The sequence below is a fragment of the Mucilaginibacter sp. UYP27 genome, from assembly GCF_040547175.1.
In the GTDB taxonomy this organism is placed as follows: domain Bacteria; phylum Bacteroidota; class Bacteroidia; order Sphingobacteriales; family Sphingobacteriaceae; genus Mucilaginibacter.
In genome coordinates this window covers 1-57,671 of record NZ_JBEPPE010000008.1, presented here as the reverse complement: position 1 = coordinate 57,671, position 57,671 = coordinate 1, and the positions used below count along the sequence as shown (strand labels likewise).

The 57,671-nt window shown below is 43.7% G+C and carries 53 protein-coding genes (1 of these 53 running past the window's edge); 29 read left to right on the top strand and 24 right to left on the bottom strand.

What is annotated here, in order from left to right:
• From ABIB39_RS19225 to ABIB39_RS19210, 4 genes are all read right to left on the bottom strand, one after another.
• A protein-coding gene (locus ABIB39_RS19225) for a TonB-dependent receptor plug domain-containing protein (protein WP_354431810.1) crosses the window boundary here: on the bottom strand, positions 1-2,343 show its 5' portion. The gene continues 63 nt to the left of window position 1, outside the view; the window shows 2,343 of its 2,406 coding nt (coding positions 1-2,343); the start codon lies at positions 2,341-2,343; its stop codon lies beyond the left edge, outside the window.
• A 137-nt stretch (positions 2,344-2,480) separates the two neighbouring features.
• The gene (locus ABIB39_RS19220) at positions 2,481-2,672 is read right to left on the bottom strand and encodes a hypothetical protein (protein ID WP_354431809.1); all 192 of its coding nucleotides are present in this window, start codon (positions 2,670-2,672) and stop codon (positions 2,481-2,483) included.
• Positions 2,673-2,733: 61 nt separating this feature from the next.
• Complete coding sequence (locus tag ABIB39_RS19215) at positions 2,734-5,208, bottom strand: TonB-dependent receptor domain-containing protein (RefSeq protein WP_354431808.1); 2,475 nt, start codon at positions 5,206-5,208, stop codon at positions 2,734-2,736.
• A 98-nt stretch (positions 5,209-5,306) separates the two neighbouring features.
• Positions 5,307-5,720 (bottom strand): EamA family transporter, encoded by a 414-nt coding sequence (locus ABIB39_RS19210; RefSeq protein WP_354431807.1) that lies wholly within the window; start codon positions 5,718-5,720, stop codon positions 5,307-5,309.
• Between the two features lie 178 nt (positions 5,721-5,898).
• Between ABIB39_RS19210 and ABIB39_RS19205 the strand changes: the two genes are divergently transcribed.
• From ABIB39_RS19205 to ABIB39_RS19145, 13 genes are all read left to right on the top strand, one after another.
• The gene (locus ABIB39_RS19205) at positions 5,899-6,930 is read left to right on the top strand and encodes a fatty acid desaturase (RefSeq protein WP_354431806.1); all 1,032 of its coding nucleotides are present in this window, start codon (positions 5,899-5,901) and stop codon (positions 6,928-6,930) included.
• 70 nt (positions 6,931-7,000) lie between these two features.
• On the top strand, positions 7,001-7,909 hold the full coding sequence (locus ABIB39_RS19200) for a hypothetical protein (RefSeq protein WP_354431805.1): 909 nt from the start codon (positions 7,001-7,003) through the stop codon (positions 7,907-7,909).
• 221 nt (positions 7,910-8,130) lie between these two features.
• A complete protein-coding gene (locus ABIB39_RS19195; RefSeq protein ID WP_354431804.1) occupies positions 8,131-8,772 on the top strand; it encodes an RNA polymerase sigma factor in 642 nt (213 codons plus the stop codon).
• Positions 8,769-10,124: an outer membrane beta-barrel protein gene (locus ABIB39_RS19190; RefSeq protein ID WP_354431803.1), complete on the top strand. Its 1,356-nt coding sequence runs from the start codon at positions 8,769-8,771 to the stop codon at positions 10,122-10,124. The genes ABIB39_RS19195 and ABIB39_RS19190 overlap by 4 nt, the downstream gene beginning before the upstream one ends.
• Positions 10,125-10,130: 6 nt before the next feature.
• Positions 10,131-10,673 (top strand): YceI family protein, encoded by a 543-nt coding sequence (locus ABIB39_RS19185; RefSeq protein ID WP_354431802.1) that lies wholly within the window; start codon positions 10,131-10,133, stop codon positions 10,671-10,673.
• 23 nt (positions 10,674-10,696) lie between these two features.
• Positions 10,697-11,644 carry a DUF5777 family beta-barrel protein gene (locus ABIB39_RS19180; protein WP_354431801.1) on the top strand — a complete coding sequence of 316 codons (948 nt, stop codon included), beginning with the start codon at positions 10,697-10,699 and terminating at the stop codon, positions 11,642-11,644.
• A 297-nt stretch (positions 11,645-11,941) separates the two neighbouring features.
• Entirely contained in the window at positions 11,942-12,373 is a 432-nt protein-coding gene (locus ABIB39_RS19175) for a hypothetical protein (protein WP_354431800.1), read from the top strand.
• A gap of 22 nt (positions 12,374-12,395) precedes the next feature.
• The gene (locus ABIB39_RS19170) at positions 12,396-12,821 is read left to right on the top strand and encodes a hypothetical protein (RefSeq protein WP_354431799.1); all 426 of its coding nucleotides are present in this window, start codon (positions 12,396-12,398) and stop codon (positions 12,819-12,821) included.
• 147 nt (positions 12,822-12,968) lie between these two features.
• Positions 12,969-13,331 carry a hypothetical protein gene (locus ABIB39_RS19165; protein ID WP_354431798.1) on the top strand — a complete coding sequence of 121 codons (363 nt, stop codon included), beginning with the start codon at positions 12,969-12,971 and terminating at the stop codon, positions 13,329-13,331.
• Positions 13,332-13,436: 105 nt separating this feature from the next.
• Positions 13,437-13,808 carry a hypothetical protein gene (locus ABIB39_RS19160; RefSeq protein WP_354431797.1) on the top strand — a complete coding sequence of 124 codons (372 nt, stop codon included), beginning with the start codon at positions 13,437-13,439 and terminating at the stop codon, positions 13,806-13,808.
• 121 nt (positions 13,809-13,929) lie between these two features.
• A complete protein-coding gene (locus tag ABIB39_RS19155) occupies positions 13,930-16,272 on the top strand; it encodes a TonB-dependent receptor (RefSeq protein WP_354431796.1) in 2,343 nt (780 codons plus the stop codon).
• A 2-nt stretch (positions 16,273-16,274) separates the two neighbouring features.
• Positions 16,275-17,705: a PepSY domain-containing protein gene (locus ABIB39_RS19150; RefSeq protein ID WP_354431795.1), complete on the top strand. Its 1,431-nt coding sequence runs from the start codon at positions 16,275-16,277 to the stop codon at positions 17,703-17,705.
• Between the two features lie 2 nt (positions 17,706-17,707).
• A complete protein-coding gene (locus ABIB39_RS19145; RefSeq protein WP_354431794.1) occupies positions 17,708-17,914 on the top strand; it encodes a heavy metal-binding domain-containing protein in 207 nt (68 codons plus the stop codon).
• Positions 17,915-18,063: 149 nt separating this feature from the next.
• Here ABIB39_RS19145 and ABIB39_RS19140 read toward each other — a convergent pair whose 3' ends face one another.
• Positions 18,064-19,266: a DUF3179 domain-containing (seleno)protein gene (locus tag ABIB39_RS19140; RefSeq protein WP_354431793.1), complete on the bottom strand. Its 1,203-nt coding sequence runs from the start codon at positions 19,264-19,266 to the stop codon at positions 18,064-18,066.
• Positions 19,267-19,457: 191 nt separating this feature from the next.
• On the opposite strand from ABIB39_RS19140, the gene ABIB39_RS19135 reads away from it, so the two are divergent.
• The 3 genes from ABIB39_RS19135 (at position 19,458) to ABIB39_RS19125 (ending at position 22,159) form a co-directional block, all read left to right on the top strand.
• Positions 19,458-20,165: a DsbA family oxidoreductase gene (locus ABIB39_RS19135; protein ID WP_354431792.1), complete on the top strand. Its 708-nt coding sequence runs from the start codon at positions 19,458-19,460 to the stop codon at positions 20,163-20,165.
• A 137-nt stretch (positions 20,166-20,302) separates the two neighbouring features.
• Positions 20,303-20,905: a hypothetical protein gene (locus tag ABIB39_RS19130; protein ID WP_354431790.1), complete on the top strand. Its 603-nt coding sequence runs from the start codon at positions 20,303-20,305 to the stop codon at positions 20,903-20,905.
• A gap of 105 nt (positions 20,906-21,010) precedes the next feature.
• The gene (locus ABIB39_RS19125; RefSeq protein ID WP_354431789.1) at positions 21,011-22,159 is read left to right on the top strand and encodes an MFS transporter; all 1,149 of its coding nucleotides are present in this window, start codon (positions 21,011-21,013) and stop codon (positions 22,157-22,159) included.
• On the opposite strand, the gene ABIB39_RS19120 is transcribed toward ABIB39_RS19125, so the two are convergent.
• Entirely contained in the window at positions 22,160-22,429 is a 270-nt protein-coding gene (locus ABIB39_RS19120) for a hypothetical protein (RefSeq protein WP_354431788.1), read from the bottom strand.
• Positions 22,430-23,001: 572 nt separating this feature from the next.
• On the opposite strand from ABIB39_RS19120, the gene ABIB39_RS19115 reads away from it, so the two are divergent.
• The 4 genes from ABIB39_RS19115 (at position 23,002) to ABIB39_RS19100 (ending at position 26,131) form a co-directional block, all read left to right on the top strand.
• On the top strand, positions 23,002-23,730 hold the full coding sequence (locus ABIB39_RS19115; protein WP_354431882.1) for an MlaE family ABC transporter permease: 729 nt from the start codon (positions 23,002-23,004) through the stop codon (positions 23,728-23,730).
• A 3-nt stretch (positions 23,731-23,733) separates the two neighbouring features.
• The gene (locus ABIB39_RS19110; protein WP_354431786.1) at positions 23,734-24,507 is read left to right on the top strand and encodes an ABC transporter ATP-binding protein; all 774 of its coding nucleotides are present in this window, start codon (positions 23,734-23,736) and stop codon (positions 24,505-24,507) included.
• Between the two features lie 18 nt (positions 24,508-24,525).
• Positions 24,526-25,515 (top strand): MlaD family protein, encoded by a 990-nt coding sequence (locus ABIB39_RS19105; RefSeq protein ID WP_354431785.1) that lies wholly within the window; start codon positions 24,526-24,528, stop codon positions 25,513-25,515.
• A gap of 154 nt (positions 25,516-25,669) precedes the next feature.
• Positions 25,670-26,131: a hypothetical protein gene (locus tag ABIB39_RS19100; RefSeq protein WP_354431784.1), complete on the top strand. Its 462-nt coding sequence runs from the start codon at positions 25,670-25,672 to the stop codon at positions 26,129-26,131.
• Between the two features lie 4 nt (positions 26,132-26,135).
• On the opposite strand, the gene ABIB39_RS19095 is transcribed toward ABIB39_RS19100, so the two are convergent.
• Positions 26,136-26,843 (bottom strand): hypothetical protein, encoded by a 708-nt coding sequence (locus ABIB39_RS19095; protein WP_354431783.1) that lies wholly within the window; start codon positions 26,841-26,843, stop codon positions 26,136-26,138.
• A gap of 192 nt (positions 26,844-27,035) precedes the next feature.
• Between ABIB39_RS19095 and ABIB39_RS19090 the strand changes: the two genes are divergently transcribed.
• Together ABIB39_RS19090 and ABIB39_RS19085 are read left to right on the top strand one after the other, a co-directional pair.
• Positions 27,036-27,539 (top strand): hypothetical protein, encoded by a 504-nt coding sequence (locus ABIB39_RS19090; RefSeq protein WP_354431782.1) that lies wholly within the window; start codon positions 27,036-27,038, stop codon positions 27,537-27,539.
• Entirely contained in the window at positions 27,517-28,014 is a 498-nt protein-coding gene (locus ABIB39_RS19085) for a hypothetical protein (RefSeq protein ID WP_354431781.1), read from the top strand. Before ABIB39_RS19090 ends, ABIB39_RS19085 begins: the two co-directional genes overlap by 23 nt.
• Before the next feature lie 28 nt (positions 28,015-28,042).
• On the opposite strand, the gene ABIB39_RS19080 is transcribed toward ABIB39_RS19085, so the two are convergent.
• The 3 genes from ABIB39_RS19080 to ABIB39_RS19070 form a co-directional block, all read right to left on the bottom strand.
• Entirely contained in the window at positions 28,043-28,198 is a 156-nt protein-coding gene (locus tag ABIB39_RS19080) for a hypothetical protein (protein ID WP_354431780.1), read from the bottom strand.
• Between the two features lie 119 nt (positions 28,199-28,317).
• Entirely contained in the window at positions 28,318-30,501 is a 2,184-nt protein-coding gene (locus tag ABIB39_RS19075) for an ATP-binding protein (RefSeq protein ID WP_354431779.1), read from the bottom strand.
• A 267-nt stretch (positions 30,502-30,768) separates the two neighbouring features.
• Positions 30,769-31,992, bottom strand: coding sequence for a multidrug effflux MFS transporter (locus ABIB39_RS19070; RefSeq protein ID WP_354431778.1), 1,224 nt, complete (start codon positions 31,990-31,992; stop codon positions 30,769-30,771).
• A 187-nt stretch (positions 31,993-32,179) separates the two neighbouring features.
• On the opposite strand from ABIB39_RS19070, the gene ABIB39_RS19065 reads away from it, so the two are divergent.
• The 4 genes from ABIB39_RS19065 (at position 32,180) to ABIB39_RS19050 (ending at position 35,352) form a co-directional block, all read left to right on the top strand.
• Positions 32,180-33,487, top strand: coding sequence for a gluconate:H+ symporter (locus ABIB39_RS19065; protein ID WP_354431777.1), 1,308 nt, complete (start codon positions 32,180-32,182; stop codon positions 33,485-33,487).
• A gap of 4 nt (positions 33,488-33,491) precedes the next feature.
• A complete protein-coding gene (locus tag ABIB39_RS19060) occupies positions 33,492-34,289 on the top strand; it encodes an alpha/beta fold hydrolase (protein WP_354431776.1) in 798 nt (265 codons plus the stop codon).
• Between the two features lie 95 nt (positions 34,290-34,384).
• The gene (locus ABIB39_RS19055) at positions 34,385-34,705 is read left to right on the top strand and encodes a YMGG-like glycine zipper-containing protein (RefSeq protein WP_354431775.1); all 321 of its coding nucleotides are present in this window, start codon (positions 34,385-34,387) and stop codon (positions 34,703-34,705) included.
• A gap of 287 nt (positions 34,706-34,992) precedes the next feature.
• A complete protein-coding gene (locus tag ABIB39_RS19050; RefSeq protein ID WP_354431774.1) occupies positions 34,993-35,352 on the top strand; it encodes a response regulator in 360 nt (119 codons plus the stop codon).
• A gap of 201 nt (positions 35,353-35,553) precedes the next feature.
• On the opposite strand, the gene dnaK is transcribed toward ABIB39_RS19050, so the two are convergent.
• From dnaK to ABIB39_RS19035, 3 genes are all read right to left on the bottom strand, one after another.
• Positions 35,554-37,461, bottom strand: a complete 1,908-nt coding sequence (gene dnaK / locus ABIB39_RS19045; RefSeq protein WP_354431773.1) for a molecular chaperone DnaK — start codon at positions 37,459-37,461, stop codon at positions 35,554-35,556.
• A gap of 176 nt (positions 37,462-37,637) precedes the next feature.
• Complete coding sequence (ispG, locus tag ABIB39_RS19040) at positions 37,638-39,656, bottom strand: (E)-4-hydroxy-3-methylbut-2-enyl-diphosphate synthase (RefSeq protein ID WP_354431772.1); 2,019 nt, start codon at positions 39,654-39,656, stop codon at positions 37,638-37,640.
• A 178-nt stretch (positions 39,657-39,834) separates the two neighbouring features.
• Positions 39,835-40,704: a DUF808 family protein gene (locus ABIB39_RS19035; protein WP_354431771.1), complete on the bottom strand. Its 870-nt coding sequence runs from the start codon at positions 40,702-40,704 to the stop codon at positions 39,835-39,837.
• Positions 40,705-40,948: 244 nt separating this feature from the next.
• Between ABIB39_RS19035 and ABIB39_RS19030 the strand changes: the two genes are divergently transcribed.
• Positions 40,949-41,770 (top strand): hypothetical protein, encoded by an 822-nt coding sequence (locus ABIB39_RS19030; protein ID WP_354431770.1) that lies wholly within the window; start codon positions 40,949-40,951, stop codon positions 41,768-41,770.
• 1 nt (position 41,771) lies between these two features.
• Here ABIB39_RS19030 and ABIB39_RS19025 read toward each other — a convergent pair whose 3' ends face one another.
• The 10 genes from ABIB39_RS19025 to ABIB39_RS18980 all read right to left on the bottom strand — a co-directional run bounded on the left by ABIB39_RS19025 (position 41,772) and on the right by ABIB39_RS18980 (position 54,783).
• On the bottom strand, positions 41,772-42,632 hold the full coding sequence (locus tag ABIB39_RS19025) for an NAD(P)-dependent oxidoreductase (protein ID WP_354431769.1): 861 nt from the start codon (positions 42,630-42,632) through the stop codon (positions 41,772-41,774).
• Complete coding sequence (locus ABIB39_RS19020; protein WP_354431768.1) at positions 42,629-43,636, bottom strand: phosphotransferase enzyme family protein; 1,008 nt, start codon at positions 43,634-43,636, stop codon at positions 42,629-42,631. Before ABIB39_RS19020 ends, ABIB39_RS19025 begins: the two co-directional genes overlap by 4 nt.
• Positions 43,637-43,716: 80 nt before the next feature.
• Positions 43,717-44,319 carry a hypothetical protein gene (locus ABIB39_RS19015; RefSeq protein WP_354431767.1) on the bottom strand — a complete coding sequence of 201 codons (603 nt, stop codon included), beginning with the start codon at positions 44,317-44,319 and terminating at the stop codon, positions 43,717-43,719.
• 71 nt (positions 44,320-44,390) lie between these two features.
• Entirely contained in the window at positions 44,391-45,722 is a 1,332-nt protein-coding gene (locus tag ABIB39_RS19010; RefSeq protein WP_354431766.1) for a TldD/PmbA family protein, read from the bottom strand.
• A gap of 3 nt (positions 45,723-45,725) precedes the next feature.
• Entirely contained in the window at positions 45,726-47,363 is a 1,638-nt protein-coding gene (locus ABIB39_RS19005) for a TldD/PmbA family protein (protein ID WP_354431765.1), read from the bottom strand.
• Positions 47,364-47,469: 106 nt separating this feature from the next.
• Positions 47,470-49,215 (bottom strand): hypothetical protein, encoded by a 1,746-nt coding sequence (locus ABIB39_RS19000; protein ID WP_354431764.1) that lies wholly within the window; start codon positions 49,213-49,215, stop codon positions 47,470-47,472.
• Positions 49,215-51,341 (bottom strand): hypothetical protein, encoded by a 2,127-nt coding sequence (locus tag ABIB39_RS18995; protein WP_354431763.1) that lies wholly within the window; start codon positions 51,339-51,341, stop codon positions 49,215-49,217. Before ABIB39_RS18995 ends, ABIB39_RS19000 begins: the two co-directional genes overlap by 1 nt.
• A complete protein-coding gene (locus ABIB39_RS18990) occupies positions 51,334-52,779 on the bottom strand; it encodes a BatA domain-containing protein (protein ID WP_354431762.1) in 1,446 nt (481 codons plus the stop codon). The genes ABIB39_RS18995 and ABIB39_RS18990 overlap by 8 nt, the downstream gene beginning before the upstream one ends.
• Positions 52,780-52,784: 5 nt before the next feature.
• A complete protein-coding gene (locus tag ABIB39_RS18985) occupies positions 52,785-53,642 on the bottom strand; it encodes a DUF58 domain-containing protein (RefSeq protein WP_354431761.1) in 858 nt (285 codons plus the stop codon).
• Between the two features lie 145 nt (positions 53,643-53,787).
• On the bottom strand, positions 53,788-54,783 hold the full coding sequence (locus ABIB39_RS18980) for an AAA family ATPase (protein ID WP_354431760.1): 996 nt from the start codon (positions 54,781-54,783) through the stop codon (positions 53,788-53,790).
• A gap of 256 nt (positions 54,784-55,039) precedes the next feature.
• On the opposite strand from ABIB39_RS18980, the gene ABIB39_RS18975 reads away from it, so the two are divergent.
• Complete coding sequence (locus ABIB39_RS18975; protein ID WP_354431759.1) at positions 55,040-55,666, top strand: DUF4159 domain-containing protein; 627 nt, start codon at positions 55,040-55,042, stop codon at positions 55,664-55,666.
• Between the two features lie 48 nt (positions 55,667-55,714).
• Positions 55,715-56,344, top strand: a complete 630-nt coding sequence (locus ABIB39_RS18970; RefSeq protein ID WP_354431758.1) for an RDD family protein — start codon at positions 55,715-55,717, stop codon at positions 56,342-56,344.
• Positions 56,345-57,329: 985 nt separating this feature from the next.
• Here ABIB39_RS18970 and ABIB39_RS18965 read toward each other — a convergent pair.
• The gene (locus ABIB39_RS18965; protein WP_354431881.1) at positions 57,330-57,635 is read right to left on the bottom strand and encodes a TIR domain-containing protein; all 306 of its coding nucleotides are present in this window, start codon (positions 57,633-57,635) and stop codon (positions 57,330-57,332) included.
• Positions 57,636-57,671: the final 36 nt, after the last annotated feature.

The following is a 57,671-nucleotide window of genomic DNA, read 5'->3' as shown; positions in this document are numbered from 1 at the left end:
TATTACGCGATATTGGCCAGGGCCATCATTAAAATAATTAAAGGACGCATTGCCGGCAGCATCTGTAACCAGGTATGGTTTCCAGTAAATGGTGCTACGGTTTTCGGCAGGGTATTTCTTAGTTACATCATACACCGGCGAATAAAACTCGCGCGCTATATAAAAGCCTTTGGGCGATAATGTAAATATACCCGGCGACATTTCCTTGCTTATTTCTGCCGGTTCCCCACCTTGTTTTGTATTGATTACCATAACCCCGCTACCGGCGCCCATACCATAAACTACGGCATTTGCCCCTTTCAATATCTCTATGGAAGCAACATCAGATGGTTGAACAACATCTATCCCGCCCGATGTTATAGCACCATCAACAACTATTAACATAGGTTCGCTTATGGTTGCCCCGTTTGCCACAGTAAGTGAAGTTTTAAGATAAGCTTTCCCGTTATTAAAATCAATATTACGGGCAACCCCGCTCAGACCTTGTGATAACGTTGCGAAATTTTTAACGTCTTTACCAAAAATAACCTGGTCGGCATTACCCGCACCTGCAAGGCTCAATGTACGGTAATTGCTCGTCTTACCTGTCACAAATACCGGTTTTAATTCGCGTGTTTTGCCCGGTTGCCCGGTCACCACACCGGTGTATTCCGGCAAGTTATCAATTACCTTCTCTGCCGTTTGGCTGTAAGCAGGTAGTACAGCTGCAATATTATTATTATCTAATATTAGTTTGGCTTTATCACGAAGCGATTTGTTATCGATATTTAACAAGAATTGCGACCTGTCTGCATACTTCAAATCGGGAAAGGTAAATTTACCGTCAGTATCTGTAGTAGTGGTCATACTTTGCCCGGTGGCCGATAACATCAAGGTTATTCTTTCGTTTGGCACTGGTTTTCCCGATTTATTTACCATTAATCCGCTTATTGGTATGCCAAATTCTGGCTTATATGCCATTGGGGCTTGCGGCCCGTTAAGCAGCTCTTTCCATTGTACGCGGCGGTAACCTTGGGTAAGCATCAAAATATCGAGGTTATTGCGCGTGTCGGAAGTAACATTGTTAAAATAATAGCCGGGCTGTTCAACATATCCGCGCAACTCCGAGGTTAGCAATAGATCAGATAGAATAGAACCCTCGGTATCCTCATTGCTTTGTAGTTTACTTTCATCGATCACCGCAACCGAGAAATTACCCATAGATGCTTTATCTGCATTTTTTGCGTTAAGCGTAATAGTAGTCTTATCATGATTTACATAGGTCGCCTTATCACTATTTATCGTAAAATTAACGCCATCATCGTTCTGAATAAACACTAAACGTTCGCACAATGGCATCCCGCTTTGCGAGAAAAGGGTGATTTGGGCTATGCCGCTTTTTAGTTCTTTTTTAGGCACGTCAAATCCTATTCCCTGATTATCTAACGTCGTTTTAACCGTTTTAACAACGCCAGCCGAATAGATCACTACATTCACCTCTTTATCCTTATTCTCCAGGTAATACGTTTTGTTGGCATTGATATCGATGGATAATTTAGCAGCATCGCTATTGTTAACCGTAAGCGACATGCCTTTTGTTTCGGGCACCGGGAGCGAAACCGTATTTACCGACCCATCCGGATAGGTTACTTTTGCCTTGTAGGTTTTGCCTGCATCGGCCGTGATATAAAATTGCCCCATCCCCAAATGCGCCGACGTAAATTTTGCAACTTCTTTATTATCGCTATCAACCACTATACCTTTTACATAAGCGCCCAATCCATTACTGCCAACTGCTTTAAACGCAATACGGCAAGGCACTGCGGTTATAAATGTACCTCCTTCGGGGAAAAACTGTACATCGGCTTTGTTATTCGCTGCTTTTGCCGGGTATAACTGCGCTAAGCTTTTGCCATTCACAGCTATGGTTTTGTTAAACACATAAACGTTACCTGCGTTTTGCATCCATTGGGTGTAAGCCCTTACTTTATAATTTCCTTTTGAAAGATAATTAGGCAACGAAAAATCGCCCCAGGCCAATCCGTTTTTCATTTGCAAAATAAGCGATTGCATTACCGAGTCGTTCTTGCTCACCAGATCCACATGCAAAACGCCGCTTATTTTTGATAGTTCGTGCTGTTCGCCTGCGGTTACGTAGGCTTTAAAGTATATGATATCCCCGGGGTTGTAGTAAGGTTTATCGAAGTGGAGATATGCTTTCTCTATGATATTGTCTATTGATAACGATTGCAGCCTGCCTACAACATCTTTCAAAGTGCCCTCGTTTTTTACAGGCGATACCTGTGCCTGTACAGCCGCATTTACACAGCTTGCGGCAAACAACATTAAGAAAAACTTTTTCATGGTGTGAGATATTTATACGCGATAAATTGCGGATGGTTGGTCCGGTTATAATTGGCATATAAATATACTGATATTCAGACGAATACTCCAAATAGTTTTTTTTGCGTACGGATATACAGGACTGAAAATTACCTGGCTTATTCTTCCTTTATCTCTTCCCAGTAAAGCGTACCCTCATAGATGCCATTTTTGATGGCAACCTGCGCTTTTACTTTATCCAATTCGGCCTTAACTTCTTCGGGGCTTAGTTTGGCGCTTAACGACGAATAGAAAATAACATACCCAGTCTTACTGTTTATGCATTTATAGTGTTTGTCAGCAGTATTCATAACGATATTGCTTTTAGATATCATTATAGTAATACTATTAAACGCCTAATTGTTTTTAAAATTACCTGCCGGCTGGCTCGCTTGGCATATTATTCCCACCCTCGTCACGGCCTTCTTTATCCTTGTCCTTAGAGAACTCCAGTTTACCAAATTTATAACTCAGCGTTAAACCAAACGAACGGAATGGCAGTTGCCTGATGCTGGTCTGATTAAAGCCCGGCCCTTTGGTTGTAGATTCCTGGTTAATGTATTGGCTAAAGGCGTTATTGGCAACTAAACCAATACTCGCCTTTTTATCCCAAAACTGCTTGCGCACCGCCATGGTGTAAAAAAAGAAATGCGGCCTTGTGCCCTGCAACGTGCGCGATGATGAGTTGTAATTACCAAATGCCTCGGCCATAAAGTTGCCGCCAAATTGGTAACTGGCATTAAGATTCATACGGTATTGGAAGGCTTTGACAGAATCGATACCCGGTGCCTTGTTGTTGCGCTGTGCCAGGAATATATTGGTACGCAGGTTAAGCTTTTTAGTAACAGGTACCGATGCAAATATATTACCGCCTAAGGTTGCCTGTGTGCCCAGGTTGGCGCGCTGGTTTAGCAATACGTTGGTGTAATCTTTACCGTTAATGGTGAGCAGATCGTAACGGGTGGTAAACTGCTGGATATCGTCGGTATTGTGGCGGTAAAAGCTCCCGATGTAAATATTGGCGCCGCTATCAAACGACTTGTTGTAACCCAACTCAAAACTATTGCTTTTCTCGGGCTTTAAGTTAGGGTTACCAGTGCTGATATTTTTTGGGTCGCTGATGTTATAAAACGGGTTTATCTCGCCGTAATCCGGGCGCTCTATACGGTACGAATAGCTTAATTTAATACTTTGCGTTGGCGTTAGTTTGTGTGATATTACCGCCGATGGTGCAAAGGTGTTGTAACCCGGTATCACCACGCCGGCTAAGTTTGATTTTGTATTGGTGTATTCGCTGCGTAACCCTGCTTTAACATCCAAAAAGTTTTTGAAAAGCGATGTTGATACCGATACATAGCCCGCGTAAATATTGCGCTTATAGTCAAAGCCGTAGGTTTGGTCGGCATTGTTTACGTAATTGCCACTACGTAGCGTATCGGTAATGGTGGTGTTCTTCAGGTCTTCTATAACTGCCTTTACGCCACCTTCTATATTGAAGGTTTTAGTAACCGGGTGAGTATAGTCTATAGAAATATTGGTTTCCCTGTCATTGCCGGGGTTGTTCCCACGGATGCCTGTGGTTTCCCTCGGGTCATTCAGGTAATCCTGCGTTTGGAAATAATTGGCCGTGTTTTTACTGTAACTGCTGGTAAATAACGCCTCAAGCGACTGACCTTCTTTCTTAAAGTTCTTTTTATAGGCAAGGCTGTAATCGGTAGAGTAGGCAGTAAACTTACTATCCGAATTACGTAAACTTAACAAATTCGAAATAATATTGTCGGTAGCGGCCGTTACACTCTCCTGTTGGTTGGTAAGCCCATTATTATGGTTCCCAAAATGATCAAAGCCTATGGCTGCTGTTAACACATCTTTAGGGGTAATATCCCAATTAAAACTTAGCCCGCTTTGGTAACCGCTCCGTTTAGAATCTGAACCACCATTTTGAAAAAGGCGTGTTATGTTACCAATGCTATCTGTTGACGAACGGTTATTGGTTGTTAAAACCGTGGTATTTAACTGTGCGTTGCCGCTAAAAAAAGCATTAACCCCAAAGTTACCTTTACGGGCATTTAAGTTAAATGAGCCATTCTCCTGGCGTGTACCCGCGGTAAGGTTTATGCTTCCGTTTATGCCCTGTATCTTGCTATCCTTTAATATAATGTTGATGATACCGCCGGTACCGGCCGCATCATATTTTGCACCGGGGCTGGTTATTACCTCAATGCTTTTTATTTGGCTACCGGGGATGGCTTGCAGCGCATCGGCAAGGCTGGCACCAAAAATACTGCTTGGCTTACCATTGATCAGGAAACGGATATTAGCGTTGCCTTGTAATTCCACATTACCATCAATATCAACAGTAACCTGCGGCACTTTTTTCAATACATCTATAGCGGCACCACTTTGGGCGGTCAAATCATTTTGGGCATTGTAAACCATTTTATCAATCCGGTTCTCAATAATGGGTGCCTTGGCTACGATGTTAACCCCCTTGAGTTGGTTTTGTACAGGCTCTAATAATACATTGCCAAGAGCCATTGTACCGCCATCAACAACTATAACATGTTCAACAGTATGTTTTTTATAACCTAAAAAATCTATGGTGAGGCGGTAGTCGCCAGCGGGGATGTTATTCAAGTTAAAGCCGCCCTTGGGGTCGGTACTTAAGCCGTTGAACGGGCTTGTACTTCCTTGTTTAAATAGGGATACTGTAGCATAATCTACAGGCTGCTTACTAACAGCATCAGTAACTTTACCGGTAATCTTACCTTTGCCGCCGCCATTATTTTGGGCATTTATATCTAAGGTAGTAACAAATAGAAAAACAAGAACAAAAAACGTACGCATATAACCTCTTTATTTCGAGGTGCAAAACTGTCAAGAAACTTTGGATTAAAACTGAATTTTTAGGTACGTTTCGTAATTGTTACATACACCATATCTACTTAAAATATAAGCACCATTGTACCGCCGATGATTAGCAACGCGCCAATCCCCGTTTTTAAAGTAAGCGGCTCGCCTAAAAACACAACCGATAAAATTATAGCCAAAGCAACGCTCAACTTATCTACCGGCGCCACTTGCGATACCTTACCTAACTGTAACGCCTTAAAATAAAAGATCCATGATAACCCGGTAGCGCAGCCGGATAGCACCAGGAAGGTCCAGTTCAATTTTGTCAAGCCATTAATGCCATGCTGTGTGCCCTTGTACAGCACTATTGCCCATGCAATCAGCAAGATCACTACCGTACGGATAGCCGTGGCAAGATCGGTATCAACTCCTTTTATACCAATTTTTGCAAATATTGCCGTGAGGGCTGCAAATAGCGCCGAAAGTAAAGCATAGATCCACCACATAATTTTATGTTTTTACAGATTAATAATTATCGACTTGATTTATCACGTGCAATTTTAAAGGAAAATAATTTCTTTTCGATTAATATCGAATAGCGTTTTCACCTTAAATGTGATGATTTTTTATAAGGAAATCATTTTTATAACACGTTATTCTTATCTTTATCGTTTTAACCCCAATATGAAGAAAACTGATTTTGTTTATTCCCAGGAATCGGAACCACATCGCATACGTACAAAAAAGATACTGAAGCAGTTTCCGCAGCTAAGGAATTTAATAGGGAAGAACCCAAAAACCATTTGGGCCATCATTGGCCTGGTAGCATTCCAGGTTGTATTGGCGTGGTTCCTTCGCGACCAATCATGGTGGTTGGTTTTTGGTGCCGCTTACCTGTTAGGCGCATTTGCAGACCACGCCCTGTTTGTGATGATTCACGAATGCACACACCAATTATTATTTAAAAATCGCAATGCAAACCGTTGGGCATCTATGTTTGCAAACTTGCCGCAAATACTGCCAAGCGCTATATCGTTCGAAAAATATCACATCAAACACCACTCTTTCCAGGGTGTACATGAGCTTGATGCCGATCTGCCAAACCGTTGGGAAGCGCGTTTAATAAGCAACTCTTTCTTTGGTAAAGCACTTTGGTTATTGTTTTTCCCGGTTTTCCAGTTGTTTCGCTTATCACGTTTACGCGAGATCCACCCGTTTGACGGATGGATACTGACCAACTGGTTGATACAAGCAGTATTTACCGGCCTTATCTATTATTTTATGGGATGGCATGCATTAGCATTTTTGCTATTGAGCTTTTCGTTCTCGGTAGGTTTACACCCGCTTGGCGCCCGCTGGATCCAGGAGCATTATTTAACCCACAGTGTCGAGCAAGAAACCTACAGCTATTACGGTAACTTTAACGCTGTAGCGTTTAACGTAGGTTTCCATAATGAGCATCACGATTTTCCTTCTATCCCATGGAATAAATTGCCGGAGATAAAGAAAACCGCGCCAGAATATTACGAAACTTTATACTACCATACCTCGTGGACCAAATTATTCTTCCAGTTTTTGTTTGACAGGGAGATCTCTTTATTCAACAGGATATTGCGCCGCGAGCGTGGTAAAGTTGCCATCACCGATGTATCTAAACCAGATGCCGAGATGAGCTTTGGCAAAGAGGGTGCCGCTATGGCGCCGCAAAACTTGTAGTGTCAATTTAAAAGCATAAATAAAACGGCCCATAATAATATGGGCCGTTTTTTGTTTTATAAGCTTAGTTATGTTTAAAAGTAAAGCTCTGAAAATATTTATACCTGTATTGTGCCTGCTATTTATCGCGGCATTTGCTAAGCACCGTTTGGTAGATAATAAGCACCTGCCCGAAAGCCATTTGTACTCAAAAGAAATGGACGAAACATCGGGGCTTGTAGCATCAGCCGTTAACCCCAATATTTATTACGCACATAACGATAGCGGCGACACCAGCCGTTTCTTCGCCATTACTGCCGATGGCAAACTCAAAACAACCATTTATTTTACCGGCGATAAAAAAGAACGCCTCGGCGTGCGCGATTGTGAGGATATAGCCGTAGGCCCCGGCCCTGTTAAAGGCAAAAGCTATGTTTACATTGGCGATATAGGCGATAATGCGTCACACCGGAAATTCATAACCGTGTACCGCACCGAAGAACGCAAAGCATGGGGCACCGATAGCCTTGCGCACACTGTACCTGTATCAGTAAACCTAAAATACCCGGATGGAGCCAAAGATGCAGAAGCTATGGCGATAGACCCCATTGAGAAACTACTGTATATCATTACCAAGCGTGGCGACAGCGTAGGTATTTATACGTCGCCATTAAAATATAAAGCTAACGATACACTTACCTTAACCTTTAGGGGAAGGTTGTTCTTTAGCGGGATAAAACCTTTTAAATGGATAACCGCGGCCGATGTATCCGCCGATGGTACACAGATATTGGTGAAAAGTTACGAGAAGGTGTACTACTGGCAGCGCCAAGCCGCCGAACCTATTTGGCGGGTTCTTAAAACCGCGCCCAAAGAATTGGTTTACAAACAAGAAAAACAAGGTGAAGCCGTTGCTTTTACGCGCGATGCCAAAGGCTACTACACCACCAGCGAAGGTGTTTACGCGCCTATTTATTATTATCAAACACCAGAGAATTAAAATTTTTATTACCTTTTCAAATTACCGGTCGAGCGCCCACGCCTGGCTTTTTAGTTTTCAGCGTCCACGCTGAAATGTGCAATCGCTATATCTTATAACGGATAATTATCACTATTTTTCTTCAATCAATATTTTTTTCAAAGCCGTGGCAACCTTTGAGCAACATCCCTCGTGATGTATGCAGATAAGGTAATAATTTAAGGCAAACAGAAACCCAAAGCATGGGCGAAGAAGAATTACAACAACTGGTAAACGGCTGTTTAAAAGATGACAGGCTGTGTCAAAAGCTCTTGTACAAGGCTTTTTATGGCTTTGCGATAGGCATCTGTTTACGGTACGCCAATAACCGGTACGAGGCTTCGGAGATCATGAACCAGGGGTTTTATAAAGTATTCAAAAATTTAGCGAAGTACGATATAACCAAGCCTTTTAAGGCATGGCTTGGCCGTATTATGGTCAACACTTCCATTGATTATTACCGTTCGAACCTGAAGGTGGCATACACCGAGGAACTTGACAAAGCCGAGCATATTAACGATACCGAATTCGCCGATAGGAATTTAAATTATAACGAATTATTGAATATGGTAAGTCAGCTACCACGTGCCTACCGCACCATATTTAACTTATTTGCCATTGAAGGTTACACGCACGAAGAGATAGGCGACATGCTGAACATCAGCACAGGCACCTCAAAATCAAACCTACATAAGGCACGAGAGAAATTAAAAATAATGATAGCCAACAGCAATAAAATGCCGGGCACAGTAAGTAAACAAGCAAACGATAATATAATACCTATTAACCAGCAAAACACACCCAACCTGTCCATATCGTTTATAAACAACATAACCAAGCGATGAAAGAGGAAAAAGAAGATAGTATTGATAAATTGTTTAGCCGCGGCCTAAGCGAGCCCGGCGACAATGCGCAATACCGGGAGGAAGATTGGGACACTATGGAGGCCCTGCTTGATGGCAAAAAGCCAAGGGGACTTGTATTTAATTTATTGGTGCTGGCCGGTACTATCGCGGCCATGCTTGTACTTATAATTGGCTGGTTATATTTAAACCCTACATCAAAACCTGATAAAAACACACAGCAGGCTGTGAAAAAAGCACAACCTGCCTTAAAAAAGGATTCCGGTAAATACGGCCCGCCCGTGCAGCAACTGGCAGATCTCAAAAGTAATACGCTTTCGGCAAATGATAGTAGTGCGATGAGTGCAAATAAATTGAGCCGTAAAAGTAAGTCGTTCTTCACCTTATCTGCTGTACAGGGCGGCCGTAATACTACCGGTAATAGTTTTAACTATAAGGCAGCGAAAGTAACAACGGCGGCTACACACGACACCATTATTACCAATGTAACCCAACTCGCCATAGCCAAAGTTGATACAATTATCACCGATAAAAACGCGCCTGTAATGGCAAATAATAAAACATATATCGATACCGTCACCGCCGATAAAAGCGCTGTACTTGCTGTAAATGGCAATAAAAAAGATACCATAATCACCGAAAAACGCCCTCCGTTGATCTCAGTAGTGGATGACATTAAACAAAATAAAAAATCGTCGAAATCTGGAGGTGCCTCAGGCCCGGCGGCATATGCATTTAGGCCAACCTTTTCGTTAAGCCTGGTGGCCTCGCCGGATGTAAACAGCGCCAAAGGCCTTTCCAATACCAGGGTGGGTTCAAACGCGGGCTTGCTGTTAACTATGGGTGTATCGCGCAAGTGGAGCATCACCACCGGGGCAATATATTCCGATAAACCATACATGACCGATTTTGCAAATTACGCTACAGCCTACCAATTTAACGCCAACCCGATTAGCGTTACCGCAAGCTGTATAGTGCTGGATATCCCAATAAACCTGGGCTACCAATTATTTAACAACGGGCGCAATAAGTTTAGCTTGGGCACAGGGCTATCATCATACTTTATGCTGCGCGAAAATTATACCTATAACTATGCAGGGGGCACCCCTACCGGGCCAACCAGCTACAACATACGTAATAAGAATAAACATATTATGGGCATCCTAAACCTAAATGCAACTTATCAGCGCGAGATAAGTTCGAAATTTGGGGTGGGCGTGCAGCCATACTTTAAAATACCGCTCACCGGTATCGGCTATGGGCAGGTGAATCTAAAATCGGCAGGGGTTGCTGTAGGGGTAACGTGGAACATTAATACGGGACAAAAACCTTAAAAAAATATGAAATATATCGGAGTAATATTACTCGCCTGGTTTGCAACAAACCGGGCGGGGCAGGACATCTATGTCTGTAAAACCGCGGTGGTAACCCTTTATTCAAGGGCACCTATCGAGGATATCGACGCGAGGAGCGATAAGGGTACATCGGTGTTTAACACCACCACCGGCGACCTTGCCTTTAGCGTGCCCATCCGCTCGTTTAAGTTTGATAAGTCGCTGATGCAGGAGCACTTCAACGAAAATTATATGGAGAGCGATAAGTATCCGCAGGCAACCTTTAAAGGCAAGCTTACCGACAAGCCTGACTTGACCAAAGACGGAACTTACCCGGTAACCGCAAGCGGCGTTTTTGATATACATGGCGTAAAACAAACCCGCACCATCACAGGCAAAGTTACCGTGGCAGGCGGTGCCATCAGCCTTAGTTCGGAGTTTATGGTGGCCTGTAAAGATCATAAGATAGATATCCCTACCCTCGTTTTCCAAAACATTGCGGAAACCGTCAAAATAAAAGTAACCGCGGCTTACACACCCTACAAATAAAACATCCTTAATACAATAAAATTATGAAAAGATCCCTCTTATTTATCGCACTTATATTTGCAGCCGGCTTATCAAGAGCACAAATCACAACACCAAAAGATACGGCAGCCACCAATACGGATGCCCTGATGAAAACCCTCAGCGTGCCCGTGAAAGGCGAACCCGTTATAGCTACGTTTAAAGCTACGCGGCTCATCCTATCGCAAACCACCGAGACTGTTAAAAAGAAAGAGCTTAACTTTTTGGTGATCCACCGCTTTGGCGATATTGGCGGCGCAGCAGGCGGCGGCAAAACCTTTTGGGGCTTAGATAATTCATCAGATATTTACATTGGTTTTGAATATGGCCTTACCGATAACCTGAACATTGATTTTGGACGCAGCAAATTTGAGCAACTGATAGAGCTGGGTTTAAAATATAATATCCTGCATCAAAAAACGGACAACAGCGTACCCGTTGCAGTTACTTTAATTGGGAAAACAGGTTTTAAGCCATACCATTCAAACACACCTGTTTTTGATGATTATGTAAACCGTTTCTCATACCTGGCGCAGGCAGTTATCGCGCGCAAATTCTCGTCAGCTTTATCGCTGCAGGTCTCGCCTATGTATATCATCAACAATGTGCCTTACCCGTTTACATTCGGTAACGAAAAGAAGTTTTTGGCAATATCTGCAGCGGGCCGTTTAAAATTCAGCAAGCGGATGGGCCTGGTGTTAGATTATGTGCACCCGTTCTCCAACTTTAGGGATAACAGCGTTAATCCTAAGTTTTATGACGGCTTGGGCGTAGGGATCGAGATAGAGACCGGCGGCCACGTATTCACCATTAATTTTACTAACTCAGAAGCAATCTCCGAATTTAACTCCCTTAATAATACCCAATCCAGCTGGAGCAAGGGGCAATTCCGCCTTGGGTTTACTATCTCCAGGATCTTTGATTTTAACAAGAAACACAAATCGGCTTACTAAGCTCCTTTACAAAATATATGGCTGTGCTGCACCGGGGGATGCTGCATAGCCATTTACATTTCTAACCTTATTGGCGTGGCAAGCGGGCGCCATCCGGGAAATATTAGGGATTGATTCCATGGCCCCTACCGCCCGGCAGTTTACACTCAACCGTAGCTGATCTTATAACGCTCCAATTTCCAATCAATATAAAATTATGTATCTCATTATCAATATAATACAATTATTACAGTACTATGTATTGCATAATACTATATAAAGCATATATCTTTATGAAAATTTAATCCATATCGTGAAATGAAAAAGATCTTTAACTTAAAAACAACCATACTTGCCTCGCTAATGATAATAGCAGGTAGTGCCACAACCTTTGCACAGTGCGACAAAAAAGTAACCTTCACGGCATCAACCTCGACTTACCTTAATGACAAAGGTGCGGTGGAAAAAACAAAGAATGAGGAAACAATAGTAACACTCGACAACAAAGAGGTTAACATCACCACTGGTGGTAGACCTGAACTGGCAGGCGTTGTTAAAACCTATACATGCAATTGGGTCAACTCCTATAAAACCGGCAAATCCGTAATCAGCACCGTTATGGTTGATGGGGGCAGTGAGTTGCATGCTATCATCACTATCGAAGGTAAAGATGGCAAAGTCACGTTAACCTTTGAGGCGGCAGAAATGCCCGGCAAAAAGATCGTGCTGATTGCAGACAAATTCGAATAATAAACCATAAATATCACATAATATGAAAACGAAAACCCTAACCTCCGCTGTGTTTGCTTTGTTCCTTGTAATAGCAGGCAGTACCACAACCTTTGCACAATGCGACAAAACAGCAACCCTTACCTCAACTTCCACAGATTATTTGGATGATACAGGCACTGTTTTAAAAAGCAACAATGAACAAACCGTTATCACCATCACAAAAACTGATTTGACTATTGCACCAGGCGACCACCAGATGAGCGGCAAGATCACTTCCAGCACCTGCGATTGGAAAGTCCCTTTTAAAGACGGCAAAACTGTAGTGAAGTCTTTGATGACCGGCGACGGGGAGGATAAACACGTCACCATAACCATTGAGGGCAAAGCAGGTAAAGTAACCCTGACATTTGAAGCCGAAGAGATGCCCGGCAAAAAGATACAAGTAGTGGCCGATAAGTTTGAATAATTATTGGTATTGCTTTTTGGATGGCGGGACGATGTGGTGCATCTCCCGCTATTTTTATTTTAAACTTTTGGTTATTCAAAATTAATATTTGGCGAGCATTAATTTTATATAAAAGCGTTATATTTAGGACTATAAAATTTAACCCATATGAAAAGAAAGATCTTTACTACAGCCCTATTATCATGTTGCTTTATGATATGCTTGGCAGCAGCAGTTTTTGCCGACCTTAACGGCAAATGGACAGGAAATTTAACCATGAGCGATGGTAATACCTTCCCGGTTACGTATGATTTTAAAGTTGCAGGCGAAAAATTAACCGGTACCGCGCAATCACCACAAGGCGATGTAAATATTGAGGATGGTAAAGTTAAAGGCGATGAATTTAGCTTCAGCGTAAATGTTAACGGCATGGATGTACCGCACAAGGGTAAAGTATATGCAGATTCGGTTGCTATGAATCTTACTATCAGTGCAGACCAGTTGCATTTTGTTCTAAAACGCGTTAAATAAGTCTCGTTATTAATATTTTACGCCCCGCCCAACCTGGCGGGGCTTTTTTGCGTAATGTAAATAACGGGCTTGTTAAATAACTAACAACGCTTACCTTTGCGCCGCATGTTACAACGTTTAACCGCATATCTATTGATTGTTTCTATGGTATCGGCCAATTTCTCACGTCTTTTTATCTACGCGGGTTTTGAGCTGAACAGGAACTACATCGCGACGAAACTTTGTGAGAACCGTAATAAACCCCAGCTGCATTGCAACGGCAAGTGTTACTTCATGAAAAAAGTAAAACAAGCCGAAGAAAAGCAGAACACCGAAGACAGGCAGGCACAAAAAAACCTGTTCCAGGAGGCCAGTTACAATCAACCTGCTCAGGTTAAGTTTTACTCGGTTTTATTATCGGTAACCAAAGTTCCCAACTACCGTATTAAATTGCCGCAACAAGTGGCAAGCATCTTCCAGCCTCCACGGCTCGCATAAAAACACTCCATTTTATTCATACAGTAAACGGTGCCGGCCCAAAGCCATTGCCTGCTATGCTTTTGCATGCGCTGTAATTAATTTATGTTCCGATGGTATCGGGGCACACTTACACGTTTTTATGAAATTATCTACACTACTATATATACTGTTGTGTTTTGCACCTGCCTTGTGTTTTAGCCAAAACCTAACAGGCACCGTTACCGATACCCGCACCCACGAGGCCGTGCAGGGCGTAATGGTAAGCAATGCCGATAACGTTAAACTGCTTACCACCACTAATGCGAAAGGCAACTTTACCATTGCTAACGACAACATCAAAAACCTGCGTTTTAAAATGGTAGGCTTTAATGATAAAATTTACACGTTAATAGGTGCTGCCACTATTGAGATCTCACTTGAACCATCAACCATCGATCTGCAACAGGTGGTTGTTTCTGCCAGCCGGGAACGCCAGGCCAGGCAGGATGCGCCCATTGCCATCAGCAAAATAAACGCTACTCAGATCCATGATACCAAGGCTACCGCGCTTTACCAGTTGCTTAACAAGGTAACCGGCGTTTACATGGTAGATCTGGGAAACGAGCAGCATACCATGGCCATTCGCCAGCCTATAACTTACAATGCGTTGTATTTGTACATGGAAGATGGGTTGCCTATTCGCCCTACGGGGATCTTTAACCATAACTCGCTTTACGAGATCAATATGAGCGGCGTGCGCGATATTGAGGTGATCAAAGGCCCGGCATCGTCACTTTACGGCAGTAATGCAATTGGCGGCGCCATCAACTTTATTTCGCAGGGGCCGCCTGCTGGTTACGCTGGCAATGTTTCTTTCCAGGGCGATAATTACCATTACCGCCGTGTTGATGCCGACGGTGGATTTACCGCAAGCAAGTTTGGCCTTTATGTTGGCGGTTATGTAGCCAAACTGCGCGACGGCTGGCAGGATTACAGCGACTTTGACAAATACTCGGGCAATTTTAAAACCACTTATGATTTTGATGCCTCCACGCGGTTAACAACGTCCGTAGCTTATAATTACCTAAACACCCAAACACCGGGCAGTTTAGATAGTGCAAAGTTTTATAGTCGCTCGTATGGTGCCAACCAGCGTTTTACCTATCGCAAGGTAAAAGCCTTTAGGGCGAACACTAAGTTAGAACATACCTGGAACAATCAAAGCGCTACTTTCTTAACCCTGTTTTACCGCAACAACTCTACAGCGCAATTGCCAAGTTATTTTATATCAGACGTACGGGACAACGCCGGCAACTACCTAAGCTCTAACGGGCAGGAGAACGATCAGCGTTTTCACAGCTTTGGGTTACTGGCGCAGCACAGGCAGGATTTCGATTTCCTTCACTCCAGGCTAATTGTAGGTTTATATGCCGATAACAGCCCGAGCAGCTACTACGCAAAATTTTTAGATGTGCAGAAAGATGTAACCAATAACACCTACACCGGCTACACTCCTACCGGCAATTACATCGATAATTACCGCATCAAGTTGTTCAATACCGCGGCTTATGCCCAATATGAAATAAAACCTGCGGAACCCCTGCGCATTGTGATGGGCTTGCGTTACGACCGCATCCATTACAACTTTACCAATGGCATCGCCGCAGGCAGCACCAAATATAAACAACAGGAAACCAACGATTTTAACATCGTGGCACCAAAGCTTGGATTAACCTACAACTTTGGCAACAACAAAGGCTTGTATGCCAACTACAGTATAGGCTTTCAGCCGCCCGAAACCGGCGACCTATACAGCTCCCGCCAGGTAACCCCGCTAAAACAGGCAACATTTAATAATTACGAAGCAGGTGGCTGGTTCACCGCCTTGAATAAGAAAATGTATGTGGAAGTAACCTTGTACGATTTGGAAGGCCGTAACGAGATCATCAACCAATTACTGCCCGATAATACCACCCAAAACCAAAACGCAGGCGCAACCCGCCACCGCGGCATCGAATACTCGGTTTCGTATGCGCCTGTTAGCCAGATCGCTTTTAGGTTTAGTGGTACCAACGCAAGGCATACCTATGTAGATTACAACGAGGTATCTCCCAATTTTAGCACCGGCGCAAATACCGTTACGGTTTACAATGGCAACCGCATGAGCAACGCGCCAAGTTGGATAGCAAACTCTGAGCTTACCTACAAACCTGCCTATATCAACGGTTTCAGGATAGCAGGCGAATGGCAGCATATAGCGTCATACTTTACAAACCCTGCAAATACCAAAACATACTCGGGATATGATATTTTAAACTTGCGTACCGGGTTTGATGTAAAAAGCGGGCCATTGAAGGGCGCGGGCATCTGGTTCAACGTGCTTAACTTAACCAACAAGCTGTACGCCACCCTAGTAACCAGCAACCAGTACGGCGATACTTACAACGCCGCGCCGCCAAGGGTTTACACATTGGGCGTCAGCTATTCATTTGCAAAACATTAAACATGGCAACAGCAAAACAAAACTTTTATAAATCGCATCGGATACTGAGCTTAACAGCCCTTATCCCTGTTATGATGTGGACGCTGAGCGGTTTATCCCACCCGTTCATGTCAAACTGGTTTAGGCCTACCATTGCAAGGGAAGTTTATAAACCAGAGCAGGCTATTAAACCAACACTATCCATCAGGCAGGTGCTGGATAAAAATGCGATAAACCAATTTACTAATTTCGGTTTGATAAGCTTTAATAAACAGGCCTACTATCAGGTATTGGGGAAGGATAGCGTCACCAACTATTATTCGGCCACCAATGGCGAACTTTTAAAAGATGGCGACAAAGAATACGCGACTTATCTGGCCCGCTACTTTACGCAGGATAGTACATCAAAAGTAAAAAGTATCACCCTGCAAAAAACTTTCGACGCGCATTACCAACCCATAAACCACCTGCTGCCGGTTTGGAAAATAGCCTTCGACAGGCCCGACGGCATGGATGTTTATGTGGAGACTGCCCAAAGCCGAATGGGCACATTCAATAACAATACCCGTAAAGTGATGCTGGCCGTTTTTGAGCAATTGCACACCTGGCAATTCCTGAAGGCTATCGGCGGCGAACAGTTCAGAATAGTGGTCTTGCTGGTGATCGTTAGCATCATGTTTTTATCATTGCTGACCGGGCTAACCATTTACGGTTTCTTTTGGAAGAAATTTAAGGCCATTAAGCAAAACCGCATGGCAGATAAGCGCCCGGACACCCGTTTTGTTCACCGCTTCCACAGGCAGTTAGGGCTTATTGTTTCTTTCGTGCTGTTTACGTTTATCATCAGCGGGGCATTCCATTTAATTGTAAAATTGGATAACATCAATCCGCAATGCAAGGTGTACAGCCAGGTGATCGACACCAAAGACCTGATTTTTCAAAATTTGCAGTTACCTGTTGATAGCATCAAAACCATTGGTCTTATTAAATACACGGATAGCATCTATTACCAGGTAAGCGATCTTAAAAAGAACGTTAGCTATTTTAATACGGCAAGTGGTAAACAGTTAACAGATGGGGATGCAATTTATGCCACCTATCTGAGCAGCTTTTACCGCGCAGGCGAGCCGCCGGTAATTGTTAAAGGAAAAAGCATAACCACACAGGTGCGGCAGTTTGATAACGAGTACGGCTTTATAAATAAACGCCTGCCTGTTCAAAAGATAGCCTACCCCAACGGCGAGAACTGGTATATCGAAACCACTACATCGCAGCTGGCTACCAAAGTTGCCGGCATTGACAGTGCCGAGGGTTTTTCTTTTATATTTTTACACAAGTATTTCGGCATGAGCTGGGCCGGCAAAAACATCCGCGACATAGTAAGCATGCTGGCCGCGATGGGTGTGTTTGTGGTTTCTGCATTTGGTTTTGCCGCTTTCCTTAAAAATAAATAACTATGAGAAGATACATTATGATATTAGCTGTAACCGCATTATTAGGTTTTACAGCCTGCAATTCATCTGTACAAAAAGATGCTAAAGCAACCGAGGCTACCAAACCGAAAGGCAAGTACTACTGCACCATGCACCCTGAGATAACATCAGATAAGCCCGGCACCTGCAGTAAATGCGGGATGGACCTGGTAGAGCGGGATACTAAGTAAGCAGTCTTAATACATACACGTCATTGCGAGGTACGAAGCAATCGCTTTGCTATACAGAGCCGATAGGCATATGTAGAGATTGCTTCGTACCTCGCAATGACGGTTTTTTTGGTAATCCTGAGAGTCGCTGGTTCAGAACCCTAAAACAGTCACTCTTCTTTCCAGAAAAGGGTATTAGGGTGAAACTGTTTCCACGAACGCCAGTATTCCTGATAAGCTTGTACAACTGCTAAATGACTGCCTTTGTAAGAGCCGGAAGTACAAGTGCCTTTCCAATCCCAGATAGATGACGTTTCGTCATCGGTCAGTTGCTCGTCAGCATTCACCTGGAAATTCAGGGATTTGCCATTAACGGTACTGTTCCAGGCATGGTAGTTCACACTGTCCTTTTCCATAGCTATCAGCAGGCTGGTATTTTTTATTTTATCGTTTAAAGTGCGTTTGCGCACCATGGCGCGCCAGTCGTAGGCTTTTGGCTGGCCTTGTACAATCACGCCAATCATCCAGCTTTTACGCATCAACGAGTCCTTGTTCTTAAGCGTGGTATCTTTATCAACGGCCTGTTTAATGTCGTAATCTTTCAGGTCGGCATAGTCGTTGGTGTATATGGCGTCAGGCTGCAATATCTGCGAGCCCGGATATTTATTAAGCCATGCACCAAGGGTAAGTTGCTCATAAGGCACTTCGCCCAATTGCGCGCCCCTTAACTCGCCAACAGCGGCCTTCCCGGTAGACTGGTACCACCATGTTTTAGTAGCATCGTCTTCAATAATAGCATTGTAATGCCTGGCCCCCACCAATCTAAAAGTTTGCAGTTTTCCGTTGATAACCGGATCGTAAACCCGGCCGGTGCGGCACATGGTGCAATAAGTAACCAGTATCGGCTTGCCGGCAATATTATCCTGTACTTTATGATGATAGCCTAAATAAATAATAGGATAAGCCTTGGCAACTCCTTTATATACCACGCCAATAACTAAATAACTGTGAGGCACGCGGCTTTTTATGGCGTTGGCAAAGGCAACCTTGCGCGTTTCCTTAAACATGATCTCTGCCTTGTACAGGTTATCGGTAAGGTAAAAACTGACAAGGCACAGGGCCAGCACGCCAACTTTTATAGCTTTTTGTTTAGTGGTATCTTTTATAAGGTATAGCCCCAGGTAAGCCAGTATCAACACGGCGCCAAGGATGCGCAGCGGCTGTATCACCTTCTCCAGGTAATAGCAAAATGTAATGGCATTAATATCCTGGCTGCCGGGGAAATGCATAAGCAGGTATGCATGTATCAGCCCCGGAATTAAGAGCAGTATGATACCGGCCCAAAACACAAATGGTTTAGTTGTTTTGTTCATGCTTATCCGTAAAAAGCCTGTTGTAGTATTTAGGTTATTAAGCCTAAATTATAAAAGATAATTAAATATCCCACAGGATATTTTAAGCGATTTTATTTGGGTAACCGCTATCCTTTTTATTAGCGTTTTTGTTTTTGACTTTATGCTTACGCGATTATTTATCAATTGCTGTAATTTTATGAAAATTTTATATGATGAAGATCGAGATCTGGAGTGATGTAATGTGCCCGTTCTGCTACATTGGCAAACGCCGTTTTGAGAACGCCCTGCAACAATTTGCCCACAAAGATGAGGTGGAGGTAGAATGGAAAAGCTTTCAGCTTAACCCTGATATGGTTACCGACCCATCGGTAAACATTAGCCAATACCTGGCAGATGCCAAGGGTTGGACACTTGAATATGCCCAGCAAATGAATAACCATGTTACCGAGATGGCTGCCGAAGTGGGCCTCACCTATAACATGGATAATGCTGTTGTAGCCAATAGTTTTAATGCGCACCGCTTTGCCCACCTTGCAAAAAAACACAACCTTGGCGATGCTGCCGAAGAAGCCCTGTTTAAAGCCTACTTTACCGACGGCAAGAATATGGACGATGTAGACACCCTTGCTGAACTTGGTGTATCAATTGGCCTTGCTGCCGACGACGTAAAACAAACCCTTGCTACCGATGCCTATGCCGACGTTGTAAAACACGACATTGCCGAAGCACAATACTTAGGCATACAAGGCGTGCCCTTTTTTGTAATGAACAACAAATATGGCGTATCCGGCGCGCAGGCTGTACCGGTATTTACCCAGACATTAGAGAAAGCTTTCGGCGAATGGAACGATGAGCAGAGCAAACCAAAACTTGATGTTATTGAAGGCCCAACCTGTGGCCCGGATGGCAATTGTTAAGCAAATAGCTGTTAAAGCATATTAAAGCTAACCTATGTGCTAATCAGCCGTATAAGTATAAAATTTAATTGGAGCAGTATATTAATCAGCTCGAATATATTTTATATCTATCCCCTAATTGATTCAATAAACATTATATGAATAAACTTTACATTAAACTATCTATAGTTATACTTTCAGCATTTGCAATTGGCGGCTGCAACGTTGATCCGGTTATTTATCCGGACACATACGTTTCTACGGTTGGGCAAACCAACACAGGAACGGGTACTGGTACCGGAACAGGAACTGATACCGGGGCAGGAACGGGAACTGGTACTGGTACCGGAACAGGTGTTGGCACAGATACAGGAACTGAAAATACAGGTGATGGACTATCAGTTGGCGCCAACAACACAATCCAAATTCAGCTTACATCGGGTGGTGCAATTAAAACCTATAGTACCAATGTTGCTTTAACAGCTATACAGGGAATAATAAGTATTGCTGCTATAGAAAGCCAATCATCATTAATAACATTCGGGCTTTTAGATTCACAAGTGGGCACTTACGATCTGTTCGCCTTTCAAACAGAATCACTTTATATGGAGACGCTATCTATTGGTAAGATAAAAATAACGGCATCAACTCTTAATATGACTACCGGCAAGGGCAATTTACAAGGAACATTTAGCCTTGACTTAACGGATGGAACCAATAAATATCCGCATGTTATCGGCTCGTTCAACGTTACCCATTAACTTTTGGGCTTAGCCAATTGCTAAAAGGTGGTGGTTTTTTTATTGAGATTAAGATAGTAACTTTGCGTCTTAGTGTAGTAAATACACCAATTTGATATTTACCTTTTGGAAGCAGTAGCCCCATCTTATAATTTTTCCAGAACTACCCTGCGTGTTGCGGTGGGTGCCATGTTTTTTATGGCGGGCATCTGTTTTGCCAGTTGGGCATCGCGTATAGCAACCATTCAACAAGATCTTAATTTAAGCGATGCCTGGCTTGGCGGTGTTTTGTTTGCACTGCCGGTAGGTTTAATGTGTTCGCTCCCATTCTCCGGCTGGGTAATCACCCGTATAGGTAGCCGCAAATTATTGATAAGCGCGCTTATTGTTTATAGCCTTTCACTCGTTTCTTTAGGTATCGCGCAAAACACGGTTCAGCTTATTGCTTGTTTATTACTATTCGGTTTCTCCAGCAACGCGGTAAACATATCTGTAAATACCCAGGCCGTAGCCGCCGAAGAATTATACCAGCGCCCAATTCTTGCTTCTTTCCATGGTTTATGGAGCCTGGCCGGGTTTAGCGGTGCTGCCATAGGCACGTTCATGATAGGCAAACAGATTATCCCGTTTAAACACTTTAGCTTGATAATGGTGTTGGTTGTGGTGGTAGTAATATTTACATCGCGCTACCTTAAAAACGACAAGCCAACCAGCGCCGGGCCGGTGTTTGTAATGCCCGATAATTCGCTCATTAAATTGGGCATCATCGCTTTTTGTTCAATGATATGCGAGGGCGCGATGTTTGACTGGAGTGTAATTTACTTTAAAAAAGTAGTACTGGCTCAAAACGCATCAATGGGTGCAGGGTATACCGCGTTTATGTTTACCATGGCAACCGGCCGTTTTGTTGCCGATAAATTCGCGCACCGCTTCGGGCTTAAACGTACCCTGCAAATAAGCGGGATGCTTACCGCAACAGGCTTACTTACCGCCGTTGCATTCCCTTATATGTACACTGCTATATTTGGCTTTCTACTGGTTGGTTTCGGTGTATCATCTGTTGTGCCCCTGGTTTACAGCGCGGCGGGTAAATCAAAAACCATGTCGCCAGGTGTGGCGCTGGCCGCGGTATCTACCATCGGCTTTGCAGGCTTTTTAGTTGGCCCGCCGGTTATAGGTTTTATTGCCGGTTTAGCTACCTTAAGGGCATCCTTCACCCTCATAGCTGCAATGGGTATCTGCGTAACCATATTTGCTACCAAGGCCAAAATTTAATTACTCTTTCGTCAAATCCGTTTCAGTAGGGTTAAGCACGTATTCAAAGTTTTGGTACCCGTTATGGAAAATAAATTTCAGGCGCTCGTGCGGTAAGTTTATATCCAGTGATATTGCACCAAGGGTGGCGGGCAAATTATCCCGGATCAATTTAAGATCGGAAACGTTGGGCATATCTATGCTAATGTCGTTTCCTTTTGCTTCTATCTTCCAATCTTTAAGGCCGGCGCCATTTAATACGTCCAACCATTTTTGCTGATAAGTATTCATACCATTGTAATTTGCTTATAGAACAGACCGCATAGCATTAAGTTTTACAGAGAGATCACTATGGCGCAGATATGTATCGCCCATAAACCCCTAACCTGGTTTCAAATATCATTCGTGGATCATTAAAGAATTTCTTAAAATCATACTCACTTACCTGGCCCGGGTATGGCACCTAATAATGGTCGGGCCGGCCGTTTCGCCATGCCGTTACTTAAGATGCTTTGTGCTTTACAAGCGTCGGCAATAGTACCTTTGTCCACCAGTCCGCCTGCGGGATCTGTTCGTAGCCTGTTTCGGGAGGCAGGCTAAATTACCAAATTATTTACCTGTAGCGTTTTGCATTTCGCTCCGCCTAAATTATAGCCGCTGGTTTTGTATCTGAATATTATTGCCTGTCATTTGCAATTATTACATTCCACTGAATATCTTTTGAAACAATTTAAGGCATCTGGGTATCTATATCTTACATAAGTTATACCTTTGCCACATTAATGGATAGCGTAGATACATCTTCAAAACCGGTACCAAAACGTTTCAAAAAAACGCAGAATAAACTGGCAGAATTCTTTTTGATGCTGCACAGGATATATGTCTTTATCCTGCGCTTTTTTAAAGAGGTTTTTTTGCCCCCTTACGAATTCAGGGAAATTGTGCGCCAGTGTTACGAGACGGGTGTTAAATCGTTTACCTTGATTACACTAACAGGATTTATTGTAGGTGTGATCTTTACCAAGCAAAGCCGCCCATCGTTAACAAACTTTGGTGCCGAATCCTGGTTGCCATCCTTGGTATCCATCGCCATTATGAAAGCCCTTGCACCGTTGGTTACCGCGCTTATCGCGGCAGGCAAAGTTGGCTCGAGCATCGGTGCAGAACTTGGCTCTATGCGCGTTACTGAGCAGATCGACGCTATGGAAGTATCGGGCACGAAGCCTTTTAAATTTTTGGTTTGTACGCGTGTTATCGCTACAACTATCACTATACCATTGCTGGCTACTTATGTAGCTTTTATTGCGCTTTTAGGTGGTTATTTAAACGTTAGCCAAAACGAAGGCACCAGTTATGCTACATTTATGGAGCAGGCTTTTGAGCCCTTAACCTTTGTAGATTTTTGGGCATCGTTAAGCAAGGCCATCGTATTTGGCTTTACCATAGGTATTGTGGGATGCTACCAGGGCTATAACTCTACCAAAGGCACCGAGGGCGTTGGTAAAGCAGCAAACGGCGCGGTGGTTACGGCTATGTTTTTAGTGTTTATTGAAGAAGTTTTAATTGTACAGATAGCCGGATGGTTCCGCTAAATTATGGAAAACCAAAAGGCAAATATTGACATGAGCAACGAGGTGATCAAGCTTCGCGGGGTTGAAAAATCTTTCGCGGACTATGATGTGCTTCGCGGTATTGATCTTGACCTTTTCCAAGGCGAAAATTTAGTAGTTTTGGGTCGTTCAGGTACGGGTAAATCGGTATTAATTAAACTGATCTCGGGATTGCTAACACCAGATGCCGGCACGATAGAAGTTTTAGGCAACGAGGTAACTACTATAAGTGAAAAAGCGCTTGAGGATCTCCGTATCCGCATTGGTTTCTCATTCCAAAACAGCGCATTGTACGATAGTATGACGGTTCGTAAGAACCTGGAATTTCCTTTAGTGCGTAATCGCAAAGGCATTTCCCGGGCTGAGATAGATAAGAATGTAGCGGAAGTATTAGAAGCCGTTGGCCTGTCGCAAACTATTAATCAAATGCCTTCAGAGCTTTCGGGAGGGCAGCGTAAACGTATTGGCATTGCCCGTACGCTGATACTTAACCCCGAGATTATGATGTACGATGAGCCAACCGCCGGCCTCGATCCAATCACCTGTATCGAAATAAACGATCTGATAAACGAGGTTCAGCAGCGCTACAATACATCTTCTATCATTATCACGCATGATCTTACCTGCGCCAAAATGACCGGTGACCGTGTTGCCATGTTGCTTGACGGACAGTTTCAACGCGTAGGTACTTTTGATGAGGTATTTAAAACTACCGACCCGCGTGTTACCCCTTTTTACAATTACAATTTTATACAATAGATATTAGTACCCTATATAATGGATGCAGCAGATAATAAAAAATCAATAACAGTAGGCATATTTGTACTGCTCGGCGTAGCCGTGTTTGTAATAGGTGTGCTTACACTTGGCGGCCAACAAAAAAGTTTTGTTAAAAGCATAACCATCAGCTCGATATTTAGCGATGTCGCGGGCTTAAAAAAAGGGAACAACGTTTGGTTCTCGGGTGTAAAGGTAGGTACCATCAAAAACATCCATTTTACAGGCCCATCGCAGGTTGATGTGATCATGAGTATAGAATCGAGCACGCAGCAGTACATTCACCGCAATGCAGGTGTACGCATCAGCAGCGATGGTTTGATAGGTAACAAGATAATTGTGATAGATGGTGGTTCGCCGCAGGCGCCGCCAATACAGGATGGCGCGGTATTGCAATCAGAAAAATTGCTATCTACCGATGATGTGCTTAAAACCCTTCAACAAAACAATCAGAATTTATTAGCTATTACCACCGATTTTAAACAACTGAGTAAACAAATACTGGCCGGTAAAGGTACCGTGGGCACATTACTTGCCGATAGCACTATGGGCAACCAGTTAAAGCAAACTATGCGCAACTTACAGGCTGCTACGCAAAACGCAGCTAAAATGTCATTGCAATTAAACAGCTTCAGCAATAAAATGAATACCAAAGGTGGCTTTGCCGATAACCTGCTTACCGATACCGTTACCTTCAACAGGATCCGCGCATCGGTTAGCCGTTTAAAAGAGGCTGCCGACAACGCAAGCCTTTTAACTGACAACCTTAACAAGGCCAGCAACAAACTTAACACTACAGATAACGCCCTTGGAGTACTTTTAAACGACCCTAAAGCGGCCGTCAAAGTACAAACTACGCTTAACTATCTGCAACAAAGCTCCGTCAAATTAAATGATGATCTGGAGGCCGTTCAGCATAACTTTTTGTTAAAAGGGTTCTTTAAGAAAAAGGAAAAAGCCAAACAAGATAGTATCAAGAAAGCAATGTAAGACTTTGAAAAGCGATGATCAACATCGCTTTTTTTATGCCTAATATATCCGTACGTTATTGCAATTACGGGTTTTGGTTATGAAACAAATAGTACTTGTAAATCAAACCATCTCACCTCTCCCCTGTTGCCTATACACATCAACAGAAAATACTATGCAAACCAGGAAACCCGTTTGGCAAACTTTAGGATTGGGCGCGGTAGCAGGCATGCGGGCAAGCGCGGCACCGGCGATAGCCAATTATTACAGCAACGGGTACTATTCCAGTCCGCTGAGTATAGTTAGGTTTGCACAATCCCCAATTACGAGCATAGCTACTTCCCTGTTATCTGCTGCGGAAAATGAAAGAAGGAAATTAGTAAATACGACAGATAATATTGATATGCGCCAGTTGGGCTTGCATGTGGCATCGGGCGCATTTGCAGGTGCTGCCATCTTTCGCAAAAATAAACAGAGCATTTTAAAGGGTATGTTAATAGGCGGTGCAGCGGCATTGCTAACGGGTATTGCCGGGCATTACATTCGCAAGCATGCCGATAAACTCCCCGATGTAATCCCACAACTTACAGGTGCGTTCAACGATGCATTCGAGTTTAGCAGCGGCGTTACTTTGTAATTGATTATTCGGTAAGTTTAGGTGGTTGCCACTTATCGGGTGGTAATTTCTGATATTTTTTTAGGCAAGCATTAAGGTAGTTGGCCAGGTTAAAATCTTTTTCGGCAACTATTTTGGGGGTTGGGGTGTACAGGTTAATAAAGTTGGTCAGGTCTTCCCCTGTTAAAGGAATGTATTGGGCGATTATTTTTGGCTGAAACACCGACTGTATCTTATCCATTATCACATATTTTTGTTCCAGCGCTGCAAGTTTGGCTTTTTTCTTTTCGTCCTTTTTCCACCACCATAAACGCCATATAACGCCTCCTACGGGTCTCCCTTTACGGTCGCGTTGGTAAACTACCGGCTGGCCGTGGTAAAGCGGATCGTAATAGGTATTTAGATTTTTGGTTACCGTGGTAGTAATGTTTACCTGGTTAAGCACGTTGGTAACAGGTTCCATAAATATCTCCTGGTCGTTTACTTTTATCAATATCAAACTATCAACCTGATAGGCAAAGGCTTTAAATACAAGCAAATCGCCCATTTTAGCGGAGATGCTAAAGTCTCCCGTGTTATTGGTAAGGGTAGTCTTCTTGTTATTAAGGTTATCTACACGCACACCGGCTAAACCAATACGGGTTTTGTTTTCTAATACACGCCCCTTAACAGCAGTTTGGGCATTGGCCGCGGCTGATATTAAAAACACGATAATGATAAGGTAGCGTTGCATAGTTTAAAGCTATACAATACTGGTGGTAACTAATCTAACCCACCGCTATCTTTAACTTAAATTAACACTTGGTGTAGGACAAGCCACAGAAAACCATTTTTGGACGAAACTTTTTTAACTAATTGTACTTTTTTAATATATTAGAACAATTATAAATATTTTTGAATTCCCCTTACTAACCCATTCATAAACTTGGAACAGCAGTTAACATATACTGAAGCTTCATTACCTACAATTAAGCAAAGCAAGCATAGTTTATACACTAACTATGGCGCTATGTTATTGGGTTATATTATAGAGGTAGTGAAGGAGATCGCCGTCGCCGAACAATACCTTACAGAGGTTTTTAACGAACTACAGAATAAGGATATTGAAGAAATACTGGCGCCGGGCTCAAACGCGTTTTTAGGCTTGCAGCAATTAACCCGCAAAAAGCTCTCATCATTTATCAGCTCTATTGAGAGCCGCGCCGATGGGGTTGAGATTTCTACCAAAAAAGCTATACAAGGAAATAAGTTTATTGATTTGATGGATAACGAGCAGCAAGTTGTTTTTTGTGGTGTGCATTACCATGGCAAAACAACGGCTAACTTAGCTTCAGAATTGAACAAACCAGAAGACGCCATCAGGAAATTGTTACGAGAATCGTTCATTATTATTAGGAAAAACCGTAATGATACAGGAATACATCAATAGCGGCATATTAGAAGCCTATGTAACAGGTTCTGCTTCCGAAGAGGAGGTACAGGAACTGCTGCATATGAAAACCATACATCCTGCAGTAAACCACGCTCTTGAGGATCTGGAGAAAGATATGGAGCGACTTGCCCAAAGCATGGCTGTTACCCCTCCTGCCCGTACCTGGGGTAAGATCTCTGACAGTATTGACGAACTGGTCCTTCGCCATGAGACTAACCCCGAGCAATTTACCGAGCGTAAAGAAACCGACTATCAGGATTTCGACAAGCGCGACAACCGATCGCAATACATCGAGGTAGAATCTGAAAACAACTATATGAAAGTGCAAAAAACCTGGAAATGGGTTTTTGCCGCGGTATTTATTTTAGGTAAGATCTTTTTGGGATGCGCTATCTACTTTTACCTGGAGAACAGGCAGGCGCAACAGCAGCTTAACGAGCTAAAGACCGAGCTCCGCCAACTAAAAAAATAACAACCTTATTTAACTTTGAATCTGGAGGTCATTTTTTGGCAACCTTATTTGTTTTGCGTTCAGCGTTTTTCACTTCATCCTTTTCGCTTAACGGCATTTGGGTCGCCAAGTCATTATTTTGGGTGGACGATGATTTTGTAATATTTTTTTTTGACGTGGCTGTTTTGCTATGTGATGATGTCATGGTATGTATTCCTCCTGTTAAATTAACTTCGGAGTTGACAAAAAGTTTAAATAAATCAACTTTTACGATCGTTTAAACATGTATTGAATATAAAAATATCGGTTTGCGAATATCGTTAATTAACCATTTACCAGCTCATTTTGCTTTAATAACGCGGTTGCCATACCCTCAATAAGGTTTTGTTCGGAGAATGGTTTTAACACCACGCCGCTCATCCCTACCGACAGGTATTTATCCCTATCATCTTTAAGCACATTGGCCGTAAGGGCCAGTATTGGCACGTCGCCTTTTACAGAATTACCGTTTGCGCGGATAATCTGGGTAAGTTCGATACCTCCCATTTCCGGCATTTCAATATCTGTGAATACAATGTCGTAATAGTTATCTTCAAAAAGCTGCAAAGCTTCGCGGCCATTGTAGGCAACATCAAAGGTTATTTTACATTTTTTGAGAATAGTGCTTACAAGTAGTACGTTCAGCTTATTGTCTTCTGCTATCAATACATGGCGGCCGGCCACAAATTGTTTAGGGTCAAAGCTTGAAACAACTTCTGCAGTTTGCAGGCAGGCGGCTTTAGCGACGGTTTCCATCGGTAACTTAAAGCTAAATATCGAACCTTTACCTACTTTACTGGTTACCTTTATACTGCCGCCCTGCAGTTCAATTATCTTTTTACAAATGGCAAGGCCAAGACCTGTACCGCCGTAGTTGGCAGTTTTTTGTGCCGATGCAACTTGCGAAAACTCCTCAAATAAAAGCGGCAGATGCTCTTTATCAATACCCAAACCGGTATCGCGGATCTGCACATTCAAAATCTGCTGGCCCGGTTTGCCATCAGTTAAAAAGGCATTTATGCTAACCTCGCCAATGGTGGTAAACTTAATGGCATTACCAACCAGGTTCATGATAACTTGCTTCAGCCTGAAATAATCGCCGCTAAAGCAAAGATCTTTAGGAAAGTTTACCTGGCAATTTAACGCGACCTTCTTTTTACCGGCCTGCACCTGCATACTGGTAACAATTTCCTGGATAGCTTCGTAAGGGCTAAAAGGTGAAGTCTCAAAGTTCATTTTGCCGGTTTCGTACTTAGAGAAATCTAAGATCTCGTTCACCACTTCCAGCAGCATTTTTGATGAACTGCGAATGGCGTTGGTCTGCTCGGTTTGCGCCTCCGATAGATCACTCTGTGTAAGTTGCTCCGAGAAACCGATGATAGAGTTTAGCGGCGTGCGGATCTCATGGCTCATGCTGGCCAAAAACCGGCTTTTAGATTGCGCATATTTTTCTGCCATTTCGGTGTGAATAACCATCTCCTCCTCGTTACGGAAGATCTTCCATATGTTATATAAAATGATGACCACCACGGTAGTAAGTAATAAGAACATGATACCAGATAACCTTTTAAACTCGTATAATACGGTAGAAAGGTTGCTATTCATCTCTTCCTTGCTACCAACAATGTAATGCTGCTCGGCTATCTTATATTTTTTAAGGCTGCCAATTATCTGGCTTATTAAACGGTTATTAATCTCGAGCATTTCGCGCTCGTTGGCACGCAGCTTATTGTTGGCATCATTAATTTTTGTGTAATACTTGTTATAGGCCTGTACCACTTTAGGGCTGGCGGTCATGGTAGTAATAATGGTATCTGTACGTCTTGCTAAAAGAACGGGCTTTGCTTTTGGTTCTTCTTTTTTCTTCTTATCGAAAACGGAAAACAGGCGGCCCAAAAATTTCTTTTTTTGTTCCGACGTTTTGGCAACGGCTACTGTTCTAACAGTGTCTATGCGTAACTGCGTTTTTATACGGCTTACCACGGGTTGCTGTAGTATCTTGTTGTTTTTATCCTTTAATGCCTTGTTAATCTTTTTGGCCGATCTCATCAGGCTATCAGATAAGGTCATCAGTTTAATATAGCTGTCGGTTTTTAATTTTTTCTCGCTAACCAGGTTATCCAATTCGTCATCGTCAGATAAATTGGCCGAGCTTTTATCATTCCTATTTAGAGCCGTGATAATACCGCGTACATTCTTGATCTGTCTTGAAAACTCATTGAAATACCATTTACGGCCGGTAAGCGCATACATGCGGCTGCTGTTATCCGCGCTGTAAAGTTCAACTATACAACTGTCTATAAGGGATGAATTTTCGCGTGCTTTTACCATTTGCTGGAAATTGCTACGTAATTTTTCGGCCTTGTTATAATGAAGGTATAAATAGAATGCGCTTCCAAATAACACCACAATGAGCATTACAATTAGAGCGTAACGTAGGATAGGTATTTTTTTTACACCGGCAATCATAGGGGGACTTTCGTATATCAGCTATGCACACCTAAAAGTTGTAAACAACAAAACTGTTAGTTTGCATTCTACATTGCTGATTACAAGCATAATGCCACAATATACAATATTCCGTGCAGGAATACATTTAAGCCATTTCATCTGTAAATGTTACAGACACAGCACTTTCCGTTTTATTGTACTGTTCTTAATAGTATGCAATAATGAAAAACACTCCACTATACAAAACAACTTAACAGTTATATGTAAGCACAACCTTTAGCCCCTCTAATGCGCAGCGAAAGACCCGCCCTTATATTCGACCTTTTCTTTGATGTTCCTGCGCCCTATTATTACGATAAGCAGGGCTAATGATGATGCCACCAGCATAATAGCTGACATGGGTAACGACGACTGGCTTTTAAACAAACTTATCCCTACCGATACCAGCGACCCCATTGTCATTTGAAACGCCCCTAACAGTGCCGATGCCGTACCCGCGTTTTTCTCGAAAGGGGCTAAAGCTAAGGCAGAAGTATTTGGGCTGGCGATGCCCACACAACAAAGCACTAAAAATATCATAATAATAGTACCCACAAGGCCCAGTATGTTTTGTATAGAACCCACAACGAATAATGCCGAGATGATGACCATTGCAATAAGTGCAGCATTCACAATTTGGCCGCTTTTGTATTTTTTAACCAGCAAACTATTTACCTGGCTGGAACCAATGAAGCCAACCGAAAGGACAGCGAAGATCCAGCCGTAAACTTTGCTGCTCACCTTAAATACCTCCATAAATACCAGGGGAGATGAAGAAATGTAAGCGAATAACCCTGAAAATGCTATCCCTCCGCTGATGGCGTAAGTGTAAAACTGTGGTGTTTTAATAACGGTTATAAATCCGTTGATTATAGGCCTGGGCTTTAAGGAATATGTTGGGTCGGGTTTGTAACTCTCCGGCAAAAAGAAGATAACGGCAACACTTATCAGCACGGCAATTACCGCCAGGATTATAAATATCAACTGCCAGCCAAAAGCAGTGGTAACATAGCCACCAACTGTAGGCGCTATCATGGGTGATGCACCTAAAACCAATATCAGCAGCGCAAACACCTTCGCGTTATCTTTTACCGGGAATATATCACGTACCATAGTAATAGATGATACCGAAGCCGCGCAGCCGCCAATAGCCTGTATAAAACGCATGGCAATAAGCATCTCGATACTGGTAGAAAAATAACAGCTTACAGATGCTACTATATATAATGCCAGGCCAAAATATAAAGGTGGCTTGCGTCCATATTTATCAAGCAAAGGCCCGTAAAGCAACTGCCCGGCGGAAATCCCGATAAAGAAACTGGAAAGCGACAAGGCCACATTCTCTGTACTGGTATGCAGCGATTTAGCAATATCCGGAAAACCCGGCAAATACATATCAATGGAAAAAGGCGCGAGTGCTGTAAGTGAGCCCAAGATCAGGATCAGGAAAATATAGCGTTGGCTTGTCATGGTCACAAAGAAACGAAGTTTAATTGAGTGATCTCAGTAAGGTGATTGTAAAATAGCTTATTATAAAACCATTAACGGACACTATAATGAAAGAATAGAAAGGCACACATGCAATTAATATAATTACTACATTAGTCGCATCGGCCACCCCGGTAATCAATACACTTATAAATCTTTATATAAAACAATGTTGGTTATACTGTTCTGTATAGTACTGCTCATACTGCTGGTTAGCTGGGCAAAGCTCAACCCTTTCCTGGCCTTTCTGCTGGTATCTATTACCGCGGGTTTAATGCTGGGCATCCCTATCAATAAAGTAACCGCATCGGTACAAAAAGGCATTGGCGATATATTAGGCAGCCTGCTCATTATTATTTGCCTTGGGGCGATGCTGGGTAAACTGGTTGCGGCAAGCGGGGCAGCCCAAAAAATAGCCGAGGTTTTAGTTAACGCCGTTGGTCAAAAATATATTCAATGGGCCTTGGTAGCTGCGGGCTTTATTATTGGCATCCCCCTATTTTATGGGATAGGTTTTGTGCTGATGGTGCCGCTGATATTTTCGGTAGTATATAAGTACAAATTACCTGCGGTTTATATCGGCCTGCCCATGATCGCGTCCTTATCGGTTACGCATGGTTTTTTGCCGCCACACCCTTCGCCATCGGCATTGGTGGCACTGTTTCATGCAAATATGGCTACCACATTTGTGTATGGCCTTGCTATTGCTATACCAACCATTATCCTCGCAGGGCCCGTATTTGCCAGTTTTCTAAAGAAGATCCCGTCAGAACCATTGGCAACATTCCGGGCCGAAGAAATGCCTGCCGATAAACTGCCAAGTGGCTTCATCAGCTTTTTTACCGCTCTGCTGCCGGTAATATTATTGATGTTAACGGCTTTTTTTCCATATTTAGGTATCAAGGATGAGAAGGTTTTAAAAGTGATGGCCTTCCTTGGCGACCCATCAATTGTAATGCTGATAGCTCTTATTGTGGCAACCTATACCCTCGGTATAAAACAAGGCCGCAACATGGGCCAGTTGGGTGTTAATTATATTGATGCCGTAAAAGACATTTCGCTCATCCTGCTCATCATAGCCGGATCTGGCGCGTTTAAAGAAGTGCTTACCACCAGCGGTGTAAGTAACGAGATAGCCGAGAACCTTAAAACATTCAACATGCCGCCCCTGGTTTTAGGCTGGGTAATAGCGGCTATTATCCGCGTGAGCCTGGGTTCGGCAACGGTGGCGGGTTTAACAGCCGCGGGTATAGTATCATCCTTAGTGGTGAGCGAACATGTGAACCCAAACCTTATGGTGCTGTCTATTGGTGCTGGTAGCCTGGCTTTCTCTCACGTTAACGATTCGGGTTTTTGGCTCTTTAAGGAGTATTTTAACCTAAGTATAAAGGACACGTTCAAATCATGGTCAATGATGGAAAGCCTGGTGTCTGTTATTGGGCTTGGCGGCGTTTTAATTTTAAACATATTTGTTTAGTATCATGAAGAAAATCTTATCAACATTAGTTTTAACAATAGTTTGCAGCATTAGCTTGTACGCGCAAAACACGGAAGGCCGGTTTTTTACATCGTTCGACGGCACTAAAATCTATTACGAGGTAAAAGGCGAGGGTTACCCGGTAATTTTGGTACATGGTTTTACAGGCACCGGCCAGGGATGGAAACACGGCGGCCTGTACCCTGCGCTGCTTACAGCAGGATATAAAGTTATCATATTGGACCAACGCGGCAATGGGCAGTCTGACAAGCCGCATACAGATGCCGGTTACAACAACGATGCAGAGGCGAAAGATGTAATCGCATTGGCTACCAGTTTGGGCATTAAAAAATACAGCGTGATTGGTTACTCTCGAGGGTCTATCATTACATCACGACTAATGGTGCTTGATAAACGCATCAGCAAGGCAGTGATGGGCGGCATGGGTGCCGACTACACCAACCCCGAATGGCCGCGCCGCATCCGCGCTTACAAAGCGCTAATGGGCGATACTACCATTCATGATGTGGATGATATGATGATTTGGATCAATAAAAACAACTTCGATAAACTGGCGCTGGCCTATCAGCAAAAATACCAGCCAAGCACCAGTGCCGCAGAACTTGCCAAAATTAAAATACCTGTATTACTAATAGATGGTACAGAAGATACCACTAACGGAGACGTTACCATACTGCAAAAAATGATACCCGATTCTAAGTTCGTTACCGTGCCCGGCAACCACAACACTGCAGGCAATACTATACAGTTTGCCGACGCCATTCTTAACTTTATGAAATAAGCGGTTAAACTATTTGCATTATAAACCCTCTAAACTTGTGTAGGCTTTGTGGCTTACTATTTGATAGAGTATTTCATATTTATAAGATACATACCATGAAAAAGTTAGTCATATATGGAGGCTTGTTACTATCGTTAACTACAACTGTTAATTTTGGTGCGCAAGCGCAGGAAAGTAAAGGAATGAGCAAACAGGGTAAAGGTGCCATTATTGGTGGCGCCGGTGGTGCTGTTGCAGGTGCCCTGATAGGTAAAAGCGTTGGTGGTGCCGTAATTGGTGGTGCTATTGGTGCAGGTGGTGGTTACATTATTGGTAACGAAGCCCGCAAACGCGAACAAAAAAAGAAACATGCTGCCTGGCTGGAACGCCGCCGAGCATGGAAACGAGCTCACCCCGGTAGGGCATATCCTTATTAATCATATTAAAACCCGCTTCTACAGCGGGTTTTTTGTTTCCATATATTTCCAATTATCTACACCCATCGTGCAATTGTCCTTTCACAACAAAATTGATACAATATCATATAAAATATTCCCCCATAATATTTTTTATAATATCTTAATTATAGTAAATTTGGTTCAAGAGCCGGTTACATCTCATATACTCTAATATATTCCGATCCTATTTTTTACATTCGTATCATATGTTTTTCATGTTACATTGGTACCTTTGTTAACCTATTAATTAATTTATTCTCTTGTAAATGGTGAAGCGTATTTTAGTATTGGATGACAACCAAGATATTTTAGATATTGTGCATGAAACCCTTACCTATGAAAACTTCGACGTAAAAAGCACAGGCGAAAGTATTAAAGTTATGCCGTTTTTGGAAGAGTTTGAACCCGACCTGGTGATACTTGACTATCGAGTGGCCGGCCAAAACGGTGGCGAACTTTGCCGCAGCATTAAAGCCCACCCTAAATTCAGCAACGTACCGGTTATTATATTTTCTGCCTATATTAACCACGAAGCCGACCTTTACGCCTACGGTTGTGATGCTATTATCAATAAACCATTCGATTTAAACGAGTTGGTTGAAAAGGTTAATAACTTGATCTTATAACAAACAAGATTATAACATAACACAAAGTCCTGCTGGTATCAGCAGGACTTTTTTGTTTTAACCCACCATCATTGCATAGCTTGGCAATGGCGGGTTGAGTTTAGTGCAGCTCTCAGAACCCTCTCCTTTGGATAGGGCCGGGTGAGGCCCACAAAAAAGGCCCCGAAATTCGGGGCCTTTTTCAATTATATATCGGGCTGATTATTTTACTTCTTCGAAGTCAACATCTGTTACATTATCAGCACCAGCTCCCGGTTGGCCACCGGCAGGCTGACCTGCGTCGGCACCCGGTTGTTGGCCGCCTTCGGCAGATGCTTTGTACATGTCTTCAGATGCAGCAGTCCATGCAGCGTTTAGCTCTTCCTGTGCAGGCTCAATAGCAGCAAGATCTTTTGCAGCGTAAGCTGTCTTCAATTTTTCTAAGCCAGCTTCGATAGCGCCTTTTTTATCGGCAGGGATCTTATCACCGTACTCTTTCAATTGTTTCTCGGTAGAGAAAATCAGGGCATCCGCAGAATTCAGTTTTTCAACTTCTTCTTTTGCTTTCTGATCAGATTCGGCGTTAGCTTCCGCTTCGTCCTTCATCTTTTTAATCTCGGCATCAGTTAAGCCCGAAGAGGCTTCGATACGGATCTTTTGCTCTTTACCGGTTGCTTTATCTTTTGCAGATACATGTAATATACCGTTAGCATCAATGTCAAATGTCACTTCAACCTGAGGCACACCGCGAGGTGCAGGTGGTATACCATCCAGGTGGAAACGGCCTATAGTACGGTTACCCGCTGCCATTGGGCGCTCGCCCTGTAATATGTGGATCTCAACAGATGGCTGGCTATCAGATGCTGTAGAGAATGTTTCTGATTTTTTGGTAGGGATAGTTGTGTTAGACTCGATCAATTTTGTCATTACACCACCCATAGTTTCGATACCTAATGATAACGGGGTAACATCTAACAATAATACATCTTTAACCTCGCCGGTTAACACACCACCCTGTATAGCTGCACCAATGGCAACAACTTCATCAGGGTTAACACCTTTTGACGGCGCTTTACCAAAGAATTTTTGAACCGCTTCCTGTATAGCAGGGATACGGGTTGAACCACCTACAAGGATAACCTCGTCTATATCTGAAGTACTGTAACCTGCATTTTTCAATGCAGTGCGGCATGGCTCAATAGTACGTTTGATAAGGCTATCGGCCAATTGCTCAAATTTAGCACGAGTTAAAGTTTTAACCAAGTGTTTAGGGCCTTCGGCACCTGCAGTAATGTAAGGCAGGTTTATTTCTGTTTGAGTTGTGCTTGATAATTCGATCTTAGCTTTCTCTGCAGATTCTTTTAAACGTTGCAAAGCCATTGGGTCCTTACGCAAGTCAACACCTTCGTCGCTTTTAAATTCGTCTGCCATCCAGTCAATAATAACCTGGTCAAAATCGTCACCACCTAAGTGTGTATCACCATCGGTAGATTTCACTTCGAACACGCCATCACCTAACTCCAGTACAGATACATCATGCGTACCACCACCACAGTCAAATACAGCTATCTTCATGTCCTTATGTGCTTTATCCAAACCGTAGGCAAGGGCAGCAGCAGTAGGCTCGTTGATAATACGGCGAACTTTCAAACCAGCAATTTCACCGGCTTCTTTAGTTGCCTGGCGTTGTGCATCGTTAAAGTATGCAGGAACGGTAATAACCGCTTCAGTAACTTCATGGCCTAAGAAGTCTTCAGCAGTTTTCTTCATTTTCTGAAGAATGATAGCAGAGATTTCCTGAGGTGTATATTTACGGTCGCCAATTTCGACACGTGGTGTGTTATTGTCGCCTTTAACTACTTTATAAGGTACACGGCCAACTTCGGTGGTAACCTCGTTGAAGTTGTTACCCATAAAGCGCTTGATAGAGTAAATAGTTTTTGTAGGGTTTGTGATAGCCTGGCGTTTTGCCGGGTCGCCTACTTTACGCTCACCGTCGTTAACAAAAGCTACAACAGAAGGCGTAGTACGTTTTCCCTCGCTGTTAGCAATAACTACGGGTTCGTTACCCTCCATTACTGATACGCAGGAGTTTGTTGTTCCTAAGTCAATTCCAATTATTTTAGACATATTATGATTTTATTATTTTGATAATTAATGCTTCCACACCTATTTATCAATGCCTGTGCCAATGTGCATTTGGCAGAAAAAACATCACCCATATGTCAGTTAACAATAACCAAGGCAGGGTGCTTGGAGGCACGATGACAGGTTGGCAGGGATTTTATCTTGACCGGGAAGGTTATTTACTCCGCCGGCTCTATCCAGTTGCCATCGCCTTTTATGATGCCGATCAGCTCATCAAGCGCATTAGCCGAGCTGATATTTTTCTTGACAGCTTGCTGTCCACGATACAGGGTAACCTTATCCGTACCAGAGCCTACGTAACCATAATCTGCATCGGCCATTTCGCCGGGTCCGTTTACGATGCAGCCCATTATACCGATCTTCAACCCTTTTAGGTGGCTTGTCCTGCTGCGTATCATCTGGGTGGTCACCATCAGATCGAATAACGTACGACCACAGCTTGGGCAGGAGATATATTCTGTTTTGGAGATACGCGAGCGGGTTGCCTGTAAGATCCCAAAAGCGGTTGAAGTGATAATATTAGTAGGTACCTGTGGTGCTTCTATCCAGATACCATCGCCAAAACCATCAACCAGTAAAGCGCCCAGATCGGTAGCGGCATAAAGTTGCAGTTCGGTAGCCAAGTCCACCTCTTGGTTCTTAACTGCTGACTCTTGACTCTCGAATTTATAGCTTCTCTTCACTATCACCGGCACATCCAGTTCCAATTCCTGTAGTTTCAGAAAAAAAGAGCGCTGATCTGCCATGCCGTGGTTCTCGTTTGTTTCCAACACAAAAACCAAACTGCTATTCAACGAAATCAACCCAAAAGCTTCCGAATCAAGGTCCGCATTTTTAATAACGACGAGGTTTAAGGCAGATGAACGATCTTTATCAGCCAGTATATACTCCTCTAAACTAAATATCGGGTGGCATAGCGTTTTATTAGCAAGCTTTTGCCAGGTTGCGTAATTATAAAGTTGCTTAAGGTTCCCCGGCAGGGTAAAAGATGGCAATGAATCGCCCAGGTAAACAAAATCGACGGATTGCTCGGCCATGTTGTATTTATCCAGCAATTCCGAATACAGGTAACCTGCATCATTCATCACCGCGGGGCTTTTAAGGTTAGCAGCAGACAAGTCTACCACTACCCTCGGCACCATATGACCACCTATAAAAGCATTGGCTTCGTATGTTTCGCGTTTTTTGTATGCGTAAGGGGAGTGTGGGGATTGAGGTGCGGGGAGCGTAACATTTTCCATCCCGCTCTTCACACCGGCAACTTCGCTTCTCGTAGAATATCGCTTCACCAACGCAATTGCCACCGGTGCTTCAGCTTCGGGTTCTTCGGTGAGGGATACGCGTACGGTATCGCCAAGGCCATCTTCTAACAATGTTCCTATACCCACTGCAGATTTTATGCGGCCATCCTCGCCATCGCCGGCTTCGGTTACACCAAGGTGCAGCGGGTAGTTCATACCTTCGGCAACCATGGTTTGTACCAACAGGCGGTAGGCTTGTACCATTACCTGCGGGTTACTGCTCTTCATGCTCACTACCAGGCTGTAATAACCCAGGGTTTCGCACATGCGGATGAACTCCATAGCGCTCTCTACCATCCCTTGCGGGGTATCACCGTAACGGCTCATGATGCGGTCGCTCAGCGAACCGTGGTTAGTCCCGATGCGCATGGCAGTACCGTATTCTTTACAAATATTTACCAGCGGGGTAAACTTTTGGAAGATGCGGTCCAACTCGCCTTGGTAAGCCTGGTCGGTATATTCTAACGTATCGAATTTCTTTTTATCGGCATAATTCCCGGGGTTTACACGCACCTTTTCAACTATGCGTGCAGCAACTTCGGCAGCGTTTGGGGTGAAGTGGATATCGGCAACAAGCGGCACATTATATCCGCGCTGGCGCAGTTGTTTCTTTATTTCGGCAAGGTTATTTGCCTCTTTAATGCTGGGCGCGGTGACGCGCACATACTCGCAGCCTGCATCAACCATACGGATGGTTTGCTCCACAGTGCCAAGGGTATCCATGGTATCTGTAGTGGTCATGCTTTGGATGCGGATAGGGTTGTTGCCGCCCATTGGCACGTCGCCAATTGCAACTTCGCGGGTCACAAAACGGGAGTAATCGGTTATCGAATTACAATAATGGCCTTGCAGCATTTTCACAGCATCAGCATTCATGCAGGGGTGGAATTAATAAGATGCAAATTTAACGATTATGTTTGAAAGGAAATATTAATGATATGGGTATGTTGCTTTCAGATTACAACCCGATATCGAGCAATCATACGTCCGGCACCGCGAATAAGAAAATGAATCTTTGTTTGTTAGCTAATTTGCTGATAACAAGCGGTAACAATTAAGTAGAACTTAACATATTGTATGCGCCTCTACCGACTTTTAGAACAATTACAATAAATAGACCGATTGCCAAGCCGGCACATAACTCCCTAACAATTGATGGAACATTGGGCAGCACATAATGCAAATAGGCAATGTTGTGCACAAAAATACCGCCGGCAACTAACACCAACGCAACAGTCCCTACGATACTCAGCAGCTTAATGATCACAGGTAAAGCACTAATTAATAAATTCCCTATCACCAAAATAAAGCTTTTGTCGCCGGATGTTTTAACCAACTTGTGGCCGGCATCGTCCATACGGATAATGATCGCTACCAAACCGTAAACACCAACGGTGGCCAGCAATGCGACAGCCGACACGGTGATTATCTGTATTAGTAATTCCTTTTCCAAAACTGCCCCTAAGGCTATGATCACAATTTCAGCAGACAGAATGAAGTCGGTTAATATGGCTGACCTGATTTTGGCTTTTTCAGCGATGCCGTCATTTGATTGCCTTTCTTTTATAACGGAACGGGCGGTTTTTTTACTGTGAAATAAAAATTCAACTATCTTTTCTACGCCCTCATAAGCCAGGTAACATCCCCCCAAAACCAATATAACTTTAATTGCTATCGGGAAAAATATGTTTAATAGCAGCGCAACCGGGACAATAATTAGTTTGTTAACAAATGAACCTTTAGTGATAGCCCATAGCACGGGTAGTTCGCGGTCGGCTAAAAAGCCGGTAGCCTTTTCGGCATTAACAGCAAGGTCATCACCTAAAATGCCTGCTGTTTTGCGTGCCGCCAGTTTAGTTGTTACGGCCACGTCATCCATAATCGCGGCAATATCATCTAAAATAGCAAAAAAACCTGAAGCCATGTAACAGTAACCCGGTACCTGCCAATTAGTTTATCTGTATATGTTTTATTATTCAAACATACAAATTGACATAAAACTCTTTTTAAAATGAAGCAAGCGTTTCTATCACTTTATCTTTCTTCATGGTATTTATACGTAGTTAACGATAATAAATGTTTATCAAATAATTAATACGAAACTTATTGTGTCATTTAGACAAGAATAGACCTATAATTCGCTATCTTGGGGTTATTAACACGTCTACATGAAAAGGATCGTTTACCTCCCGCTAATACTCAGTATATTCTTATCGTGCAAAAGTAAAACAGGCGATACCGATCAGGACACAACCGCTGCCGGCCGCCTTGACCAATCGCAGGACTTGTTACACCAATTTAAACCACTAATAAACGGTGTTTGGGTAAAGAAGGATTACATTAAAAAAGTAAAGAAAAGTAAATCGCCGCTGGAGGCTGTAGAAAAGGGCACCGGCGTTACGGTAATGTATATTGATACCGCGCAACTTAAGGGCGATAGCATTATGGTGCCTGTTATGTTAAACAACCACGAAGGGACTAATATGGCACTAAGGTTCCAGGCCGGTAAAAACACCACCACTATAGGGTTTGGCGATGATGAATTAAGCTACAAGATAAAAAATGGCGACACCACGCTAATTATCTACAGCTATAACGATCAAACTAAAGAGACAAATACCGCCCAGTACATCAAAGCCATGCAAAACAAACCTGCGGGTGGGTTGGCAGAAGGCATGAATTTAATGATCAACCAGGCTATCTTATCCGGCGATTACGAAGGCACGGATGCTACCGGCAAAAAAGTATTGGCAAAGTTTTATGATAACGGTAAAGTGACCGGCCTACCCGGATTAACCACCTACTTTGTACAAAACGACCATATTGCCGACCCGGAGCACAGCCACGACGAAATCATTTTTAACCTGAATGCTAAAGATCAAAAAGCCTACTCGTTCATCATTAATAAGCGCACCTTAAGCCTTTATGATAATGCCGATAAGGTCCAATCTAACAAACCCGCATTCAGCTTAAAAAAGAAGCGGGAATAGCCTATTTGGTATCCAAATATTTGTAGATCGCGATAAGGTCTTCGTCACCGAAGTTTTCACTGGCAGCTTCAAACGTTTTTAATGCGGCCTCGCCCAACGGTGTGGTTAACCCAATATCGCGCGATAGTTTCAGATCTTTCAGGATGTTTTTAAGGCTGAACGCTGCTTTAAAATTATCGTTCACAATAGCCTCTCCTTTAAGCTTGGTGTATGGGTTGGCGATAGCAGCGTTGCCCAACAGGTTCAATAATACCTCGGGTGGTATCCCATTATTTTTGGCGAGGATAACCGCTTCGGCCAGTCCCTGGGTATAAAAGCTGAGCAAGGTGTTAATGGCTAATTTCGCCGCGTTACCCGCCCCTGCTTTGCCAACATTTATAGCTAATTTGCCAATAGTTTCCAGTATTGGTTTTACTTTTTCAAACACTTCGGCCCCGCCACCTGCCATGATAACCAATTGGGCGGTTTCCGCTTGTTTAACGCTGCCCGATATTGGTGCATCCAGGTATTGGTTGCCCTGCTCGTTACACAATGCAGCCATTTGCTTGCTTATAGCCGGGGAAACGGTGCTCATGTTGATGACTATCTTATCGCTTACATCTGCCTTTAACAAACCATCCTCACCCGTAAATATTTCGTTGATGGCCTTATCATCGGTAACCATAATAATTACTACATCGTTTTGCTGTAAAAGTTCCTTTGGGGTTGATGCCGTGGTTGCGCCCTGTTCTTTTAGTTCGGCTTCTTTATCTTTACTGCGATTGTAAACGGTAACCGGGTAACCTGCCTTTAGCAATTGTTGCGACATGGGGTTGCCCATTAAACCAAGGCCTATCCAGCCAATTTTTGTAGTGTTTGTCATGATGGATTAACAATATTTTTGGTGACAACGTTTTCGTCGAGGTATTTTTTTACAAGCAGATTAATAAAGCGTTTCAAATAGGTTTCATTCAAAAACACGTTCGACCAGTTATCGAACCGCTGGCATTGTATGCCGAGGTAAAAGAAATACATGCAAACACCCAGTGCAGGCAGCAAGCGCTTTTCTTCATCTGTTATTTGGGTGACTGATTCATAGCCTGCAAAAAAGGCCTTAAGTTTTTCATCACGTTCGGCTGCTACCTTTTCGGTGCTATGCAACTGCAAAACGTAGTAAGCAATATCGTAACATAGCCAGCCGTTGCCGCAAAAATCAAAGTCAAACAAACTGATCTGCCCTTCTTTGGTGATGTTAAAATTATCGAACCAGATATCCATATGGGTGGTACCTATTCTTAATTGGCTGGTATCGGCTTTAGCTAATTCATTAAGCAATACCTTTTGGATTGATAGCATCCATTGCATTTCTTCGGTATCGGCAGGTAAAAATTCCTTTATCTGATCCACCGAATCCTGGAGGATCACTTTGGGTGTATAAGCTACCCTTTTTAGCTGCAGATTATGTGTAACCTGGTGGATACGGGCCATGGTTTCGCCAACTTTACAATGCAGATCGGCAGGGAAATTCAAATGTTTCTCCCCTTCGGCAAAAGAAAAAAGCACTGCATAACGCATACCTTCCGGGGCATCTATTTCATGAATATAATTCCCTGAAGTATCTTCTATCGGGTACGACACCGAGATTCCCGAATCGCGCAGCAAATTCAATAGTCTTATCTCTTCGGAAATTTCCTCCCGGCTGCGCCAGTTTAAACTATAGATGCGAAAGACTGCTTTCTTATCGCCATCGGTAATTAAATAGCTATGATTAATGCCTGTTTTCAACAGTTTGCAAACAGCATCTGCACCCAAACCATAATGTTCCTGCAAAAACAAACCAACATGTTTTGACAAGAGCGTAGAGTTACTGACCGGAAAATTTTGCATGATAAAAGTTTTGGGGCTGCAAAGAAACAAAAACGCCACTGCTTTTCGGCAATGGCGTTTGGTGTTTTGTTATTAGTAATTTAAGTTGGTGCATTTAACCACTTTGTTGCTTGTTTAGCCATATATAACCCGTAACATGATGTGGTAATAGCAAGCCCTACGCCTAAAAAAACAAGTATATAGTTAGCTGGCATCAACTTTTTTAAGGTAAAAACTATGCTACATAAAGCAAATAAGGTACTCCACGTTGCCAGATAATAATCCACAGTGCGTTTAAATATTTTAGCCATAGGGTAAAAATGCAGCCCCGCTACCAACGCCATTACAGGTATGGTAAGTTCCGGATAACCAAGGTTAACAGCTATTTTGATCCCGATAAATATGCCCAAAGCTTCTGCGCCAAAAGTTATTCCAAACCACTTTCCTATTCTCTTTTGTTCAGCTTTATCTGCTTCAGATGCCGAGTCTGGAAAGTTTTTAGCTATCTTAAATAAGGCTATTCCTTTTATGACAAAAAACACGCTTAATAAAGGGAATACAAATAACAACAACGCGTAGACGTCTCCGTGCAACCCGCCATATGCAATCCCCGCCCATACCATTGTAAAAAAAGCCATCATAAAAAGTCCTATTGCTGTTCCCTTTACGGCTCCCTTTGGTACTACATAACGTTTTGTTTCCACTTCTTGATTTTAAGCTTTCTTACCCCAAATCAGATTTGACATCTCTTTGAAAGCTGTCAAATATCACAATTCTATACCGCGTCCGAAAGCGAGCTAAATGTAAAGTCCCTGATCTTCATTGGTGGGATAAGGTAGCTGCGATAGCTTTCTACACTGATGCTACGTTCTTGCTTGCCAAGGGCTTCAAGGTTGTTCAGCATAATTACCGGGCTCTCGTTAAACCTAAAGTTTTTTACCGGGAACATGATCTTACCGTTCTCGATATAAAACGTACCGTCACGCGTAAGGCCGGTTAGCAGCAAGGATTGCGGGTCGACCATACGGATGTACCATAACCTAGATACCAGGATGCCTTTTTCGGTGCCTTTTATCAATTCTTCCAGCGTTTGGGTGCCGCCCTCCATAATAATATTGCTTGGGCCGGGGGTAGGTTGCACACCTTTCTTTTGCGCCCAAAATCGCGAGTACGAAAGATTTTTCACTACGCCTTTATCTATCCACAATGTTTTCTCGCGCGGTAATCCATCACCGCCCCAGGTAGAACCGGGCAGGTCGGCGTTAAAAGGGTCTGAGTAGATGGTAACCTTCGGGTCAACCAGTTGCTCACCCAAACGGGTGCCGCCACCCTTTTTACTCAGGAAACTGCGACCTTCTTCCGCGCTGCGCGCGTCAAAACGGAACATATTCTCCAGCATATAGGTTGCCGCAACGGGCTCTAATATCACTGTGTATTTTCCAGGCTCGATAGCACGTGCACCTATAGATGCATTGGCTTTCATACAGGCCACACGGGTTGCAGAAGCAGTGTCGAGTTTTGCTGCATCGGTAAAACCACGCGCAGCGTAGCCGGATGTGGTGCCCCCCTCGTTACGGGTGGTAACCGAAAAGGTAACATCGCTACTTTTATTATAAGCGAATAACCCTTTAGAGTTCATGACGGTGTTAAAGCCGCTTGAGTTTTCCAGGAAACCCGCTGCAAACAGCTTGGCATCCTTAGTTACCTGCAGGCTTTTACCTACCATTTCGGCACGGCTCTCGGGCGTCATGGCTGCAGTATTGGCGTTATAGGTAATGGCTTCTTTAAACTCGCTTTGACCCAGCATCGGCATGTACTCCGAGTTTTCTGGTGCCAGTTGCGCCAGCTCTTCCGACCGGCGAACAACGCGCTCTAACGAAGCATCGTCGAACTGGTCAATAGTAGCCGAACCTGCCTTTTTGCCGTAAACAGATGTTACGCTAAGGCCAACCGTGCTGATATCGCCCGCGGTTGATACTGCGTTTAATGCATAACGCACGTTGCCGCCTTCGCTGCCGCTAAGTCCTACTTCGCACTCGTCGGCTTTTGAATAGCTAAGCACTTTCTTTAATAAAGCCTGTGCTTGTTCTTTTGTATATATAGGCATATGTTATCCGATCTTTCTTTTTGTATTAATTACATTAACACCGTTAAACCTTGATGTTGACGACCCGTGCGATACCGCGCTGCTTTGGCTCGGTTGCCCCTTACCATCATTGAACGAACCACCAAGGCGGTAGTCGCGCTCATCACAAACCGCGGTGCACGAGTTCCAGAACTCCTGTGTGTTGGCCTGGTAAGCAACATCGTTTAGCATACCTACTATTTTGCCTTGTTTTATCTCGTAGAACAGCTGCCCGCCAAACTGAAAGTTATAGCGTTGCTGATCTATAGAGAACGAGCCATCGCCAATAATATAGATCCCTTTCTCTACATTCTTGATCATATCATCAACCGCCAGCGGCGTTTTGCCCGGCTGTAACGATACGTTTGGCATACGCTGGAACTGTACATCCTGCCAGCTTTGGGCATAGCAGCAGCCCTGCGATTCTTTTAGGCCGATGATATGCGCCTGGTCGCGGATAGCCTGATAGTTAACCAGCGTACCATCTTTAATGATATCCCATTTTTTTGTACCCACGCCTTCGTCATCATAACCAACAGCACCTAACGAACCAACCTCGAGTTTATCGCCGGTTACGTTTACGTTTTTGCTGCCGAAGTTAAATTTGCCAGATTTCCATTTATCCAGCGTCAGGAAACTGGTACCGGCAAAGTTGGCTTCGTAACCTAATACGCGGTCAAGCTCGGTTGGGTGCCCAACAGATTCGTGGATGGTTAACCAAAGGTGGCTTGGATCAAGTACCAGATCGTATTTGCCTGGCTCAACCGTTTTGGCGGCTATTTTTTCGGCGGCTTGCTTGGTGGCAAACTTCATGTCCTCCATCATATCATACCGCTTTTTATAGCGCGGGGTGATACCCTGTACCGTTTCGGATGCCATCGGCACCAGATATTCGTAACCCATACCAACAGGCGAACTTAGCGAACGGCGCGTTTGGAACGAATTGGTAGCGCTATCAATTTTAGTTACGTTAAACGACGGGAACAGTCTGTGGATATCCTGATCTATGTAAGAACCATCGGTTGATGCAAAGTATTTTTGCTCATTCACCGCAAAGATGGTGGAGTTTACAAAGTTTGCACCGCCACCCATGGCTATGGCATTTGCGCCAAGCAGCAGGTCTACCTTTTCTTTGATAGGCACTTCGAATGCATTTTTTTCGATAGGCGTTTTCCAGCTTACTTCGCCGTAACCTTTCTGCGGGGCCAGTTGTACCGGTGCGCTGCCTAATTTGGCGTTTGCTTTGGCAACAGCCACCGCGCGTTTTGCGGCTTTGGCAATACCTTCTTTAGTCACCTCGTTAGTAGCGGCAAATCCCCAACAGCCATTGGCAATAACACGAATGCCGATACCGTAAGATTCGGTATTGGCTACATTGGTTACGCGGTTTTCGCGGGTTATCACAAACTGGTTCAGGTAACGGCCAATACGTACATCTGCGTAGCTTGCGCCATTGCTTTTGGCGGTATTAAGCCCTACATCGGCCAGTTCTTTTTTGATGCGTACATCTACGCCCTCAAGCGCTTGCTGCACATCAATGTTTTTACCAAAGCCATCTAACGAGGGGAGCATCATAGCCCCCGCGCCAACGCCGGTTAAAAAAATAAAGTCTCTTCTTCTCAAAGTTTATCCTCCAAAAATTTAAATTACAAATTGCCTCTCCCTGACCTCTCCGAAGGAGAGGGCTCTAACTTATTCCTCTTTAGGGTCATCCATCTTCGGGGACGACTTACATGAGGCCTTTTGCCTCTACCCAAAGGAAAGTACATGCCGCAAGCAGCAGGATATAAAAATATATTTTCGGCACATCAATCCGCACTTTTTGCTGTATCTGTTTTGTTACAATTCCACTTATTTCGTGCGTGTTAGCATATTTTTCAGTAGCCGATAATTTTTGGACAGCCTGTACCGCTTCCCAGTCTTGCCTGGCATACGCGTACCAGCTTTTGCCTTGCAAAGTTTGCCATCCCGCAGCCTTTGGCCAGTACTGCGCGCTGTATTCAAAAGGCACATTGGGGTTTTGTACTGATGCGATAGTTTCGTTATTTATGGCAATGGCATTTGCCTTGCCTTGCGCTATTTCTGCTTTTACAGTCTCGCCTGCGTAAGGTAGGGATGAAAACTTAATATCATTCTGCACAGCTTCATCTTTGCGTGCCGCTTTGCTAATCAATGCCGACCATAACGTTGTATAATCCTGCTTATTCCCGCTCAGCATCCAGCTAAAAGTATTATTTAGTGTAGTGAAAACAATCCTGCCCTCCCCCGATATAGTGCTGCTTGCCAACACTTTTCCCTGCGCGGCTTTTGTTAATGGCTGCGTACCATTTAGAAAGGCTATATGCGCCGGGCCGTAAGCTAACTTCCCCGTACTTTTTTTACCGTTTATAATGATCGAAGCTGGTTCGGGGTCTTTCCCCGCAGGCCTATCCACCGGGAACTTCCTTTGCAGCCATGATGTTTTACCTGTACTATCAGCCCGAACAATGAGGCCGAGCCCGTTGTCAGCCACAGCTTGTTTAAGCGCGCCGCTTTCTGATGGACTTAATCCATTTAAAACCGACAGGTCGCCGATGACCACATCAAATTTATTAAGTGTTTGGGTGGATAGTTTATCCAGGTTGAATTGCGCTGTATTTATGTACTCGCTATTGAATTTGCCCTTGCTTATTGCCGACCGTAAAGCAACGGCATAACCGTTCCCGCTCAGCCAGTTTTTCAAAAACTTACTCTCAAAATCCGGCGAAGCCGAAAGCATCAACACTTTTAATGGTTTAACTGTACTAATTTGCATGGGGATGCTGCCTTGTAAAGCAGTATCGGCACGTAGTGTGAATACCACTTTACCCGTGAATTTAGGGATGGTATTCAAATCAAACCCCGTCCTTGCATTCGGCGGCAGCATTACCGAATCTAAATCGGTGTTCAACCCGCTTAGTACCAATTTTAATTTTTTTGCCGATGTATTGTTGTAAATTCCCTGCACATGTAATACGTCACCTGCTTTTAAATGGTCATTCCAGTTTACTCTGGTAATCCCTGAGGGTATTTTGGCGGGATGGAATACAAATGGCATGCTATCCAATTGCACTAAGTCAACTGTACTTAAACCATAACCATAGATATGCAACTTATCAGCATTATTCAGCTCATCTAAACCGTTAATGAGTTTGACTTTGGGGTAGCTTTTCTTGACGGAGGCATCCGTTGTAACCAAATTTGTATCTGTTGTATTTAAACTATCCGCATCAAAACCCTCGGTCAATAAAATGGCTTTATGCTCATCAGATTTAGTTACTGAGCCATTGTAAGCTATCGGCAAGGCAATACATGCTAATGATACTATCGCCATAATTGCTGCCAATATCCGCAACCATAAATGCCGTTTATTTGAACGGTTGTACTCTTGCCAGGCAAACGCTAAAGCAAGCAAAATGCAAAGCGCGATAACGATATATGTCCAGTTAGCTTGCATTAGCGGTTGGCTTGTTTTAGGTTTTTATAATACTGTTTGGATAGGCCCATATCTGTGGATGTACCCTTGGATGCCGGCATAGCTTTAAGGGCGGTTAACGTTTTTTGCATGGCGCTTTCTACCGTGTTTACATCAGCAAGGTTTGCCTTTGGTGACGATAATATGCGGCGCATAGCATTCAGGGCCGACAGGTAAACACCCGGCTGCGCCGATGCCCTTACACTCAACTCCTGGTTAGCCATTTGAAGCGTCCTGTTATCTATCGAATTTAGCATAGGGTCTATCTTTAAACCTTCCAATACATTTACCGCTTTTTTAAGTAGGTCCAACTGGTCGGCCGGGGCTTTTATTTCCTGCTTGTTTACGGGCTGGATGATCTTATCCAGTTCCCCGCTCAATCGTTTTTCTGGCTTTAGCGGGGAGGGGTTATAAGCCGTTTTAGCTACATAAGACCGGGATTTTTGCTGAAGATCTTTTAGCAACCTGAGTGCTTTGTAAGCAAATGGCAGCGCGGCTTGCGGTTTGTAAAGGCGTAGCTGTAACTCGGCCTTCCACATTTCGCTAAGTGTAGCCTTTAGCTGGGCTTTAATATTAGGCTCAAAAAAGCCGGCGTCCTCGGCATTGTCGTGGTCGTCTGTGTATTCTTTCAGGATCTTTGTGGCATTACTAAAATCGGCAGGGTCGGCGGGGTCGTTGTTTGGCGCGCCAATAGCATCTTCGCCTTCCTCGCCCAAAAACTTGCCGTAACGCAGGCGCAATAATTTCTGGTCGATACCCAGGTCGTTACTTCGCGCATTAAATTTTTCTACCGTGATGCTGTCCTTATCTTTCAACAATTGCTCGGCATCTATGATGATCTGGCGCTCGCTCCTGAAAAATTCCGGCTTAACGTTTACACCTGATAGCACACCGTTCATGCTTAATAGTTCGGCGGTATCCTGGATGCTTACGGTGTACACATCGGTGCGGCTCAATTGCTTGTGTGTATCCTGCGCCTGAATGTAAAAATACAACTCATCGCCGGGCTCCATATTCAGGCCTGGCAGGTCTATCATTTTTTGCAGATCGTATTTGGATTTGTGCGCTTCAAAGCCCTGCGAAAAATTGAGTTTGTATTCCCTAAACTTCACCCCTTCGCCGCGGCCTTTGGCAACGGTAGCAATAATAGTTGATGAAGCAATCCCGTAATCATCGTTCACCGTAGCATTAATGGTAACCTTAGGCGCTTCGCCTGCATCTATATAAGTGTATTGCTTTGGCGATCTGATATGGATCACCGGGGCAGCATCTTTAACCACCTGGATATAATAATAATCGGATAATTTACCGTCGATAGTTAGCTGGTAGAAGCCCGGCTTAGTAATTTGTTTAGAAGCATACCACTCGGTATGCTTCTTATTGCTTTGTAATATTAATTCGCCGTTCTTGATAAATTGTACCGCTATTTTTTTAACGGCTATATTGGTTTTAATGACCCACGTAACTGTTGCCCCCTCCTCTGCAGACAGGTTAAATTTATCCTGCGTGTGTTTTGGCTTACCAGTGTAAGCGGGCGGGGCGATCGTAATTTCTACGCTGCTTATTTGTGGCAAAACTTTTTCGGCCATATCCATGGTGCCAGGGGCACAAACGGCAACCGGGCGGTTGGGCCCATAAAACATCCGTTCGATATGGAAGATCTTGCCAAGTCCCCATATTAAACCTGTAGCAATAATCAAAAAGAAGAAAGCGGTTATCAATCGTTTAGCGAAAGGCTTATGTGACACTTTTAGATCGACCAAAACAGCCGATGTTTTTGTTGACGCGAGGGTTTGGAGCGGATTTAACTCGCCCTCCTGGATCAGTAAAAGCTGGCTGCTCTCCTGCAGTTCGGGATACTCCTTATTTAAAAATGCGGCTATTTTTTCGTCCGTCATTCGCCACGGGCGGTTAACAGCTAATAGAAGGACAAAGGCAACCGGGAATGTGATAAAGCCCCATAATAAACTTGGCAACCATAAATAATACACCAACGCGCCCACATACAAAGCAGCGTACAACGAGTACAGCACATCCTCCAGCACCTGGTAAATTATCCAGCGCAGGCGCAAACTTCGTATCTTATGTAACCCGCCCTGCTCAACCATCGCTTAAGGTTTTACTTTTGTGTGCGAGGATGCGTTCGGCAATGAACACAGCTACAAGTATCAACCAAAAATAGCGGGATAGGTCTGTTTGCTCAGTTGCCTTAGCTGATATGATCGTTTTATTCTCGGTTATATTAAACGGCTGTATTTGGGAGTCGCTCAGAACACGCTTATCGTATTGTGCGGGTTGAATATTAGGCTGCTCTATTAGCTTCAGGATCATTTTAGGAAACTCATCACTCCAAACCAGATCATTCCAAAGCGGGTTAAGGCGGCTGTAGAAATTATGGGTGTTACCCTCCAAACCCAATACCGGTTTACCAAAACCATCCTTCCAAACCGCTTCTTCATTTGTTTTTGGCATAATAGCTCTTGTAAGCGCGACATGCCCCGGTGTTATCCACGTATTTACATCGATAGGTTTACCAGGCTCGTACTTGAAAATATTTTTACTTTTTATACCGCTATTTACCGGTTGTTCTGAGAGCCAGAACAGCCAGGTTTGCCCGCCGGGGATTTGTGATGCATTACCATATTGTTTGATCACAGCTTTTCTCCCGCTAAAATTAACTGCTGCCGATAGCGCCGCTTTTAAATAGCTGGCATCCATTGCATATTTATCGGTATAAATGGCAATTCGCATGGTATTGGCATCAACAACAATGGTATTTGCACCTTTTAAGATGACCATTGGCAATCCGTTTTGGGTGCTTACCTGGATATCGCCATTGCCGCCATTTTTCAATATTTGGCTACTATAAGTTGTACCGGTAGGGTTGCTATTGCCAACCGTTACTTTCACCAAATTGTTGTTTAATAACGCCGAGGCTATCCATCTACTAACCGAATCTGCCGTGGCATAAGTTTGCCAATGCAGGTTCAGGTCTACTTGCGGCTTACTCCCCTGGTAATGATTGATACTATTTGGCGTAAAAACATATACAGGCATGGCCGACGAGGCCTTGCTATCCAAAGCCCTGATGAGGCTCCAATAGTTAGCTTTAGCGGCAGTATCTTTTATGGTGGTATCGGTTAGTAGTTTATTCAAATCGTTCTTTGCAAATCCCCTGTCAAAATAATGAAACTCGTAACCGGCCTTATTTAATGAATCTACCACGGGTTTAAATTTTTGATAGGTTTCTTTAAAATTTTCTTTAGGGATAAGCAGCCAGCCTTTTGCCTTTTGTGTGGATGCTGCCTTTTGCCAAACCGGTGCCGCCAGCAACATGGCCAACAAAGCCAGCAACAAGCAACGCAATAGCAGCAGTAAAATATCAAGCAACTTAAAGCTGCGGCTTGTGCTCTTCGACGCTTCGGTAATCAGCGAAATACTGCCCACCTTTAACGTTTTGCCCGGCCTTACATTCCACAAGTGGATAATAACCGGGATGCTAAGCGCTGCCAGTGCAAAAAACCATGTGGGGTTTAAAAATTGCATATTGCCTATCTCTCCCCCTTTTTACGCTGTACCAAAAACGCCCGCAAGGCCTCATCTAAAGGCTGTGCTGTGCTCACCATTTGATATACGATGCGCTTTGCCACGAGGTTGCTTTTTATAGCGGTTAAATATTGCTGAAGTCTTTCCTTATAGGTATCCTTTGCACGTTGGGTGTTTACCTGGATGGTCTCGCCGGTTTCCAGGTCTTCGAGTGTAGAAAAACCTTTAAAGTCAAAATCCAGTTCGTTCTGCCCCATCAGGTGGAACACGATGATCTCGTGGCGCAGGGCCGATAAGGAGTTGAGCAGCGCATTTATTTCGCCATCAGCCTGGTACATATCGGTCACAAAGACCAACAGTTCCTTGCGGCCGTTGCCTGCAAAAAGCTCTTTATAATGTACCGGCTTGGTGAATGTGCCTGCCGGATCAACCTGTTGCAAGTTGTAAAACAGCCTTTGCAAATGTTGCGGATCCGGCTTGGAGGGCATGGAGAAAAGCTCGCCATCCTTAAATATATTTAACGCTACTGAATCGCCCTGCAAATTGGCGAGGTAAGCTAAAGAGGCGGTAAGCGCTTTGGCGTATGCTATCTTTTTAACCCCGTCATCATCATGGTTCATAGATGCGCTGGCATCCACCAAAAACCTGACGGAAATACTCGTCTCTACCTCCGATTCGCGGATGTAATACCTGTCGCTGCGGGCAAACATCCGCCAGTCCAGCCAACGCAGATCATCCCCCGGTTGGTAGCTTCGGTACTGGCTAAACTCCAGCCCGGTCCCTTTAACGGTGCTTTTGTTAAACCCGTTCATAAAGCCATCAATAACCGTCTTCGCCAGCAGTGGCAAATCCTTAATGGTCATTAATACTTTAGGGTTAAGCAATTTGATTTCGGATTTTAGATGTACGATTTCGGATTTATTTGTCTGAACCTGGATTTATAAAATTGGGGCGATTTATACAATTTCAAATCAAATCGTGTAAATTTTTAAATCGGTGTAACCTGGTTTAGATACCACCTTTGCGTTCTACAACTTTTATCAGTTCCTCGGTTACCCTGTCAGAGTTGATGCCTTCTGCTTCAGCTTTAAAATTCATGAGGATGCGATGCCTTAAAACGGCAGGGGCCATAGCGTGGATATCTTCCATCAATACCGAATACCTGCCTTTTAATAACGCGCGTGCCTTAGCCGTTAATATCAAAGCCTGCCCTGCGCGCGGGCCCGCACCCCAGCGCACCCATTCCTTTATATAGGCTACCGTAGTAGTATCGGGGCGGGTGGCGCGGATCAATTCACTTACGTAGCGGGTTAGGTCTTCATTGATGGTTACCTGCCTTACCAGGGCTTGCGCCTGTATAATTTCTTCGGCGGTTATTACGGCCTGCACATCGGCCTTTTTGGTGCCTGTGGTGCGGTTCAATATCGCAAATTCTTCTTCTGGGGTTGGGTAGCCGATTTTTATCAGCAGCAAAAACCTGTCGAGTTGTGCCTCGGGCAATGGGTAGGTACCCGCCTGCTCAATCGGGTTTTGGGTGGCTAGGATAAAGAAAGGCTTATCCAGCGGATAAGTTTGCCCCCCATATGTTACCTCAAACTCCTGCATAGCCTCCAACAAGGCCGACTGTGTTTTGGGTGGCGTCCGGTTTATCTCATCTGCCAAAATAATATTAGCGAATAACGGGCCTTTGTTGAACTTGAAGAAACGCTTGCCTGTGGCATGGTCTTCCTCCAAAATTTCGGTACCGATGATATCGGTCGGCATCAGGTCCGGCGTAAATTGGATGCGCCTGAACGCCAGGTGCAGCGCTTGGGACATGGTCTTAACGATCAGTGTTTTCGCCAGGCCGGGTACCCCCTCCAGCAGGCAATGCCCGCCTGCCAAAAATGCTACCAGCAGTTCGTCCAAAATGGCATCCTGCCCTACAATTACCTTTTGGATCTCGTTTTTTAACTGAGGTAGTTTTTGCAGCAGGGCTTGTATATTTTTCTCGGTAAGTTCCAATGTGTTGTATGTTTAGCCTCTCCCTAACCCTCTCCGAAGGAGAGGGAACAGAATTTATATTTTTCTTAAACTCCCTCTCCCTCGGAGAGGGCCGGGGAGAGGCTACAAGATATTATGCTTTTAACTAAATACCATGCTTTTTTGTCAAAATCTCAACAAAGTATCTAAAACTTTACAACATCAGCGGTTTATTAATGGAAGCGGGCAGTATTTTTGTTTTAATTTTAGTCCCGATTACTATTGGGGCTTATTACAAATGGCGTACGCACAAAAATTTACTTTTACAAGGTTAAGCTATCACAGCGGCGATTGGGACACCGATCAGCGCATGCCGTCCAACCTGCTTAATTCGCTCCTGGAGTACACTACCATCCCAATTGACGAACACGAAAAGGTGATCCCGCTGAGCAGCGACGATATTTTCGCCTACCCTTTTTGCTACCTGAGCGGCCATAAGCTGGTACAGTTTGATGCTAAGGAAAAAGCCAACTTTAAAAAGTACGTGCAAAATGGCGGCTTTGTATTTGTGGATGATTGCAACCACGATATCGACGGGCTGTTCGCTAAATCGTTCGAGGCGCAGATGGTGGCTTTGTTTGGGCCGGCTGCTATGAAGAAGATACCGAACAACCATAGGCTGTACCATTCCTTTTTTAAGTTTGAGAAAGGGCCGCCAACCACATCCTTCGAGCTGAATGGCTGGGGCGACGACCTGGTGCACGACTATCTCAAGGCCATCGAAATAAATGGTCGCATCGGCGTTTTATATAGTAGTAAAGATTACGGCTGCGAGTGGGATTACGATTTCCGCAACAAACGTTTCCTGGCCGAAGACAATACCAAATTTGGAGTGAACATTATTGTTTACGCCTTAAATTCATAATCGGGTAAGGCCAATTTTGCTTACCTTTCGCCAAGTTTTAAAACACGCATGACAGACGGTTACCACATATCGCAGGGCAACGAAGAAAAAGGCCCTTTTACATTAGAAGAATTGATGCAAATGGGTATCGACCTGGATACCATGGTGCTTTCGCCGCAGGCAGATGACTGGCAACGCGCCGCCGACATGCCAGAGCTTTTCAATTATTTTGAAGCGAACGGCATCTATTTCCCTACCGAAGATAACCTTGCCGGTTTTTGGTGGAGGCTGCTGGCCTACGTGATAGATTCGTTCATTATCTCTAATATCCTATCGCTTTTCACCTCGGATATTACGGCGCCGCTTTATAAAAAGATAGGTGAAAATACCATGACCCCGGCAGACCTGCCGCTTTTTTTCCAGATCAGCCTGCTAAACTTTTTGGCGTTTACCTTTTACAGTGCCGCGCTGGAGGCATCGCCTATACAGGGCAGCCTGGGCAAAAGGTTTTGCGGTTTAGTTGTGGTTGATGCTGATGGCCGCCGCTTAGGTTATGGCAAAGCCCTCATCCGCAACTTTAGCAAATTACTCTCGCAACTGGCACTACTAATAGGCTACCTGAGCGTGCTATGGGACGACCGCAAACAAGCCTGGCACGATAAGATCGCCAAAACCTACGTGTTGGTTAAGAATAGATAACAGATGTGCAGATATGCAGATGTTTAGGAGTTGTCGTGGTGAGCCTGTCGAACCATTAGCCGCCTTCGGCAACCCCAGGCTGACGTCTTTTACCACCCAAATGTTCACGTTCACGTCCGTGAACACACCGTGAACATCATGAACACGCTAATAATCAGCAAATTAAAAAAACCTTAGTACTGACAAAATAACGCCACCACGAGGTGGGTAAAAATTATATAGCTGGTTTCTCTCCAGCGCGTCATTGCAGATACGAAGCAATCTCTACATAAGACCAGCCTCTGATTAGTTCTCCGTTAGGAATGGGTGTTCTAAATTGTAGGGGCTGTGGATGTTCATTTCTTTTCTCTCAAAAGAAACGAACCAAAGAAAAGTCGCGGCTTGGTAACACCCTGTGTAAGTTAGTGCGTTATTCGTTGCTGTGCCACCCGTGTGTTACACTATGCCGCATTTAGGACGGTATTGTAAGGTTCGTTGGGTTCTGCTTTTATAATACCTGTCATTTCGGAGGATAACTAACCGAAAGGGGCTTATGCTATATAAAACTTGTTAAGAGAGAGTAATTTATGCCAATGTTGCAGCGAAGTGGATAGTGTTAATATTCGCTATTTTTCAACATTATATCCGCAATCAAAAGTATGCTCATTTAATAACTTATATTTGAAGTAATAAAAAAGGAGCCTAGATGCTCCTCAATTATTTGTCAAAAGAATACCGATAGAGATGATACAGCATTAGGAACGAACCTAATGTCAGACGGTAAAATTCCGTCCGGATGTTCAAAGCCTCGAGATTGCAGTCTCGGGGCTTTTTTGTTTATCTTATTGTATTGTACAATACAAAGAAACGAATTAATAAGAATTATCGCTATAAAAGTTATCAACTTAGAGCATATAATAAATAAACATTATTGACACAATTAATTTTTTGAGTTGCGGTGATTCATGCATTGCGTTGATGATATCAATCTTGCCGACGATTTGCATTATAACTTGCTGAAGTCTACATTATAGCCAGAACTTCTAAGTTCTTTTGCAACCTTAAGGTGCCAACCGTCATGGTCGTCCATCTTAATATAAACAACCCCTGAAATATCATTGGGAGTTTCGACATCGTCTTTTACCAATGCACAAACATTACCTCTACCAATTTTTCCAATCAAATAACCATGCTCGAAAACCACATTCTGCCTCGCTCTTGGCTTATAATCAGTCGATCCTTTTGCTGCTCCAGTGTAACCCCTCCTAAAAACCGGACTGCTTAAAGGACGAAAAGTCTTAACTTTAACCAGTCAAACGATGAAGAACTCTATCATTACCGAAACGCA

Excerpts from the sequence above, each read along its gene's own strand:
- ABIB39_RS19035 (WP_354431771.1), bottom strand. The coding sequence starts at position 40,704 with ATGGCTTCAGGTTTTTTTGCTATTTTAGATGATATTGCCGCGATTATG.
- ABIB39_RS19155 (WP_354431796.1), top strand. The coding sequence starts at position 13,930 with ATGAAATTATCTACACTACTATATATACTGTTGTGTTTTGCACCTGCC.
- ABIB39_RS19000 (WP_354431764.1), bottom strand. The coding sequence starts at position 49,215 with ATGCAAGCTAACTGGACATATATCGTTATCGCGCTTTGCATTTTGCTT.
- ABIB39_RS19110 (WP_354431786.1), top strand. The coding sequence starts at position 23,734 with ATGGAAAACCAAAAGGCAAATATTGACATGAGCAACGAGGTGATCAAG.
- ABIB39_RS19170 (WP_354431799.1), top strand. The coding sequence starts at position 12,396 with ATGAAAACGAAAACCCTAACCTCCGCTGTGTTTGCTTTGTTCCTTGTA.
- ABIB39_RS19190 (WP_354431803.1), top strand. The coding sequence starts at position 8,769 with ATGAAAGAGGAAAAAGAAGATAGTATTGATAAATTGTTTAGCCGCGGC.
- ABIB39_RS19060 (WP_354431776.1), top strand. The coding sequence starts at position 33,492 with ATGAAGAAAATCTTATCAACATTAGTTTTAACAATAGTTTGCAGCATT.
- ABIB39_RS19055 (WP_354431775.1), top strand. The coding sequence starts at position 34,385 with ATGAAAAAGTTAGTCATATATGGAGGCTTGTTACTATCGTTAACTACA.
- ABIB39_RS19210 (WP_354431807.1), bottom strand. The coding sequence starts at position 5,720 with ATGTGGTGGATCTATGCTTTACTTTCGGCGCTATTTGCAGCCCTCACG.
- ABIB39_RS18970 (WP_354431758.1), top strand. The coding sequence starts at position 55,715 with ATGACAGACGGTTACCACATATCGCAGGGCAACGAAGAAAAAGGCCCT.
- ispG (WP_354431772.1), bottom strand. The coding sequence starts at position 39,656 with ATGAATGCTGATGCTGTGAAAATGCTGCAAGGCCATTATTGTAATTCG.
- ABIB39_RS19120 (WP_354431788.1), bottom strand. The coding sequence starts at position 22,429 with ATGAATACTTATCAGCAAAAATGGTTGGACGTATTAAATGGCGCCGGC.
- ABIB39_RS19140 (WP_354431793.1), bottom strand. The coding sequence starts at position 19,266 with ATGAACAAAACAACTAAACCATTTGTGTTTTGGGCCGGTATCATACTG.
- ABIB39_RS19010 (WP_354431766.1), bottom strand. The coding sequence starts at position 45,722 with ATGCCTATATATACAAAAGAACAAGCACAGGCTTTATTAAAGAAAGTG.
- ABIB39_RS18990 (WP_354431762.1), bottom strand. The coding sequence starts at position 52,779 with ATGCAATTTTTAAACCCCACATGGTTTTTTGCACTGGCAGCGCTTAGC.
- ABIB39_RS19175 (WP_354431800.1), top strand. The coding sequence starts at position 11,942 with ATGAAAAAGATCTTTAACTTAAAAACAACCATACTTGCCTCGCTAATG.
- ABIB39_RS19065 (WP_354431777.1), top strand. The coding sequence starts at position 32,180 with ATGTTGGTTATACTGTTCTGTATAGTACTGCTCATACTGCTGGTTAGC.
- ABIB39_RS19085 (WP_354431781.1), top strand. The coding sequence starts at position 27,517 with ATGATACAGGAATACATCAATAGCGGCATATTAGAAGCCTATGTAACA.
- ABIB39_RS19180 (WP_354431801.1), top strand. The coding sequence starts at position 10,697 with ATGAAAAGATCCCTCTTATTTATCGCACTTATATTTGCAGCCGGCTTA.
- ABIB39_RS19025 (WP_354431769.1), bottom strand. The coding sequence starts at position 42,632 with ATGACAAACACTACAAAAATTGGCTGGATAGGCCTTGGTTTAATGGGC.
- ABIB39_RS18995 (WP_354431763.1), bottom strand. The coding sequence starts at position 51,341 with ATGGTTGAGCAGGGCGGGTTACATAAGATACGAAGTTTGCGCCTGCGC.
- ABIB39_RS19080 (WP_354431780.1), bottom strand. The coding sequence starts at position 28,198 with ATGACATCATCACATAGCAAAACAGCCACGTCAAAAAAAAATATTACA.
- ABIB39_RS19075 (WP_354431779.1), bottom strand. The coding sequence starts at position 30,501 with ATGATTGCCGGTGTAAAAAAAATACCTATCCTACGTTACGCTCTAATT.
- ABIB39_RS19165 (WP_354431798.1), top strand. The coding sequence starts at position 12,969 with ATGAAAAGAAAGATCTTTACTACAGCCCTATTATCATGTTGCTTTATG.
- ABIB39_RS19160 (WP_354431797.1), top strand. The coding sequence starts at position 13,437 with ATGTTACAACGTTTAACCGCATATCTATTGATTGTTTCTATGGTATCG.
- ABIB39_RS19220 (WP_354431809.1), bottom strand. The coding sequence starts at position 2,672 with ATGAATACTGCTGACAAACACTATAAATGCATAAACAGTAAGACTGGG.
- ABIB39_RS19100 (WP_354431784.1), top strand. The coding sequence starts at position 25,670 with ATGCAAACCAGGAAACCCGTTTGGCAAACTTTAGGATTGGGCGCGGTA.
- ABIB39_RS19145 (WP_354431794.1), top strand. The coding sequence starts at position 17,708 with ATGAGAAGATACATTATGATATTAGCTGTAACCGCATTATTAGGTTTT.
- ABIB39_RS19200 (WP_354431805.1), top strand. The coding sequence starts at position 7,001 with ATGTTTAAAAGTAAAGCTCTGAAAATATTTATACCTGTATTGTGCCTG.
- ABIB39_RS19135 (WP_354431792.1), top strand. The coding sequence starts at position 19,458 with ATGATGAAGATCGAGATCTGGAGTGATGTAATGTGCCCGTTCTGCTAC.
- ABIB39_RS19095 (WP_354431783.1), bottom strand. The coding sequence starts at position 26,843 with ATGCAACGCTACCTTATCATTATCGTGTTTTTAATATCAGCCGCGGCC.
- ABIB39_RS18975 (WP_354431759.1), top strand. The coding sequence starts at position 55,040 with ATGGCGTACGCACAAAAATTTACTTTTACAAGGTTAAGCTATCACAGC.
- ABIB39_RS19050 (WP_354431774.1), top strand. The coding sequence starts at position 34,993 with ATGGTGAAGCGTATTTTAGTATTGGATGACAACCAAGATATTTTAGAT.
- ABIB39_RS19070 (WP_354431778.1), bottom strand. The coding sequence starts at position 31,992 with ATGACAAGCCAACGCTATATTTTCCTGATCCTGATCTTGGGCTCACTT.
- ABIB39_RS19030 (WP_354431770.1), top strand. The coding sequence starts at position 40,949 with ATGAAAAGGATCGTTTACCTCCCGCTAATACTCAGTATATTCTTATCG.
- ABIB39_RS19205 (WP_354431806.1), top strand. The coding sequence starts at position 5,899 with ATGAAGAAAACTGATTTTGTTTATTCCCAGGAATCGGAACCACATCGC.
- ABIB39_RS19150 (WP_354431795.1), top strand. The coding sequence starts at position 16,275 with ATGGCAACAGCAAAACAAAACTTTTATAAATCGCATCGGATACTGAGC.
- ABIB39_RS19185 (WP_354431802.1), top strand. The coding sequence starts at position 10,131 with ATGAAATATATCGGAGTAATATTACTCGCCTGGTTTGCAACAAACCGG.
- dnaK (WP_354431773.1), bottom strand. The coding sequence starts at position 37,461 with ATGTCTAAAATAATTGGAATTGACTTAGGAACAACAAACTCCTGCGTA.
- ABIB39_RS19115 (WP_354431882.1), top strand. The coding sequence starts at position 23,002 with ATGCTGCACAGGATATATGTCTTTATCCTGCGCTTTTTTAAAGAGGTT.
- ABIB39_RS19020 (WP_354431768.1), bottom strand. The coding sequence starts at position 43,636 with ATGCAAAATTTTCCGGTCAGTAACTCTACGCTCTTGTCAAAACATGTT.
- ABIB39_RS19105 (WP_354431785.1), top strand. The coding sequence starts at position 24,526 with ATGGATGCAGCAGATAATAAAAAATCAATAACAGTAGGCATATTTGTA.
- ABIB39_RS19130 (WP_354431790.1), top strand. The coding sequence starts at position 20,303 with ATGAATAAACTTTACATTAAACTATCTATAGTTATACTTTCAGCATTT.
- ABIB39_RS18985 (WP_354431761.1), bottom strand. The coding sequence starts at position 53,642 with ATGACCATTAAGGATTTGCCACTGCTGGCGAAGACGGTTATTGATGGC.
- ABIB39_RS19195 (WP_354431804.1), top strand. The coding sequence starts at position 8,131 with ATGGGCGAAGAAGAATTACAACAACTGGTAAACGGCTGTTTAAAAGAT.
- ABIB39_RS19215 (WP_354431808.1), bottom strand. The coding sequence starts at position 5,208 with ATGCGTACGTTTTTTGTTCTTGTTTTTCTATTTGTTACTACCTTAGAT.